Annotated in this window: 49 protein-coding genes (2 of these 49 cut by a window edge); 22 read left to right on the top strand and 27 right to left on the bottom strand. The window is 55.3% G+C overall.

From position 1 onward, the window contains the following. The 4 genes from V5S80_RS06720 to V5S80_RS06705 all read right to left on the bottom strand — a co-directional run. Nucleotides 1–920: the 5' portion of an alpha-hydroxy-acid oxidizing protein gene (locus V5S80_RS06720; protein ID WP_395169991.1), read on the bottom strand. 337 nt of this gene lie to the left of the window's left edge; 920 of the gene's 1,257 nt are visible here — the first part of the coding sequence; the start codon lies at nt 918–920; its stop codon lies off the left edge, out of view. Between the two features lie 211 nt (nt 921–1,131). After that, complete coding sequence (locus V5S80_RS06715; protein WP_395169990.1) at nt 1,132–1,908, bottom strand: ABC transporter permease subunit; 777 nt, start codon at nt 1,906–1,908, stop codon at nt 1,132–1,134. Beyond that, a complete protein-coding gene (locus V5S80_RS06710) occupies nt 1,908–2,573 on the bottom strand; it encodes an ABC transporter ATP-binding protein (protein ID WP_395169989.1) in 666 nt (221 codons plus the stop codon). Before V5S80_RS06710 ends, V5S80_RS06715 begins: the two co-directional genes overlap by 1 nt. 60 nt (nt 2,574–2,633) lie before the next feature. Then, nucleotides 2,634–3,593, bottom strand: a complete 960-nt coding sequence (locus V5S80_RS06705; RefSeq protein ID WP_395169988.1) for a hypothetical protein — start codon at nt 3,591–3,593, stop codon at nt 2,634–2,636. An 815-nt stretch (nt 3,594–4,408) separates the two neighbouring features. On the opposite strand from V5S80_RS06705, the gene V5S80_RS06700 reads away from it, so the two are divergent. Beyond that, the gene (locus tag V5S80_RS06700; RefSeq protein ID WP_395169987.1) at nt 4,409–5,128 is read left to right on the top strand and encodes a hypothetical protein; all 720 of its coding nucleotides are present in this window, start codon (nt 4,409–4,411) and stop codon (nt 5,126–5,128) included. Nucleotides 5,129–5,241: 113 nt separating this feature from the next. On the opposite strand, the gene V5S80_RS06695 is transcribed toward V5S80_RS06700, so the two are convergent. After that, a complete protein-coding gene (locus V5S80_RS06695; RefSeq protein WP_395169986.1) occupies nt 5,242–6,573 on the bottom strand; it encodes a M18 family aminopeptidase in 1,332 nt (443 codons plus the stop codon). A gap of 124 nt (nt 6,574–6,697) precedes the next feature. Here V5S80_RS06695 and V5S80_RS06690 point away from each other — a divergent pair, with 124 nt between their 5' ends. Next, nucleotides 6,698–7,144 (top strand): DUF6918 family protein, encoded by a 447-nt coding sequence (locus tag V5S80_RS06690; protein ID WP_395169985.1) that lies wholly within the window; start codon nt 6,698–6,700, stop codon nt 7,142–7,144. A gap of 163 nt (nt 7,145–7,307) precedes the next feature. Here the strand turns inward: V5S80_RS06690 and V5S80_RS06685 are convergent, their stop codons facing one another. The 6 genes from V5S80_RS06685 to dnaA form a co-directional block, all read right to left on the bottom strand. Beyond that, nucleotides 7,308–8,729: an amino acid permease gene (locus V5S80_RS06685; protein WP_395169984.1), complete on the bottom strand. Its 1,422-nt coding sequence runs from the start codon at nt 8,727–8,729 to the stop codon at nt 7,308–7,310. A 478-nt stretch (nt 8,730–9,207) separates the two neighbouring features. Next, on the bottom strand, nt 9,208–11,253 hold the full coding sequence (gene gyrB, locus V5S80_RS06680; protein ID WP_395169983.1) for a DNA topoisomerase (ATP-hydrolyzing) subunit B: 2,046 nt from the start codon (nt 11,251–11,253) through the stop codon (nt 9,208–9,210). Between the two features lie 163 nt (nt 11,254–11,416). Then, nucleotides 11,417–12,040 (bottom strand): DciA family protein, encoded by a 624-nt coding sequence (locus V5S80_RS06675; protein WP_395169982.1) that lies wholly within the window; start codon nt 12,038–12,040, stop codon nt 11,417–11,419. Continuing rightward, a complete protein-coding gene (recF, locus tag V5S80_RS06670; RefSeq protein ID WP_395169981.1) occupies nt 12,033–13,301 on the bottom strand; it encodes a DNA replication/repair protein RecF in 1,269 nt (422 codons plus the stop codon). Before recF ends, V5S80_RS06675 begins: the two co-directional genes overlap by 8 nt. A 29-nt stretch (nt 13,302–13,330) precedes the next feature. Further along, nucleotides 13,331–14,515, bottom strand: coding sequence for a DNA polymerase III subunit beta (gene dnaN, locus V5S80_RS06665; RefSeq protein WP_395169980.1), 1,185 nt, complete (start codon nt 14,513–14,515; stop codon nt 13,331–13,333). Nucleotides 14,516–15,238: 723 nt separating this feature from the next. Then, nucleotides 15,239–16,873 carry a chromosomal replication initiator protein DnaA gene (dnaA, locus tag V5S80_RS06660; protein WP_395169979.1) on the bottom strand — a complete coding sequence of 545 codons (1,635 nt, stop codon included), beginning with the start codon at nt 16,871–16,873 and terminating at the stop codon, nt 15,239–15,241. 909 nt (nt 16,874–17,782) lie between these two features. Here dnaA and rpmH point away from each other — a divergent pair. The 9 genes from rpmH to V5S80_RS06615 all read left to right on the top strand — a co-directional run bounded on the left by rpmH (nt 17,783) and on the right by V5S80_RS06615 (nt 24,957). After that, nucleotides 17,783–17,926 (top strand): 50S ribosomal protein L34, encoded by a 144-nt coding sequence (gene rpmH, locus V5S80_RS06655; protein WP_395170083.1) that lies wholly within the window; start codon nt 17,783–17,785, stop codon nt 17,924–17,926. Between the two features lie 158 nt (nt 17,927–18,084). Beyond that, the gene (gene rnpA / locus V5S80_RS06650; RefSeq protein WP_395169978.1) at nt 18,085–18,462 is read left to right on the top strand and encodes a ribonuclease P protein component; all 378 of its coding nucleotides are present in this window, start codon (nt 18,085–18,087) and stop codon (nt 18,460–18,462) included. Between the two features lie 223 nt (nt 18,463–18,685). Further along, nucleotides 18,686–18,964 carry a membrane protein insertion efficiency factor YidD gene (gene yidD / locus V5S80_RS06645; RefSeq protein ID WP_395170082.1) on the top strand — a complete coding sequence of 93 codons (279 nt, stop codon included), beginning with the start codon at nt 18,686–18,688 and terminating at the stop codon, nt 18,962–18,964. 95 nt (nt 18,965–19,059) lie between these two features. Continuing rightward, on the top strand, nt 19,060–20,034 hold the full coding sequence (gene yidC / locus V5S80_RS06640; RefSeq protein ID WP_395169977.1) for a membrane protein insertase YidC: 975 nt from the start codon (nt 19,060–19,062) through the stop codon (nt 20,032–20,034). A gap of 148 nt (nt 20,035–20,182) precedes the next feature. Then, nucleotides 20,183–20,680: a protein jag gene (locus V5S80_RS06635; RefSeq protein WP_395169976.1), complete on the top strand. Its 498-nt coding sequence runs from the start codon at nt 20,183–20,185 to the stop codon at nt 20,678–20,680. A 164-nt stretch (nt 20,681–20,844) separates the two neighbouring features. Continuing rightward, nucleotides 20,845–21,495 (top strand): 16S rRNA (guanine(527)-N(7))-methyltransferase RsmG, encoded by a 651-nt coding sequence (gene rsmG / locus V5S80_RS06630; RefSeq protein WP_395170081.1) that lies wholly within the window; start codon nt 20,845–20,847, stop codon nt 21,493–21,495. A 139-nt stretch (nt 21,496–21,634) separates the two neighbouring features. Further along, a complete protein-coding gene (locus V5S80_RS06625; RefSeq protein ID WP_395169975.1) occupies nt 21,635–22,579 on the top strand; it encodes a ParA family protein in 945 nt (314 codons plus the stop codon). 310 nt (nt 22,580–22,889) lie between these two features. Beyond that, nucleotides 22,890–24,230: a ParB/RepB/Spo0J family partition protein gene (locus V5S80_RS06620; RefSeq protein WP_395170080.1), complete on the top strand. Its 1,341-nt coding sequence runs from the start codon at nt 22,890–22,892 to the stop codon at nt 24,228–24,230. Between the two features lie 4 nt (nt 24,231–24,234). Further along, a complete protein-coding gene (locus V5S80_RS06615; RefSeq protein ID WP_395169974.1) occupies nt 24,235–24,957 on the top strand; it encodes a hypothetical protein in 723 nt (240 codons plus the stop codon). Between the two features lie 131 nt (nt 24,958–25,088). Here the strand turns inward: V5S80_RS06615 and V5S80_RS06610 are convergent, their stop codons facing one another. The 8 genes from V5S80_RS06610 to V5S80_RS06575 form a co-directional block, all read right to left on the bottom strand. After that, the gene (locus V5S80_RS06610; protein WP_395170079.1) at nt 25,089–26,267 is read right to left on the bottom strand and encodes an N-acetylmuramoyl-L-alanine amidase; all 1,179 of its coding nucleotides are present in this window, start codon (nt 26,265–26,267) and stop codon (nt 25,089–25,091) included. Between the two features lie 93 nt (nt 26,268–26,360). Continuing rightward, on the bottom strand, nt 26,361–26,684 hold the full coding sequence (gene trxA, locus V5S80_RS06605) for a thioredoxin (protein WP_395169973.1): 324 nt from the start codon (nt 26,682–26,684) through the stop codon (nt 26,361–26,363). Nucleotides 26,685–26,749: 65 nt separating this feature from the next. Continuing rightward, entirely contained in the window at nt 26,750–27,676 is a 927-nt protein-coding gene (gene trxB / locus V5S80_RS06600; protein WP_395169972.1) for a thioredoxin-disulfide reductase, read from the bottom strand. A gap of 92 nt (nt 27,677–27,768) precedes the next feature. Beyond that, nucleotides 27,769–28,506, bottom strand: coding sequence for a hypothetical protein (locus V5S80_RS06595; protein ID WP_395169971.1), 738 nt, complete (start codon nt 28,504–28,506; stop codon nt 27,769–27,771). A gap of 152 nt (nt 28,507–28,658) precedes the next feature. Further along, complete coding sequence (locus V5S80_RS06590) at nt 28,659–29,402, bottom strand: RNA polymerase sigma factor (protein ID WP_395169970.1); 744 nt, start codon at nt 29,400–29,402, stop codon at nt 28,659–28,661. Nucleotides 29,403–29,515: 113 nt separating this feature from the next. Then, nucleotides 29,516–33,085: a murein biosynthesis integral membrane protein MurJ gene (locus V5S80_RS06585; RefSeq protein ID WP_395170078.1), complete on the bottom strand. Its 3,570-nt coding sequence runs from the start codon at nt 33,083–33,085 to the stop codon at nt 29,516–29,518. A gap of 134 nt (nt 33,086–33,219) precedes the next feature. Continuing rightward, nucleotides 33,220–35,862 (bottom strand): hypothetical protein, encoded by a 2,643-nt coding sequence (locus V5S80_RS06580; protein WP_395169969.1) that lies wholly within the window; start codon nt 35,860–35,862, stop codon nt 33,220–33,222. A gap of 35 nt (nt 35,863–35,897) precedes the next feature. Further along, a complete protein-coding gene (locus V5S80_RS06575; protein ID WP_395169968.1) occupies nt 35,898–36,779 on the bottom strand; it encodes an NUDIX hydrolase in 882 nt (293 codons plus the stop codon). Between the two features lie 139 nt (nt 36,780–36,918). Here V5S80_RS06575 and V5S80_RS06570 point away from each other — a divergent pair, with 139 nt between their 5' ends. Genes V5S80_RS06570 through V5S80_RS06555 form a run of 4 tightly spaced genes read left to right on the top strand, consistent with a single transcriptional unit; the run spans nt 36,919 to nt 40,259 of the window. Further along, entirely contained in the window at nt 36,919–38,415 is a 1,497-nt protein-coding gene (locus tag V5S80_RS06570; protein ID WP_395169967.1) for a CCA tRNA nucleotidyltransferase, read from the top strand. Next, nucleotides 38,412–39,017: a YqgE/AlgH family protein gene (locus tag V5S80_RS06565; RefSeq protein ID WP_395169966.1), complete on the top strand. Its 606-nt coding sequence runs from the start codon at nt 38,412–38,414 to the stop codon at nt 39,015–39,017. The genes V5S80_RS06570 and V5S80_RS06565 overlap by 4 nt, the downstream gene beginning before the upstream one ends. Before the next feature lie 34 nt (nt 39,018–39,051). Then, entirely contained in the window at nt 39,052–39,900 is an 849-nt protein-coding gene (locus tag V5S80_RS06560; protein WP_395169965.1) for an AzlC family ABC transporter permease, read from the top strand. Then, complete coding sequence (locus V5S80_RS06555; RefSeq protein WP_395169964.1) at nt 39,894–40,259, top strand: branched-chain amino acid transporter permease; 366 nt, start codon at nt 39,894–39,896, stop codon at nt 40,257–40,259. Before V5S80_RS06560 ends, V5S80_RS06555 begins: the two co-directional genes overlap by 7 nt. Before the next feature lie 57 nt (nt 40,260–40,316). Here the strand turns inward: V5S80_RS06555 and V5S80_RS06550 are convergent, their stop codons facing one another. Next, nucleotides 40,317–41,264 carry a bile acid:sodium symporter family protein gene (locus V5S80_RS06550; RefSeq protein ID WP_395170077.1) on the bottom strand — a complete coding sequence of 316 codons (948 nt, stop codon included), beginning with the start codon at nt 41,262–41,264 and terminating at the stop codon, nt 40,317–40,319. A 174-nt stretch (nt 41,265–41,438) separates the two neighbouring features. On the opposite strand from V5S80_RS06550, the gene V5S80_RS06545 reads away from it, so the two are divergent. Both V5S80_RS06545 and V5S80_RS06540 read left to right on the top strand, forming a co-directional pair. Continuing rightward, nucleotides 41,439–42,206 carry an ATP-binding cassette domain-containing protein gene (locus V5S80_RS06545; RefSeq protein WP_395169963.1) on the top strand — a complete coding sequence of 256 codons (768 nt, stop codon included), beginning with the start codon at nt 41,439–41,441 and terminating at the stop codon, nt 42,204–42,206. Next, nucleotides 42,196–44,325 (top strand): YhgE/Pip family protein, encoded by a 2,130-nt coding sequence (locus V5S80_RS06540; RefSeq protein WP_395169962.1) that lies wholly within the window; start codon nt 42,196–42,198, stop codon nt 44,323–44,325. The genes V5S80_RS06545 and V5S80_RS06540 overlap by 11 nt, the downstream gene beginning before the upstream one ends. Nucleotides 44,326–44,572: 247 nt before the next feature. Here the strand turns inward: V5S80_RS06540 and V5S80_RS06535 are convergent, their stop codons facing one another. The 4 genes from V5S80_RS06535 to V5S80_RS06520 all read right to left on the bottom strand — a co-directional run bounded on the left by V5S80_RS06535 (nt 44,573) and on the right by V5S80_RS06520 (nt 47,624). Then, nucleotides 44,573–45,151, bottom strand: a complete 579-nt coding sequence (locus tag V5S80_RS06535) for an NUDIX hydrolase (protein WP_395169961.1) — start codon at nt 45,149–45,151, stop codon at nt 44,573–44,575. Nucleotides 45,152–45,156: 5 nt separating this feature from the next. Further along, complete coding sequence (locus tag V5S80_RS06530) at nt 45,157–45,618, bottom strand: SdpI family protein (protein WP_395169960.1); 462 nt, start codon at nt 45,616–45,618, stop codon at nt 45,157–45,159. Nucleotides 45,619–45,641: 23 nt separating this feature from the next. Beyond that, nucleotides 45,642–46,364 (bottom strand): SDR family oxidoreductase, encoded by a 723-nt coding sequence (locus V5S80_RS06525; RefSeq protein WP_395169959.1) that lies wholly within the window; start codon nt 46,362–46,364, stop codon nt 45,642–45,644. Between the two features lie 123 nt (nt 46,365–46,487). Further along, nucleotides 46,488–47,624 carry a hypothetical protein gene (locus V5S80_RS06520; RefSeq protein WP_395169958.1) on the bottom strand — a complete coding sequence of 379 codons (1,137 nt, stop codon included), beginning with the start codon at nt 47,622–47,624 and terminating at the stop codon, nt 46,488–46,490. A gap of 157 nt (nt 47,625–47,781) precedes the next feature. On the opposite strand from V5S80_RS06520, the gene leuS reads away from it, so the two are divergent. Further along, on the top strand, nt 47,782–50,952 hold the full coding sequence (leuS, locus tag V5S80_RS06515) for a leucine--tRNA ligase (protein ID WP_395169957.1): 3,171 nt from the start codon (nt 47,782–47,784) through the stop codon (nt 50,950–50,952). 24 nt (nt 50,953–50,976) lie between these two features. Beyond that, on the top strand, nt 50,977–51,771 hold the full coding sequence (gene lepB, locus V5S80_RS06510) for a signal peptidase I (RefSeq protein WP_395169956.1): 795 nt from the start codon (nt 50,977–50,979) through the stop codon (nt 51,769–51,771). Nucleotides 51,772–51,773: 2 nt separating this feature from the next. On the opposite strand, the gene V5S80_RS06505 is transcribed toward lepB, so the two are convergent. The 3 genes from V5S80_RS06505 to V5S80_RS06495 are packed head-to-tail and all read right to left on the bottom strand — an operon-like array spanning nt 51,774 to nt 53,814. Further along, entirely contained in the window at nt 51,774–52,262 is a 489-nt protein-coding gene (locus V5S80_RS06505) for a hypothetical protein (protein WP_395169955.1), read from the bottom strand. Between the two features lie 32 nt (nt 52,263–52,294). Continuing rightward, on the bottom strand, nt 52,295–53,212 hold the full coding sequence (locus tag V5S80_RS06500; protein WP_395169954.1) for a universal stress protein: 918 nt from the start codon (nt 53,210–53,212) through the stop codon (nt 52,295–52,297). Nucleotides 53,213–53,241: 29 nt separating this feature from the next. After that, on the bottom strand, nt 53,242–53,814 hold the full coding sequence (locus V5S80_RS06495) for a MarR family winged helix-turn-helix transcriptional regulator (RefSeq protein WP_395169953.1): 573 nt from the start codon (nt 53,812–53,814) through the stop codon (nt 53,242–53,244). Nucleotides 53,815–53,840: 26 nt separating this feature from the next. Between V5S80_RS06495 and V5S80_RS06490 the strand changes: the two genes are divergently transcribed. The 3 genes in view from V5S80_RS06490 to V5S80_RS06480 are tightly spaced (at most 47 nt apart) and all read left to right on the top strand, a layout consistent with a single transcriptional unit that may run on beyond the window. Next, nucleotides 53,841–54,314, top strand: coding sequence for a DUF5318 family protein (locus tag V5S80_RS06490; protein WP_395169952.1), 474 nt, complete (start codon nt 53,841–53,843; stop codon nt 54,312–54,314). A gap of 2 nt (nt 54,315–54,316) precedes the next feature. Further along, nucleotides 54,317–56,524 carry a transglycosylase domain-containing protein gene (locus tag V5S80_RS06485; protein ID WP_395169951.1) on the top strand — a complete coding sequence of 736 codons (2,208 nt, stop codon included), beginning with the start codon at nt 54,317–54,319 and terminating at the stop codon, nt 56,522–56,524. 47 nt (nt 56,525–56,571) lie between these two features. Beyond that, on the top strand, nt 56,572–57,671 hold the 5' portion of the coding sequence (locus tag V5S80_RS06480) for a glycosyltransferase family 87 protein (protein WP_395169950.1). Its footprint extends 400 nt past the window's final position; only the first 1,100 of its 1,500 coding nucleotides appear in the window; its start codon is at nt 56,572–56,574; its stop codon lies off the right edge, out of view.

The following is a 57,671-nucleotide window of genomic DNA, read 5'->3' as shown; positions in this document are numbered from 1 at the left end:
CGGTCAAGCTGTCGCCCACCGTGATTAGACAAGACGATCGCATCGACGCCGAGGTCGGCCAGTTTCTTCGAGTCCTCGAGATTCTGGACTCCCTTCACAGCGAGTTTGCCAGGCCACATGTCACGGATTGTCTTTAAGTCGTCAAAACTGATGGTGGGGTCCATGGCATTGTCTAAAAGCTCACCAACCGTTCCGCCCGTGGAGCTCAACGACGCGAATTCGAGCGGCGGTGTTGTTAAGAAGTCAAACCACCACCATGGTCGCGGGATTGCATCCACCACTGTTTTCAGCGTCAGCTGTGGTGGAATGGAGAAACCATGACGAATATCGCGCATCCTGTTACCCGCCACTGGCGTATCGACAGTGAAGAATAAGGTGTCAAAACCAGCCTGAGCGGCACGCTCAACCAATCCATAGGATATTTCCCGCTGACGCATGACATACAACTGGAACCAATTACGGCCCGCGGGGTTTGCCGCCTTCACATCTTCAATGGACGTCGTTCCCAACGTTGATAGACAAAAAGGAATTCCCGCAGCTCCTGCGGCTCCCGCACCGGCAACTTCACCCTCAGTCTGCATCAAGCGAGTAAAGCCTGTGGGCGCAATGCCGAACGGCATCGACGACGATCCCCCCAAGATCGACGTGCTCATGTCGGTTGTCGATGCATCCTTCAGAATGGACGGGTGGAATTCCACATCCTCAAACGCTTGGCGAGCACGCGCGATAGAGATCTCTTCTTCCGCAGCACCATCGGTGTAGTCAAAAGCAGATGCCGGCGTTCGACGCTTCGCGATCTTTCGGAGATCATTAATCGTCAAAGCACTTTCCAGACGACGCTTCTTCATATTCAGCTCGGGCTTTTTAAAGTGCAGATATTCCCTAATTTCTTCAGGCTTTGGGAACTGACGCTGAACCACATGGACTCCTTTTCACAGGACGGAAAGATATACATGCGCACATACCCCCCTAAGCCCGATACTGGCAGCACCACAGCGCATGAGGTTGCGCGAACTATACTGAGCCTAAACAATCTAAGGGTATATCTACAGAGGGTGTACTAAGAGGGGGTAGGTGCAGAGATGACGAGCCTGACATAAGCCACATTCACGCACCCACAACGAGTGGTCATCACGCATATCGTTTCTGAACCCGGTACCAACCCCCAGCACACGCCATGACCACCCACACCACCAACAGTAAACCGGCCATCTGCCAGCCTTCCACAGGCAAGGGAAACTGCGTTTCTTCACCAATAAATACGGCTCCATTGTTAAAAGGCAACAGTGCGAATGCCTTACTGCCGTGGGGAAGGATCACACTGAAGGGCTCCAGAACAAACTCCCACAGCAGCATGATCCCAACGGCTGCCGAGGCGGTACGGAAGAGAGCTCCCAAACCCACGCCCAAACCACACATCAGGAAGCTATACACAGGTATTGCCCACAAGAGATGGAGGACATCCGAACTGGTGAAATTCCAACTACCAGCCACTGATGAGAACAACAGCTTGTCAGCTCCAATAGCCACCATCATCGTCACACCACTCAAGAATGCAGAGACAACACCGGTGACCAGCCATTTCGCTGTGAGCAGCACACCAGCGTTGCGACTCGCACGGTAGCTCAGGGGCATAGTGCCAACCCGGTACTCCCCCGTCACAGAGCCGATCGCCCACAGGGCGAACAACGTACACGTCATCATGCGGATCCAATGTGCTACCTGAATAGGCTCCCATTGGCGGATACTTCCCCCGAGAACTTTCTGGGCAAGAACAGCCTGCCCACACATCACCAAGGAAGCAACTATCCCCACCACAACCGCACAGGGGAGAATCAACCACGTGGAACGCAGCGAAGCAAGCTTTGACCACTCAGCCGCACACTGACGCTTCGCCATCTGCACCATCAGATCGCTACCTTTCCATATTTCACTGCACTCCTGGTCAGTGACACATACGCGTTCTCTAGGTCACCATATTCACTGTTGAGTTCATCTATTTTTCCGTCAGCAAGGATTTTTCCCTGGCCGATAATGAGCACCCGGTCGGCCACTTTCTCCACTTCACCAAGCAGGTGACTCGAGACCACCACGCACCGTCCCATCGAGGCAAGGTGGGTGAACAGTTCACGCATCCAAATAATGCCGTCTACATCAAGACCATTGATGGGTTCATCAAGGAGAAGGTTGTTGGAATCGGGCATCAGCGCTGTTGCCACTGCAAGCCGCTGACGCATTCCTAACGAAAAAGAATCTGCCCGCTTCCTGGCGACAGCCTCCAAACCCACCATGGACAAAAGAGCATCGGCACGATCAGTGGGCATTCCACAGTTCCGCGCCACCCATTGAAGGTGAGCGCGGGCGGTACGTGCAGGATGGACAGCATCACGATCAAGGACAGCAGACACGGCCTGGAGTGGATGATGTGCGTGGCGGCGTGGGCGTCCGTCAATGAGTATCCTGCCGGAATCCGGCGTCACAAGCCCAGCCATCGCAGAAAGCAGTGTCGATTTCCCGGCACCGTTGGGGCCCAAGAGGCAGGTCACTTCCCCATCGCGGAAACGAACGCTCATGCGTCGCACAATATGTCTGTCCCCATAGCTTTTTGAGAGTTGATGAACGTCAATCATCATCTAACCCTTGCACTTGTCGGCTTGCCCCATTACCTGCATATATGAGCATGCTGTCGCGCGCGAGTACTTCCAATTGCCATCCACTTTCTTAAATACCAGTTCCCTATCCTTCTCTGGGTAACCATTTGCGTGGTCAACGAAGTGGACGGTGGCAAAATCACCGTCGATCTTCACAGGGCCACGGAAAGACCACTCCCAGTTATTCGCCTGGTTCATTTGGACATCCTTTTGGAGGAAACGGCCAATGATAGGTGAAATGGGGCCAGCGTCGAGGTTCGCTTTAATTCCAGCATCAGGGGTGTGAGGGTCGATGAGGTAGGTAAACTGAGCGGCAAAATCCTCAACGGTCGGTTCTGCCATGCGGAGCACCAACACGCCATCAACCCATTCCGGGCCTGTCGGTTGCTGGGGTCCCGCCGGCTCACCATGTTTGTCATCACCGGCGGGTTGCCCAGTATTTCCTTCGATGTGCCTGACATCCCGTGTGTCCCCAGGAGCTAATTCCGAACCTCCCTTCTTCCCTTGGATATGAGCAGCACTAGCACTTCCACCCGACGACGCTGGGCCTCGGCCTGAGGCTGATGGAGCTCCGCTCGTCGTTGGGCGTGGGGTTGTTGAGCGCGGAATTGCTTTCACCGAGGCACCGGTGCCGTTGATACCAGCGTCAACGGGAACAGCAGCGAGCTGGTGCTCGTTATCCGATTTGTGTGTCACGTAGTACACCGATGCGCCGGCAACAATCAACGCGGAAACCCCGACCATCACAGCTGCGGCTCCGATGGCGCGTCCGAGGCCTCGTGACAACAGTGGTTCCCGTTCCGAACGAGGCTCCAGCACGTCCTCAGTAGGCTCGGGTTGATCCTCGGAGAGTGGACGGCGAATCACCTCAGTCCGTGAATCCTCGTGTAGTGCTGAAAAATCCACACTCGGTGAATCGTTGTAGTCACGTGTGTCACTCATTTTTCTTCTCTATCTGTTATGGAAGCCCGGGGTTGAGACCGCCGTGAGCTTGTATCAATCCAGTTGTTCCCCATGGGGTGGTGTCTATCTGTTGGGTGCGAGGTCATGCACCATCCACTGCTGCGGTGGGGTGCATCGTGACGAGACATGACGCCCACCTCGCATACCTAATCTATTTAAGACGAGGTCACACTAACCGTTAATGAACAGAAATTCCAATACCACCCCCGTGTGGGGCCAAGTCTCTGGACCAACACATGACCACGTGGATAAACAACGATCAGGAAAGTATCCATTCACCAGGTATGGCAATAATCTAGCCATAGCACCTCACCCAAAATGGGTGGACGGTTTATATATTCCAGATTTTATATTCGGCAAACATGCCTACAATTGAATTTCATACATCACTATCGATACATTTTTTATCTGCCATTAAATATCGAAATAAGTACTGCGCAAGGATGGCATAATATTTACTACACCCTATCGACGTCGTGACAACACACACCAGTTATCACAACAATAAAATGGACCCCATATACAGATCGCCAGAGATAGATAATGAGCCCCCACTATCAGAAAACATGCAGGTCAGAACACGTAAATAATAGCCAATCGCTTTATTTCTTCTACCTTAAACACAGCACATGTGTTAACATTCCTATATTTCCGCTGGGACAAATGTCACATTTTAATTAATTTCACAGGAACACCGATATGGCGTATCCTCGAGCACCAGCTGAGAGAAAACTCTCAGTGTCCGACACAGTCAGATTTCATATGATCTGCATACTCAATAATTGGGGGGAATAGTGCGCCGTATACTTCGCACCTCCGTTGCCGCATTAACAATCACACTCGCTGCCGTTGGAATGCCCATGGCAGCCAACGCTGCTCCTACACCTCATAAGCAGCACTCATTCCAGTACCACCCATGGCCCGATGCTTCTAAGAGCTTCAAAACCAAGGGCGTCTTCGACACTCCAAACCAAGACACCATCACTGTCCAGCAGGGCGCCACAATCCGCTCCGGTGGCGGCGGAACATGCAGCATCACGCTGATCGGTGACCACACCGGATACACCGCTGAGCACTGCTCACATGGCCAGTGGCACCGCGGTAGCGAAATCTTCGACCAGTCCAACCACCTCATCGGTCGCGTTGCCGCCATGGCCCGCGGATTGGATGCCGTCAAGATTGATCTCGACTCCTCCGTGCGCGTCGATGGTCATTGGGAAAAGCGCGACTACAACTCGCTCAATGTGGGCGAACCTGTTCACGTTCTCGGTCTGGGCCAGCAATTCAACGAATCCCGTGTCGCCGACCAGCCACTCCAGCCCTGGCCTTCGGCAAATTCCCGTGAAACCGCCGCGCTCGTATCACCGTTGAACTCCAAGCCGGGTACCTCTGGTGGGGCCATGGTTGACCGCAATAACCGCGTCATCGGTATCAACGTTGGATACCTCGGAAACAGCACCGGCAAATACGGTGCTTACCTCCCATGGAACGTCGTAGATTCGGAACTGCACTAGTCCAACTCCCTAGGTAAACCTGTACTACGTATGAGGGGTTCGACATGGTGTCGAACCCCTCATACGCTATCTACGGTCACCCATGACTCCCTTCATGGGCAGCGTGGACTACGCTATCCCACTCCCAATGACTCCATTGTCCAGAACGCACGCATTGCTTCAGACAGCGCAAAGCAGTCATACTCATGGCTCATTTCCCGCGCAGAATGCATTGATAACAACGGGATACCAACATCAACTGTCACCATTCCCAAGCGCGTCGCGGTAATCGGCCCAATCGTCGATCCACACGGCATTGCATTATTTGACACAAAAACCTGGTGGCGCACACCAGCCTTTTCACATGCACGCTGCCAGATTGCCTCACCCACTGCATCAGACGCATACCGCTGGTTAGCATTAATCTTCACCATCGGCCCACGTCCCATCATCGGACGAGTATCCGGGTCATGCCGTTCGGGATAATTCGGGTGTACAGAATGCCCCGCATCCGACGACAAACACACAGAGCGAGCCATCATCCGCGCCTCATCGTCGGTGTCACATCCCAGGGCCCTCGCTGTCCGGTGCACAACATCCTCAAGAAATGGCCCTGCTGCACCCGACCGCGTCGCTGAACCTACTTCTTCATGATCATTAGCAACGAACACCAGGATGTCCTTACCATGACGTGCATCGGTACTCAGATCCTGCATGACGTGAAACCCTGCAAATACAGATGACAAATTGTCTTGACGCCCCGAGGCAACAAATTGTGAACGCACGCCAAACCTGGCGGATTTTTGGGAGGGAACCAGCATGAGGTCCCACGAACGGATCTCATTCCTCTCAGAGAGGCCCACTGATTGGGCAACGACGCCAAGAATATCAGCCTCATCATCGTCGACTGTCCACACCGGATGGACGTGTGTCTGTGGGTTGAGTGTTAACCCTTCATTGACTTTTCGATCCAAATGGATCGCCAATTGAGGAATTCGTGCAATCGGCTCCGTCCTCACCACGTGGACCCCACCATTCTTATCCACGATTCGTCCAGCCACGAGCAATTCGCGATCAAGCCACGAATTCAATACAGCGCCTCCGTACACTTCCACTGCCAGCTGGCCCCAGCCATCGGGCGATGTGGACTGTGGGGTCGGCTTCAGGGTGAGTGCGGGCGAATCTGTATGTGCACCAATAATGCGAAAACCAGTGGTGTCTCCCTTCGCCTTCCTGGACTCAGGACGTTGTGGCGCATCCGGTATGACATAGGCAATCAATGCGCCATCTCGAACAACAAAATGGCCACCGCGGGAGACATCCCAGGCTTCTGTCTCTTCTTGTCGACGAAATCCTGCGCGAGTTAGTTCCTCGGCCATGACAGCGACCGCATGGTAGCTGGTAGGCGAGTGATCTATGAAGGTCATGTACGTGTCGATGTAGTGTTCTATTCCCGATACAGCCATGTCACGATCATATGTGTGCACTGCGGTGTGGCGATAAGACACACAATTCACCGGGGCTGCCGGGGGGACTTCATGCCTATCCTGAAGGCGCGTTTATAGAATTTTTTGGCTACTCTTAGATCCTATGTCTGAACTTTCCGATATTTTGACTAAGGACGGCACCCGTGAAGCCGTCGTGTCTGACCTGTCAGCATCGACTGAAAATTCGATCCAGAATCTGTCGGGCTTGTCCGGCAAAGCAATCAAAACTGCGTACAGTGGTGCAGTCAAGGCCCGTCCACATGTGGTGAAGGACATGACTGATCGTCTTCTTCCTCACCTCGCGGACCGCTTGGACTCCTACTGGCAGGCGTATAAAAATGGTCAGCCAGAGGGGGGCTTTGGCCAGTACTTGGAGACGCGTTCAGACGAGGTCACCAAAGATCTGGTGGAACTCAGTGACGAACGTATCGACACGATTGATAATTCTGGCGCCCAGAAGCTCTACAAGACGTTCCGGGGGAAACTCGAGGGGCTCGTTGAAAAAGGCCTCCCTGATCTTGGAGCCATCATCGAAAAGCATGCCGCCTAAATAGGGGTATCACCGGGGGACGATTGCCTTGCTGGCACACGACGTTGTCTATCGTCATGTGTTCGTTTTACCGGTGACAAAAACGCAAAACCCAGCCTTTCTTCTGAGAAGATCGGCTGGGTTTTTGTCATGTTTCACGTGAAACGGGGCGATCGAGACGAGGTCATGTCTGCCTATGTTCAGGACAATGGGTCGCCCCATGATGGGTATATGTTTGCCGCCCGTGAACTACCCACACAACGCTCATGAGCGCCGTCCATGTCACCCCCACAACAAGGGCAAGACGGGTTTCATCATCGAACATCATCATCACGATGGTGACAACGACCATGGCAAGTGCGAAATACTGCCCCCACGGCCACAGCGGAACAGGATACGCCAAATCCTTTTTTGTCGGAGCCTCGTCTCCCGTTCGACTCGCGAGATGCGCCAGAAGTATCATTAGCCACACAAATACTGTCGCAAATGTTGCCAGCGCGGCAATCACAAGAAACACTCGATCGGGAATCACAACGTTGATAACCACACCAACCACTAGGACTCCTAGCATTACCGCCGTCGTAAAAATAGGTACTCCTTTTTCCGACGTGCGTGCAAACGATCGTGGTGCCAGCCCTTCCGCTGCCATACCATGAACAACTCGGCCCGCTCCAAACAGATCCGAGTTAATAGCAGATAAAGCAGCAGTAATCACGACCACGTTCAGCGCAGACGCAGCCCAGTTCACACCAAGATCGTTGAAAATCTGGACGAATGGTGATGACTTGCCGTTGATGTCCGACCATGGATTAATTGTCACGATCACCGCGATGGCCAACACATAGAACAAAAGTATGCGAATGGGTACGGAATGAATCGCCTTCGGAATCGTTCTCGCCGGATCCTCAGCGTCTCCAGCTGTAACACCTATAATTTCGGATCCGCCAAACGCAAACATAACGACGACGAGAGCCATCGCCATACCCCAGGTTCCGTGGGGAGCGAAGCCACCATGCGACCATAGATTATGAACTCCGGTACCAGGGTGGTTCCCGACGCCGCATATGAGGATCGCTGCTCCCCCGCCGATCATTGCGACCACTGCGGAGACTTTGATGATTGTCAGGCCGAATTCAAGCTCTCCAAACAGGCGGGTGCTCGTGATGTTTACAGCGCCGACGATGAGTAACGCGACTGCCACCCATATCCATTGGGGGGTTTCTGGGTACCAGAACTTCATGTATGTTCCAATAGCCGTTAAATCAGTCAGGCACACAATGACCATCTCGAATGCGTACATCCACCCAGTGATATACCCTGACCACGGGCCCAGAAAGATGCGGCAATATTCGGCGAATGATCCAGATACAGGCATCCGCACGGCCATTTCACCCAATGCCCTCAACATGAAGTACACAACAGCTCCACCCAGAACATAAACGAGGAGAACAGCTGGGCCGGCAGATTTTATGGCATCAACTGAGCCGTAAAATAGCCCTGTCCCTATTGCGGACCCCAGGGCGATAAAGTGGACATGTCTCGCGTTTAGGCCTCGGCGTGGGTGTGTCTGAGCGGGTGATGACCGCTCGGCATCTGCATTGCCCATATACATTCCTTTACTGTCCGATAGCAGGCTAGGTCGACGCCCCTCAATGTCAGTGCCTTCCACACATCAGGGCGTTTCACGTGAAACATTCGACAAGGAACACGGGGTTCCTGTGGGCATCTCCCGTTTGTCGCTCTCACAAGTTAACCATCCCTCACCCTCGGCGGCGCAAGACGTCTCAGATGAAATGCCATCAGAGAGACCCCTGCCACATACGACATAGGTTCGATGATACCCACAGCCTTCAGCAATGTTTCACGTGAAACATTGCATTAGCAACAAAACAGGGCCAGGCGTCACCATCGCACAAACATGAAAGATTGAACATTGCGTTCCTGAACACCGTCACACGCCAGGACACTAGGAATATAAACCCAGCCATCATTTCGTCACACTGACTAAAATAAGGCAAAGCGGCTGACCATGACGATCAGCCGCTATACCCACTCCCCTCCCCCATCAGAGAGGCCTCATATAACTAAATATCCAAGAAACGAACATCCTTCGCATTACGCGTGATGAAACTTCGGCGAGCAACAACATCGTCACCCATCAGAACGGAGAAAATTTCATCCGCCTTCGCCGCATCATCTAACTGAACCTGACGAAGAATCCGAATCGATGGATCCATCGTCGTCTCCCACAGCTCCTTGGGATTCATCTCACCCAAGCCCTTATAGCGCTGAATGCCATCATCCTTGTTGATCTTACGGTTCTGATCAAGCCCCTCAGACAACAGCTCATCACGCTCAGCATCCGAGTACGCGAACCCGGGGTCCCCCTTACCCCACTTCAACTTGTAGAGCGGCGGCTGCGCCAAATAGACGTGTCCTTCCTCTACCAACGGGCGCATGAAACGGAACAGCAAGGTCAACAGCAGCGTAGCAATATGGGAACCATCCACATCGGCGTCAGCCATGAGAATAATCTTGTGGTAGCGCAGCTTCTTGATGTCGAACTCATCATGAATACCCGTGCCCAACGCCGTAATAATGGCTTGGACCTCGTTATTCTTCAGCACTCGATCCAGGCGCGCCTTCTCCACATTCAGAATCTTTCCACGAAGCGGAAGAATAGCCTGGTACATCGAATCTCGACCCGACTTTGCCGAACCACCAGCAGAATCACCCTCCACAATGTAGAGCTCAGACAATGCCGGATCCTTAGATCGACAATCAGCCAGCTTACCCGGCAAGCCACCCAAGTCCGTCGCCGATTTCCGACGAACCAAGTCACGAGCTTTTCGTGCCGCCACACGCGCCTGCGACGATGACACTGCTTTGTTAACAATAATCTTCGCTTCAGCCGGATTCGACTCAAACCAGTGGCTAACGTTCTCAAATACCTGTTTCTGAACGAAGCTCTTGACCTCAGTATTCCCGAGCTTCGTCTTCGTCTGCCCCTCAAACTGCGGATCCGCCACACGCACCGAAATCACAGCAGCCAGACCTTCACGACAGTCATCGCCACTAAGATTGGGTTCTTTGTCCTTAAGAAGCTTACGATCCCGCGCATACCTATTCATCAATGACGTTAATGCAGCACGGAAACCTTCCTCGTGCGTTCCACCTTCCGCCGTATTAATAGTATTGGCAAAAGTATGGACACTCTGGGCATAGCCCGAATTCCACTGCAGGGCGATCTCAACCTCGTGATCATCACCCTTCGCATCAAACGTAATAATCGACGGATGAATAGCCGTTTTCGTCTTATTAAGCGACGCGACGTAATCCTTCAACCCATCGGGGTAATGGAAAGAAGCACTCCGCTCCTTCGGCTTCTTCGCTTTCTGTTCCGCATCAGCAGCCGCTTCTTCAGCGGACTTCGCAGCAGCTGCTTCTTCAAGGGAATCGCCGTTGTCCTCAACCGCACCAGACTGATCACGCTGATCAGTCAGCGTGATGGACAGACCCTTATTCAGGAACGCCATTTCCTGAAGACGCCGAGCAATAGTCTCGAACTTAAACTCAGTTGTTTCAAAAATATCGGCATCCGGCCAAAACCGAATGGTCGTTCCGGTCCCGCGAGCTTTCTTTCCTTGCACGAGATCATCGGGAATAGCATTGGTAAAGTTCTGATACCAGCGGTAACCATCACGCTTAATCTCGGCTTCGACATGGGTGGACAGTGCATTCACAACGGAAATACCAACACCATGCAAACCACCCGACACTGCGTAAGAATCATTGTCAAACTTACCGCCAGCGTGAAGTTGCGTCATGACAACTTGAACTGTGGGGGCTCCCGAAGGGTGCATCGAGACGGGAATACCGCGCCCATCGTCGACAACCTCAATGCCCCCATCCTTCAAGATGGTGACGTCAACATGGGTGGCATATCCAGCCATCGCTTCGTCGACAGAGTTATCAACAACCTCCCACACAAGGTGGTGCAGTCCCCTCTCACCGGTAGAACCGATGTACATTCCGGGTCGCTTACGAACGGCTTCGAGGCCTTCAAGGATAGTGATCGATGAGGCGTCGTAGTCGTGCCTTGTGTTATTTACGGCAGCATTTTCGGCCACGATGTAGCAGCGCTCCTTTACTTGTCACAGTTGATCACCATCATACCTGGTATCCCCCCTCAGTTGAACGCCTACCGTCCGCCTAGGGGCCGTATAACGCGATTTCAGGGTCCTCCATGGTCACCCGTGATACTGGAACCGTGCCAACAGAATGCCCAACGAACTACCCGTAGGTGTCGCGTGGCCCCCGACCCTTCACATGTAGGGGCCCATGCCGCCACGACGGTGGGCGTGGACCGAAAATTTTCACCTGAGTAATGATGTCCGGGCCCACATGTGCAGTGATTTTCCTCAATAATTCTGTCTGAAGGTACCGCAATTCCGTTGCTTTCGCGGTGGAATCACACTCAATAAAAAGAGTCGTCCCTTTAATCATCACCACTGTCGAATGCTCACCGAGATAGCGCCCAGCCACCGTCGGCCAATTGGTCTTAATCCATCCATGAGAGATCTTCTCAGACCAACCTCGACGAACAACTTCCCGACTCATAATGCTGCTCACTGATTCATACCGGCGGATGTTTGTTCGTCGATGCCCATCCGGACCTGTCGGATACACCCGAGAATTACGGGAAAATTCCCGAAATACAGATGGCGAGAGCGCAGAATCTGCAGCATCAGACGATTGCTTCGATCCCCTACTTCTCCCTTCGGACTCGACCTTCGGCGACGTCCCCGCGCTCCCCCGGGTCGCCGGAGACACAACAACTTTCCGAAGGTTAGGTGGCACAGACACGCGGCCGTGGGAAATGACACGTGCCAGTGCCTCCGCAACAGGATCATTCACTAGCATCATCTCCGTGTCCGCAAGTTCCATCCTCCGATGCAGAATCATGCGTAATTCGTGAACATCTTATGTCTGAATCATCGGACGTCAACGCCTCAACTGATAAAACACGAACATCACCGGTGAGGAGATCGTCAGGTAAGTCATCCCCCACGGCAGCAGTCACCAAAGTTTGCTCTGCATCCCGAGCAACCGCGGCAAGAGAGCGCCGTCGCGCATAATCCAACTCAGCAAAAACGTCGTCAAGGATAAGAATAGGATCGGTTCCCTGTTGACGCTGCCACTCAAACGATGCCAACCGGAGAGCGAGCGCGAACGACCATGATTCGCCATGACTGGCGTAACCACGGACAAGTTGGGTTCCCAGCATAAGGTCAACATCATCGCGGTGAGGTCCAAGAGTACTTGTCCCCCGCTGAATATCGGTATCACGCCGGCGTGCTAATTCCGCCAACAGCACGGCCTCAATAACAGCAGTCGCCTCAGCGACATCACCAGCAATGTATTCCGGGGTCAACCCTGTCTGCGTAAGACTGTCCTCGATAGTGGAACGGTACCTCATGTGTGCTGGCCGCGATGCTGGAGCCAACCGCTGATACGCTCGTTCAACATACGGCGAAAGAATGTGTGTCAGTACCATACGCTGCACCATGACTTGTGCACCCGCAACAGCAAGCTGCGAATCCCAAGTATCAAGGGTATCGAGAGCAGAATCTGAATCAGTCCCACCACCATAGCCATGGCGAAGAGGTTTCGAGGTCCGCTTGAGTAGCATATTTCGCTGGCGAAGGATTTTGTCATACTCGGCACGACTTCCCGCCCAACGCGGAAAACGCCCAATAAGGAGATCATCGAGGAAACGACGGCGATGATCAGGCTCCCCACGAACCAATGCGAGGTCTTCTGGGGAGAAGACAACAGTTCGAACAATGCCAATCAACTGACGTGTGCTTTTACAGGGAGCTCGGTTAATCTGCCCACGATTCGCGCCCCGGGCCTTGATAAGAAGATGAGCTGTGAGCTCCCGCCCGTTGTTAATCGCCGTTGCTGACACCGATGCCTGTTCATGTCCTTCACGCACCAGTGGTGCATCCGTCGACACTCGATGCGAGCTCAGGTGAGCGACATAGTCGATGGCCTCCACCACATTCGTCTTCCCATGGCCATTCGGCCCCGACAACACGGTAATTCCCGAACGCAGCTCAAGATCAAGCTCTGACCATGACCGGAAATGACGTAATTGCAGTGCGCGTATATACACAGATGAAGTGCCTCACGACGATAGTGGTTTTAACCTGGAAGCCGAACTGGCATCAGTAGATACGTAAAATATGTCTCGGGTGTCGGGAACTGCCCGTCACTGTCTTGTTCCGGCATACTTTCTGGTTCGGGAATCAAAATTGCTGGCCGGGATGGCTGAGTGAACCCGAAAACTACCTTCGCAGTATCAATAGAGGACAGCCCCTCCTTCAAATAATTCGCATTAAATGCGATAAGAAGAGGCTCACCGACAAATTGCGCAGGAAGGGCTTCTTCAGCAGTTCCGGCTTCGGCACCACCAGCGGACAAAACGACTTGCCCCTCGGAGAACTCTAATTTCACCTGCGCGTTCCGCTCAGCTACCAAGCTGACACGTCGAATTGCATCCAATAATGGCGCGATTTCTACGATCGCCATGGACGAATGGTTCTTGGGCAGCAGAGGCCGGAATTTGGGAAAGTCAGCGTCGATCAGACGCGTTGTAGTCTGTCGATGCTCTGACACGATGCCAAGGAGCCCGTCCTTGCCCACGTCATGTGCTGATCCCATCGCAAGTTCAATGGGATCACTCATCCGACTATCGAGGGTGCGAGCAGAATCTGCCAAGGTCCTTGCGGGGATAAGGAGTTCTGCATTGACATCGGGCGACGACGGTTCCCATGTAAACTCCCGGACAGCCAAGCGGAACCGGTCTGTCGCAGCGAGAACAACGTTTTCCCCCTTGACCTCCATTTTGATGCCGGTCAGCATTGGCATGGAGTCATCTTTACCTGCAGCAGAGGCAACTTGGCTAATAGCTGCAGTGAAGGTGTGCGGGTCGATGCGACCAGTTTCTTCCGGCAGTGTAGGAAGTTCTGGATAATCGTCGATGGTCATCGCGGGAAGCTCAAAATTGGATTGACCACACGTGACATAGACCTTCGTCCCCTCCACTGAAATGGCGACATCCTTATTCGGAAGCGAACCAATAATGTCATTCGCTAATTTGCCCGCGACAAGAACGCGACCAGGCTCAATGACTTCGGCTGAAATCCGTACGCGGGTCGACACTTCATAATCGAACCCGGCAAGGAGTAAGCCATCATCATTAGCAGTCATCATGACACCACGAAGGATTGGCTGCGTCGGCTTGCTCGCTAAGCTGCGAGCGACCCAGCTCAGCGCACCAGATAAATCGTCTTTGGCTACTCGGAAAGAAGCACCGTTGGGGTCCATTGTTCACTCCGTGTTCATTGTGGCGATCGTGATACGACGGCACTGGCTTGCCTTATTCGGCTTATTGCTGGGGCCATCACTATGAGTTCGTGATGTTCGCATCACACCAGGCGTCGCAGATTACTGCACGATTGGATGTTACCTACTCCTGGTGACAAACCCGAGTCATTTTTTACTACTCAAACCCCTTATTGACTTTCAGTATCAACAAGGGATCTGGGTCAGAGCGGCTGCTGATGGTTTTTGTTATTCCTCATTGAAGAGGTTATCCCCACATGGAGCCGAGCCCTATCTCTATAACGTAGATTTCAGGAGAAAAAAGCGGTAGTAGCAGTAGGGGGTGTGGAAACAGTGGATAACCCTTGTTGCCGCTTGTCATCCTTGTCGCCGCGGTGTGGAAAAACTGGGGATAACTCTGTGGATAGATGGGGGTGCTGTGTGAACAACATGCACCTCATTCCAGTTATCCACAATGACGGGGCGGTTATCCCCTATTGTATCCACTGTTTTTTGCCCGTTATCCACAGAAGGGACATTGGAAAAAGTGTCATAACTCATCGAATGTTAGCGAAAGTGCTACGCGGCGATCTGTGATTGAAATCACTAAATAACAAAAGTGTAATTACATACGTGTGGATAACTCTGTGGATAGCGAAAAATATTACGAACACCGCAGGTCAAAGGTTTAAGTTATCCACAGAGATCAGTAAAATCCCAGGACTACTACCTCGCCTGGTTCTTAATCCGTGCGGTGATCTCCTGAATCGCCTCACTCGTCGAGCGCTTTTCGGTGATTTCTTTCCGAATCTTCCGCTCCGCGTACATAGCCGTCGTATGATCACGACCACCGAAGTTGTTGCCCACTTTAGGCAACGAAAGATCAGTAAGCTCCCTGCACAGATACATCGCAACCTGCCGTGCATGAGCAATCGGACGTGCTTTCCCTGGCCCAGTGAGATCCGCGGTCGTAAGGTTAAAATACTCTGCAGTCACGGACATGATCGTCGGCGCTGTAATCTCAACGACTTCCGGAGCGACCAAATCTTGAAGCTGGTCACGGGCCATATCTAACGTCACCGGGGTGTTTTGGATTGAGGACACAATGAGAACTTTGTTCAATGCACCCTCTAATTCACGGACCGATTCAGCTTTCTGCTCAGCAATGAACGACAGCACCTCATTGGGGACATCGGCGTTTTCCCGCTCGGCTTTCAAACGAAGAATAGCGATACGTGTTTCGAGGTCAGGCTTCTGAATGTCCTGGGTGAACCCCCATTGGAATCGGGTACGTAGCCGATCTTCCAGCTCGGTGAGCTCTTTGGGAGAACGGTCTGAACAGAGCACGATCTGTTTTTGCGCTCCGTGAAGAGCGTTGAAATTGTGGAAGAACTCAATCTGTGTTTCAGGTTTACCAGCAAGAAACTGGATGTCATCGACCAAAAGAATGTCGAAGCTACGGTACTTCCGTTTGAAATCCTCACCTCGGTTGTTCCGGATGGAGTTGATCCACTCGTTGGTGTATTCCTCGATGGATACATATCGGACTCGAAGGTTCGGACGAAGCTCAAGTGCGCGGTGCCCGATAGCATGCAAGATGTGGGTCTTTCCTAGTCCTGAACCACCCCACACAAAGAGCGGATTATAAGCCTGAGCAGGATTTTCTGCGACAGCAATGGCCGCGGCACGAACAACCCTATTTCCTTCACCTGCGACGAGGTTATCGAAGGTGTAATTCTCGTTAAGCCATGATTTCTCAGAGTCGGGCTTATGGTCCTGGCGTCGCTGGTTGTCCCCACCATCAATGTATCCTTCATTCCATGGTGGCGAGACTATGTCTGCAGTGACCGGCTGAGCTGGAGGAACTGCGGTACTAGCTGTCGGTGGGGGCGCAGTCTTAGGCGTAGAGCGGCTAGTGCGGCGAGAAGAACGATTGCTCTGAGTGAAGTCGTATCCGGGGTACTGAAGGGTATAAGGGTCATCGTGCTGCGGTTCTCCGCCCCTGGCCTGGGGAGTTTCTTCTGATACCGCGCCACTTGAGCTGACAGAAATCGCTAACTTGATGGGCTCGCCAAGCACAGTGCTAAGGCGTGACGAAATAATGTCACCAAGTTTGCGCTCGAACACCCCTTTTGCAGTCCGATTTGGGGTTGAGATGACGGCGACACCGCCGATGAGTCCAACTGGAACAGCCTGCTTTAACCAGGCTTTATCTTGGGGGGTAATCCGAACGTCGGTGGCCTGCCCAGGAATATCCGAGCGGAGGCCCACAGCCATCAACTCAGCGACAACAGAGTTCCAGGTAGCGAAAAAATCGCTATTGGACTGTCCAAACTCGTGTGGGCTGCCCCCAAGTTCCATCGTTATTCCTTTGCATGTTTGTTTTGTTGGTACGTCCGTGTGAGCTTTACACCCTAATGCGGGGCTTGTCTCACGAAAAACGGCAACCCCGAAGATCGCGAGCACAGCCTGAAGGTCAGGTTTAGAAACTAAATTGCGTTGGGCGAAATTCCACAATTGTAATTTAGGTTCTCCCCAACTTTCAGCTGACTTGTGAATAATCTGTGAATAGCATAATACAGACGTCAACAAGGTTTTCCACAATGTTATCCACAAGTTGGGGATAAACTGCCGATCAAGTTATCCCCAGACCCCCATAATCTTGTGGATAACACATTGTCGCTAAAAATTCGCTGTGACCTGCTGTGATATCCCTAAAGTAAAGGTTGAGACCACATATGTGGACAAGTTATTCACACCCCTTGTGGACAACTTGTGGACACGCGAGACGACCTGGCTATTCGATCCGCACGAAGTTATCCACAGGGGAGCTCTCGTGCTATTTCCTACAATGACGACAATGTGCGAATAACAGAATTGTCATTTAGGGGTGTATATGGAGGGGGGAGGCTCTGATTTGTGGCTCGTATGGTAGACCCCGTAGTCTTATATGGTCATTCGTATTAGATCCGTCATACCTATGCGCTTTATTGGTGCGGGTCTTTCACGAGCGTGGCAATACACAGCGATTTTGGCCGTGGCTTCTCGCCGTTTCCTCGCCGAATGGCTGCTCACCCCATGTTTGTTGCATGGGAAGTGCTAGCGGACGTATACGTACCGCTCAGTGATTGGGATGTCCTCGCGGATTTCTGTATTGCCAGAGAAAATAATTGTTACATGGCACGCCGTTGGCGTCGTGAATGTGGAGGGCGTGACCCCCGCGTCGACGCTGTACGTAGCGAGCCCGAGTGTATTGAGGAGTTGAGTACCGTGGCCAAAGGCAAGCGGACTTTTCAGCCGAACAACCGTCGTCGTTCCCGTGTTCACGGCTTCCGTAGCCGCATGAGTACGCGGGCTGGTCGTGCCATCGTGGCAGCACGTCGTCGTAAAGGACGTAAGTCTCTCACCGCATAAGAGCGTTACCATCGCGCGTCGTGCCCATCTCACACATATGGGGAGGCGTAGCGCGGTGACAGTAGTGGAGTTCCTCGACACAAAGCGGTGTCGAGGAACTCCACTTTGTTTATATAATCCATTGTCTATCCGGTCTTTATGTCAAGGATGTGACTCACGTGCTTCCATCATCACACCGGTTGCGTCATAGCTCCGATGTCCGGGCAACTTTGCGTGGTGCATCAGCTGGCAGCAAAGTCGTCATCGTTCACGTTGCATTACGCGAGATGGACCCCGCGACCGCTGATCTCATCACCGGTCCGCGTGTCGGCGTGGTGTGTTCCAAAGCCGTGGGAAACTCGGTGATCCGACATACACTGGCACGAAGGCTTCGACATTGCGCGCGGGATGTGGTGGCGGGCCTCCCACGAAATAGTGATCTGGTCATCCGTGCACGACCTGCAGCTGTCCATGCCACGCACGACGCTTTATCCGAGGCGATTGCATATTGTACGAGAAAGGCTCATGCCGCAGCGGAACGACGACGCACGCGGTAGTCCGCTAGCTCACGGGCCGTGCGAGACCGGTGAGTCGGAAGACTTAGATATGGGGATGACAATGTTTCACGTGAAACGTTCGCAACCACACAGCGGCGACGGTCATCACTGTGACATTGCTGACGACAGTGTCGATAGATCTCCTGGGAACTATCCCCCTAACCTGTTGTTACATACTGCCTACGGCGCGGGCGAGCCCACTGCAGTGCCTCGACAATCATGGATTGAAAAAGCGATTCTTTTCTACCAGCATGGTATAAGCCCGTTAAAAGCTGGGCCCTCCTGCCGATTCGAACCCACCTGCAGTAATTACGCCCTCACAGCTGTCCGCAGGTACGGTGTTCTACGAGGTGTGCTCATGGCCGCAATTCGCCTGTCGAAATGTGGCCCCTGGCATCCGGGTGGGTGGGACCCTGTTCCTCCGCGACGCAGGCCGCGTGGGCGCTCGCACCACGTACATGCACACCATCAACTACATACTGATGGTGGTGAAGATGCCTGAAAATCCGTGGTACGCAGTGCAACTAAGACAACGTCCACGGAACAGTCACGGCCCCACAGTCCAAACCGTAAAACGATTAGGAGCGACGCACCCCCGTGCTTAACTTCATCTACTACCCCGTGTCCTGGGGCATGCTGGCCTGGTACAAATTTTTCGGGTTGTTCCTCAATCCGAATTCCGGTGTGACTTGGGCATTGTCTATTATCTTCCTGGTATTCACCATACGTATCTTCCTCTTTAAGCCCATGGCAAATCAGATGCGGTCGGGCAGGAAAATGCAGGAATTGCAGCCCAAAATGCAGGAGCTACGGGCCAAATATAAAAATGATCCGCAGTCACTCGCCATCGAATCACGCAAGCTCCAAAAAGAAATGGGGTTTAACCCTCTCGCGTCGTGTCTTCCGGCATTAGTTCAGGGTCCTATTTTCCTTTCGCTGTACCACGTGCTGCGGTCGTTCAACCGCACAGGCACCGGACGTACCGAATTGGGGATGACCGTTGAACAAACCCGGAATACCCCCAACTACGGATTCGGGACCCAAGAAGTTCAATCCTTCCTTGATGCCCGCCTATTTGGTGCGCCCCTGTCGTCCTACATTCGGATGCCGGAGAAGGCCTTCAATGCGTTTTCTGCGAGAGGGGACATTGACTTCACCCGAAGCAACATCCTGATGGTAGCGATTCCCCTGATCATCATTTCTTCACTGGCGACGCATATCAATGCTCGCAACATGGTGCGGAGAAACAAGGCTCGTCAGGTCACAGATCCGAAGAAGAACGCGCAAAACCCGCAGTTGGCTATGCAGGCCAACATTATGAACAACATGATGCTGTGGGTCTTCCCAGTCACCATTCTGATCACTGGTATTTTCTGGCAAATCGGCCTGCTGACCTACATGCTGGCTAACAACCTGTGGACCTTGGGACAACAGATCATCATCTTTAACAAGATGGATCGTGAAGAGGAAGAAGAAAAGAAAGCCAAGGCAGAAGCCCAGCGCGCAACTGCTCCCAAAGTGGGGCAAAAACCACAGAACACCAAGAAAAAGGGCGGCAAAAAAAAGAAATAATTGCATCCGTGCGTTGCAACGAATGGCGCACACAGTAAGTATGGACGAAGGAGGGCCGCCGGCCCTCCTTCGTTGTTGTCGATGAGGCTGGGTCATTGAGACAGTGGTTGTGGTACCACAGAGTTCACAGAAAGCGCATAATTGAAGTATGAACGAAGGTTCCACGAATTCAACTGATCGCGCCGCTGAGGCTGCCGCCGACTACCTTGAAGGGCTCTTAGATGCTGCCGACCTTGATGGCGATATCGATTACGGTGTGAGCCAGGGGCGACCGTTCGTTGAGCTTCCCGGTGGGGACTGCTCCCGGCTGGTCGGTGGTCATGGCGAAGGAGTCGACGCGTTGCAGGTATTGACGAGGTTGGCTGTCCGGGCAGCGGGGTTCACTGATGTGCCGGGAGTTGTGGTTGATGTCGACAGTTACCGGCGTACCCAACGACAAGAACTATTTGCGGAGGCTGACCAAGCGATCGCACAGGTTCGTGAGACTGGTGTGCCCGTGATTCTGCGTCCCATGAATCCATTTGAGCGGTCCGCTATCCACACGCGCGTTGCGGAGGTAGATGGATTGAGATCAGAAAGCGCTGGGTTGCCTCCGATGCGTACTGTTGTGGTTTCACGTGAAACATCCGGTGACACTGTACGCTAGCTTCGATGAGCGACGACAACACTGAGACCATGGCAGACGTGAGCAATGTTTCACGTGAAACGTCTCGACACCGCGCGAGCCACAAAGGAGATACACACGTGGCGAACGGATCACACAGCGAGCCGGCAATAGCGGGTAACCACCCTGACGAGGTCAAGGGATGTGTGGGCAGAGACAAGCACACCACCACTCCCCTCCCCCCTGAGGTGACGACGATCTTCGGAGATCGACGTGACCGTGCCGTGGCCTATCATGAATCATTACGGACCGACGCCACCACCCGAGGACTCATTGGACCCCGCGAAGCACCACGGTTGTGGGAACGTCATATCCTCAATTGTGCCGTCATCGGCGAGGTGATGGTAAACGGTGCGCGGGTGGTGGACATTGGAAGTGGTGCAGGCCTCCCCGGAATTCCACTTGCACTAGCACGTCCAGACCTCGACATCACACTTATTGAACCGCTCCTACGGCGAGTGACCTACCTCCGGGAGACTATCGACACACTTGGCCTCGACAACGTGACTGTTGTCAGAGGTCGTGCGGAAGAAAAGACAATCATCACACAACACCGGGGTGCGGACTATGTCACCAGCCGGGCTGTTGCTCCATTAGGTAAACTCATGCAGTGGTCGCTGCCACTTACGACGCAGCACGGCCTTGTTCTTGCCATGAAAGGGACAAGTGCAGACGACGAAATCCACCGGGATCAGAAAGCCATTAGTGCAGCTGGCGGTGGACCGTGCACTATCATTCGCGTCGGATCCGACGTGCTTCCTGAAGCCACCACCATCGTGCGCTGCGAACGACGCTAGATCCCAACACGGGGGTGCCGTGGGTGCGACCAGGAACGCTAGTTAGTTCCTCTGAATCCGGCTAGGATTAGCCAGGTTACGACAAGGCGGCGGACAGTGACATGGAAGTTGCAAAACACCTACACAAAAGGACGGGGACATGGTCAGGGTTTCGTCGGATGAATATGACTATGACGACGACAACAGTATTGAAGAACAAGCCCGACGGGCTGCACGGTTTCAATCTGGAGCAATGACACCTCTGCCGAAACCTCGCCACACACGCAAAATTGCATTGGCGAATCAAAAAGGCGGAGTCGGAAAAACCACGTCGACCGTGAATCTGGCGTGGGCTCTCTCCCTGCGTGGCCAGAAAGTGTTGGTGGTCGACCTTGATCCACAGGGGAACGCTTCTACCGCCTTGAGCGCTGAGCATCGCGCAGAAGGAACACCATCGACCTATGAGGTCATTATTGGGGAAATTGAACCCAAGGATGCTGTTCAACCCCATCCGTCGAATGCGAACATGTTCACTATTCCTGCCACCATTGATCTCGCTGGCGCTGAAATGGAATTAGCGAACGGGTACAACCGTGAATACCGTGTTGCGCACATGCTGGGTGACGACGCCATCGAAGATATGGGCTTCGACTACATCTTTATTGACTGCCCCCCCTCGCTCGGCCTCTTAACCATTAATGGTTTAACGGGGGCCAACGAAATCGTTATTCCGATTCAGTGTGAATTTTACGCACTTGAGGGCGTGACCCAACTCACCGAAAATGTTCGTCTCATCCGGGAGGCACTTAATCCTAACCTGGACATCACCGGCGTTCTCCTCACCATGTATGACAGTCGCACCAACCTTTCTCACGACGTTGAAAATGATGTCCGTGAATCCTTTGGCCCGTTGGTATTTGATCGCGTGATACCCCGCAATGTTCGCGTATCTGAGGCGCCAAGTTACGGGCAAACAGTGATCCAACATGACGCCGGGTCCCTCGGCTCAGCTGCATACATGGACACTGTCGAAGAATTGTCCCGTCGCGAACCCGATGCACCCCTATGTGATGCTGATCCGCGCCGAGGGCGTCACACACGGTGACGATGGTACGAGCGGCGCTCGATGTTTCACGTGAAACATCCTTGTCTTGCTCATCTCACCACCGTGGCAAGCCCCTACTAGTGTGCCACTGCTTTCGACGAGGCCCACTCCCCCACACTTTTCTTGGACAGAAGAAACCAACAAACCCGACAACCAAGAAAAAACTGACTAGGCTACTGATCACAAGGTGCTCGGCACACGCCGTGATCGACAATGCATCCAACCCACCTGTACGCATCGACGAACGACCGGCGGATCTGTTGGAGTACGCCTCATCTGCCGACAAAACGAATACGACACAACGATAAGGATGAACGTCATGGCAGAAGCCAAACGCAAAAGTGGACTCGGTAAAGGACTCGCTTCCTTGATCCCCACCGGGCCGGCGAAACCGCAGATTGGCAACGATGCTGCCGACGTCATCTTTGGCGCTCCCCGAAGCGGCGGCGATGCAGAACCGTCCTGGTACTCCCTCACGAAAAGCCCACACCGCGATCAGGATGACCACACCGGCGGTGACAGCAGCGACCAGGGGGACACCAACCACAGCCGAACTAAAGCGGGACTCCCCAAGAACCGTCCCACCCCAGGTCAACGTGCAGCCGCCGAGCGAAAAGGATCGACACGCGACCACGCACGAGCGACCTCACGGGGCCCCCGAGGACTAGGCACACCACAAACCACAACCACCCCCGGTACTGCCACACCCAGTACAGGACAGTCAAAGAACAAGAAAGCGGCTCCCAAGCCACTCATTAGCGATGACACCGCCACTTATCGCGAACTTCCCCTCCCCGCCATCATTCGAAATGAAAAAAACCCGCGCCATGAATTCGACCAGGAAGCACTACGCGAACTAGCACACTCGATCCACGAATTTGGACTTCTTCAACCAATCGTCGTTCGCGAAGCATCAGAACCCGGCCGCTTCGAACTCATCATGGGGGAACGCCGACTCCGTGCAGCACAACTCGCCGGACTTGATACCATCCCCTCCATTGTTCGCGAAGCCGCCGATGACACCATGCTGCGCGACGCCCTCCTCGAAAACATTCACCGCGTCCAACTCAATCCCCTAGAAGAAGGCGCCGCCTATCAACAACTCCTCGAAGAATTCGGGGTCACCCAGGCAGAACTCGCGACACGCCTGGGACGCTCCCGCCCCGTCATCTCCAACACCATTCGGCTCCTTCAACTTCCTGTCCCCGTCCAACGTCGCGTAGCCGCCGGCGTCCTCTCCGCTGGCCATGCACGTGCACTCATGGGCATTACACAAGGCGCAAACGCCCAAGCCAAGCTCGCAGAACGCATTGTTGCCGAAGGGCTCTCTGTCCGAGCCACAGAAGAAGCTGTCACACTCATCAACCGAGACGATAACGAACCCACAAAGAAAGAGCAGCACACACCCCGGCCCCAACCAGAGAAACTGACCCACTGGGCAGACTCCTTCGGTGACTACCTTGACACCAACGTGAAAGTCCACATGGGTGCCAAAAAAGGCAAGATTGTTGTCGAATTCGCCGGAATGGAAGACTTCGACCGCATTATCGCCATGTTGAAGTCCCAAGGAACACACACCCACCCCACACAACCGCCACACGACACGACGACCTCCCACACCACCGCGAGCCCGGAGACAGAACCGCGATAAGCCAATGCACACAGTCGTCCATCCACTCACCCTTGATACCCTCGGGGACCTCGCTGGAACTGCCGCGACAAACACATTCTGGACAACACCCCCCTCCCCCACCATCCAGGATGAACACCACTCGCATAAACCACCAGCACACCACGACCGAACTCCGGACACTGGTGACCCCCGCTTGGACAAGGAACTATGGATGCACAACACCCTCACCACCTGGGGATCGTGCGCCTATACCGCCTACGTCACTTCTGGGACAGACATGGATTTCGCCGTCCCCGCTGCCACCGTCGTATTCGCACCGCCCACTACCCTGCCCGGATGCCTAGCATTTCCCACCGGACCAGTCAGTAGCGACGCCGTCCTCATTTCCACGGTGCACGTGCCACCCGCGTACCAAGGGCTCTTCTTGGAACACCGGCTCATTGACGCTGCCGTCGATGAACTCTCAGGCCGCGGAGTCAGAGCTGTAGAATGTTTTGGCCTCCGCCCCACGGCAACAACCGCCGAGAAGGCACGAACCCCGATGATCCCCCGCCATGCCCCCATTCTTTGTTGTGAGGTTCTTGAGGAACGGGGATTTGACCTTGCCTCAGACGACCCTGCCTATCCGCGCTATCGCATGGAACTACCCGATACGGGAAACCTTTTCGCCGCCGTCGAAGAAAGCCTACGACACGCTACCGTCACGATGGGACTCCGCATGAAAGTTGGAACAGGGGCGCACTAATCGCCCACGCTGCCCACCCGTGACAACATCAACCGTCGGAAAACACGACAACGACAACAGCCCCACCACAACAACACACGCCGCCAAAAAATCCCCCACCCCAGTTTTATGTCACAGTGACATAAAAAGGTCTAGCCCTGGGACTCAAGCTCAAGGAGCTCCGAGAACGTGAACGTGCCCGTGGGCTGATCATCACTATCAGCAAGATACAAACGCTTCACCGCAATCAACATCGCCTCCGTAATAACGTCACGCTGAGCCGGATCCACCAACACCGCCGCATCAGCAGAATTGGACAGATAACCCAACACAACCTCAACAGTAGGCATCGACGTTAAACGCAACACATCCCACGTCCGCGCATGATTACGACAATTCTGCAGCGGAGTTCGAGCAACAATCTCCCGCTGAATATATCCAGACAACAACTCGCCCGTAATTGATGAATTCCCCCGAGGCGAACCGAAATAGAACGACGCACACCCCGCAGCCCGATCATTATGATACCAATCACAACGAAGACTAATAACAAGATCCGCACCCAAAGCATTAGCAATATCCGCCCGCTCCGAGTCCGTCGAATTCGTCTGACGAGGACGCGAAATAATCGTCTCAATCCCCATCGCGACCATACGCCCCTCTAAACGCGTCGCAATGTCCCACAAAATTTCCTCTTCGGACAATTCCCCATAAGGACCACGCACAACATGACCAGGATTAGACAAACCAAGACCCGGATCAATAACAATCCGCTTTCCAGATAACTTAGGACCAGCTGCGCGCACAGCCTCACGCTCCTGAATAGCAGCACGAGACCCACCCGTGATACTCCGCCCCAAATACGACAACGCCTTCAACGTGTCAGGGCCACACACCCCATCAACAGTAAGACCATAATCCCGCTGATAATTCTTCAACGACAAATACGTGTCCCGAGAAAACTGACCATCAATCTGAAAAGAATAAAAACCAAGCTCCTGCAAATGAGACTGCAACTGAGCAACATCATCACCCTGCAGCGGTGACGTCGGATCATACATCAACACCCGCGCACCCAGCGAATACGTCGCCTCCCGCAAGAGCCGAAGAGTGTGATCATTAATGACACCATTAGCCAACACACCACGCTGCTGCTGAAAAGCACGCAACGCCGATTGAAGCTCATAGTCAAAGTCATCATCGCCGTCAGCCCACTGGTCAGTGCTGGTGTGCTCCGACACCGGGCGCCTAAGAAGACCAATTTTAGTGAGAATCGTGCGAACCTCCGCCACGCGAGGGCTCTTATCCCCCACCTGCAGGTTTTCCTCCACGATCGTCTCAGCCCCTTTACACCCAGTCTCTGCTGCCATAGCAATGTCAATGAGTCAGTGTATCAGTGAACACTGTTGGCCCCGTGAATGGAGTTAAAGCAGGTTATCGAGCGCAGAAGTAATGTCTGATTTGGGGTGAGCCCCGTGGATCTCACTCACCTTCTTACCATCCTTAAACAACAACATCGTCGGGATCGACATCACCTGAAACATGGATGCCAAAGCAGGGTTATCATCCACGTTAACCTTAGCGACCACGGCCTTCCCGTCATACTCCCCGGCAACCTCGTCAAGAACAGGGTTCATCTTCTGACACGGGCCACACCACGTCGCCCAAAAATCAACGAGAACCGGCTTATCCGAATCCACAACAATGGAACGAAAACTATCCGTGGTGACGATAACAGGTGAAGCCATAGGGGCAACCAATCCTTTCTGAACCCAGACCCATACAGCCTGAGTTTATTGTCAAAGTAGAAATACTATCCACGCAGGTCAACGAGGTAGTGCTCAACATCCAGCGCCGCACGGCACCCTGATCCTGCAGCAGTAATAGCCTGCTGATAATGGCTATCGACGACATCACCAGCAGCAAACACACCCGGAATAGACGTACGCGTCGACGGCTCCTGAACAAGGATATAGCCCTTATCATCCGTATCGATAACCCCACGGACCATCTCGGAACGAGGATCATGACCAATCGCAACAAACATCGCTGAGGCACGGAGCGTACGCCGCTCCCCAGTCAACGTATCCTCCACAATAAGGTGATCAACCGGGCCATCACCACAGACTTCAGCAACCACCGAATTCATCTCAAACGAAATCTTCGGATTGTTCCGCGCCCTCTCCACCATGATTTTCGATGCACGAAATTCATCACGCCGATGCACGATCGTCACCGACGAACCGAATTTCGTGAGGAAGTCAGCCTCCTCCATGGCAGAGTCCCCTCCCCCCACCACAACAATGGGCTTGTCTTTGAAAAAGAAACCATCACACGTCGCACACGCGGAAACACCAAGACCACGATGCTCTTCCTCCCCCTTCACACCAAGATAGCGGGGAGCAGCACCGGTAGCGATAATCACGGCCTTCGCCCGATATTCCTCCCCCTCGGAACGAACAATCTTGATGTCACCAGCCAGATCCATGCTATCGACGATCTCTTGCCTCATCTCAGCACCGAATCGTTCCGCCTGACCACGCATCTCCTCCATGAGGGCCGGGCCCATGATCCCCTCATGGAAACCGGGGTAATTTTCTACCTCCGTCGTCTGCATGAGCAGCCCCCCGTATTCGATGCCTTCGAAAACCAGGGGCTTCAGGTTTGCCCGAGCAGCATAGATCGCTGCAGTGTAGCCGGCAGGGCCAGACCCGACAATGATGACATCGTGAACGCTCATGCGAGCCATGCTACCTTGCCTGTCAAAGATAACCCTCCCCTCGCTACCCCAACCTGCCACCGAGCACGGTGACACCCAACCCCCACACAAACCTACTCAGCGTGAGGCGAACCTCGACCCAGTTCCGAACGAAAGAGAACACTCGATTCGCCCCGGGAACACGACTTTTCCACAACCACAATCCGCAGCGGTGCACCCAACACAAATAATTGAGAACCCGTCCCCCGCGACGCTGCCGGCGCAGAGGAATTCGCCCCACCCGCTACCGACGACGCTGGTACCCCCACAGGAGCTGCCCCCAGTATCGGCGAATGAGCCATATTGATGGCCGACAAACATTGCGACACCGGCACATCAAGATTGCTATAGTCCGTCGCCCCAGAAAAAGCTTTCCTCGCCGCTGAGCGTTGCTCACTCGTCATCGCGATCAAATTAACATCGCCCCCACCACGAACCGTCGAGCGCCCCATCGACCCAGCGCCATGAGACCCCACACTCGATGACGTGGAACCACCCGACGCCACCCCAGACTCCGACATCGAGCGTGGAAGCACAAAGAAACACCCCGCAACCCCCACAATCACCACAACAACCGCAGCTACCTGCCACCACACCGTTCGAACAGGCCACGGAACCACCGTCGCCAGCCCACCCGCAGAGGAACCATCCGACTCGGACTCGACACCACCCCCATCCTCATGAGCCGCCGAACCGCCAGATGACAACAATCCCGAAATCATAAAATCCACATCATCATCGGAAAGATCAGCGACCGTCGGCGACGCAGGCGGCCACTCAGAAGGCTCCGGCTCATGAGAAATCGACGACATGACTCACTCCAACAACGAAAACGACAGCGGCAAACACATAAACAGTCAACAAATTTAGACGCACAACCCGCCCACAGGTTCCCCGCATCTCACAACACCACACCCCACACAACACCAACCGAGGGCTCACCACCACATATACGCACCCTCGATCAGGCCTCATCATCCAACGCAGCCCGCAAAAACCGCCGCGCACGCGAACACCGCGACTTCACCGTACCTGGCGAAATACCCAACCGCGACGCAGTCTCCAACACAGAAAAACCATACAGATCGACCAACAAAAACGTCGTTCGAAAAGGCTCATCCAACTCATCCAACGCAGTAACCAACGCAGCCCTCAAACCACCCTGATACGCATGAGATGCCGACGCAGGAAGAGTGGCATCATCAAGCGCAACCTCCTCCGCACGTCCGCGACGCCGAAGAAAATCCTTCGCCGTATTAACCGCGATTCGATGAAGCCACGTACCAGGCGCACACTGTCCACGAAACGTCGTCGCCGCCCGCTGCGCCTTGAACAAGGTATCCTGCCACAAATCATCGACATCCTCTGGGCGATCCACCCAGCGTGACATCACAAAACGAATCGCCTTCTCATGACGCCCCGCCAACACCCCCATCGCCTCCGCATGACCCTCACTGACAGCGGCGAACAACTCACGATCACTCATCGCCTCCCAGTCGCGACGACGCCGAGACAAACGACGGAGCACCACCCCACCACGAGACATCCCACTCGACGAATCACCACCACGCAGCACTCCACCGGGCGCAGACGAACGAGCCGACAACGCAGCAGCACGCTGCGACACATCCTCCGACTCCTGACCAGCAGAAACACTGTCATGAGATTCACATAGCGACGGGCTGCCACTATCTAACGACGCCCGCACCCTCCCCCCGCTGAGCACCACACCAGACTCTCACACTCAGCACCACATGTCACCACACACCAACAACCGACACCCACGCCGGGGGTACACGCCACCACCCCCTCAACGACACCCTACGCCCCCGACAACCGCCCAGACGAGGATGACGGAGCCACCTCCGCCTGACCACGATCCACCACCCCATCCACACTAATCTCCGACAATGCAGCAGACCCCGGCACCGGCAACGCAGTAATCCACACCAACACATGACGAGTACGCGCCGGAACCGACCGCCCACTCCCCTTCTCACCCGACCCCGCAGACAACCGCAAACCCTTCGGAACATCAACTGTCGTCGACCCATCACCAAGATCAACCGACGCCAACTTCCGAGTCTCCTCAACACTCCCCGGAACCGCCGAATCAGCCGCACGAAACTCCACATGCGTACCAACCTTCGCACCATCAACACGCAACGCCGTCACCGTCGTCACATGAGGCAACGTCAACATAATCCCCATACCAGGCTTCACCGCAGCCGACGACGTCCCCAACTGAGACTGATACACATCCGAACGCCACACCGTCGTCACATTCCCATCCACCACCAACGGAACCATCTCAGGATGATCAGGAGTACCCCGACCATTCCTCGGAGCCCAATACACCGCCGACGACGGCCTCACCACCTTCACACCATCACCCTGAGCAATCGACGACCCCGCACGACCCAACGAATCCGAATTCAACGGACCATGATCACTCCGATTAACCTTGCCCACCACATACGTCGCAATCATCGCGGCAACCAACACCACACCAATCGCCAACACACCAATAACCGCAATACCCGTCGGCTTCCGCGACGCCTCACCAAAACCCGGCCGCGCCTCAGGATTCGGCGTCGACTCATCCGCAGCATGCAACGCCGCATCACCCAAACCCGCACGACGCAACCGATCTGCCAACGTCTCCGCATCCGCCGACCTCGCATGCAAAGCCTCATCACGCAGCTCCGCAACCTCCCCCGGCACCTCACCCACATTCTCCAACAACAAACTCAACGCAACACCAACACCATGCACATCCTGCCCATACGTGTTATGCGGCATCACACCAGGAAAAGCAACAACCGCCTCACCCGACGAACTAATACGCAAACGATCACGATGATCAATCCCCAACACCGTATCCAACCGATTCGCCGCCACCGCAGCCTCAGCCAACCCACCACACGCAAACGCCGCCGCATACGGATCAGGCCGACCCCGCCCCACAGCCGCCAACGCAGACCCCGGCGTCCAATCAGCCACCACAATCGCACCCACAGAATCACGAATAATGTGCCGAATCGGCGCCAACCCACCACACTTCGCCTCATACAACGCAGACGTACGCTCAATAATGAAATCCGTCGTATCACGAGCCGTCCGATAATCATCGATACCCGGAATACGCATCGCATCAATAATCGTCAGAGCACACTCCCGACCCGACACCTGCTCACGCGCATGCCATAACCGCATTGCATTCGTACCACCATGATCAGCCAACAACCGATACCGACCATTCGCCACAGCAGCACCAGGCACCAACTGCGGACCCCGAACAAAACCAGCCGACATCGGTGGCAACACCGGCGACGCCGTCGACAACGCCGTCACAGCATACGTATCCGCCGTATCCGCAGCATTCGGAACACCCACCATGTCCTCCGCCGCAGACTCCCCCACCGACACAAACCGGCGCACACCAGGAATACGCGCCAACGCACGACCAAAAATCGCAATTTCATCCAAACCAGACTTCGCCAAAATCAAGCCCGCAACAACCAGCAACACCACGCCATCCAGCCCAGCGCGCACCAACACCGCCAACTTCGGGAACTGCATCAACCAATCCCCACGCAACACCACATCCACAAGCCAGCCAGCACCAGCACCCACCAACGACGCAACCAACACCCACGTCGTCGACCGCATCACCTCACGGCCACGCAACGAACCCAACGACCGATGCAACAACACCGCACCAACGATCGCACCAGTGATAAACCCAAAACCATTCGCCGCCGCCAGCAACACCACAACAAAATCAGGCCGCGCCGCCAAAAAAGGCGCCAGATACGACAAAATAACCTTCGTCAACGTGATCGCAATAATAATGAACGTTGGCGTCCACGCCTGCTCACGCGCATAAAACACACGCAAATGCAAAAGCACAATCGAATAAGGAACCAACGTAAACGCACCGAAACTTAACGTCCACCCCAACGTCTCAGCCGACGACGCATCAAAACGCCCCCACGCAAACAACGCACTCGACACCGTCGTCCCAAACACCGTGAAATACATGATGATCGGAATCAACGCCATCAACGTAATTTTTGTCGCCATCGTCAAATCACGAACAACACCCTGATTATCACCATCAGCAGCATTACGCGACAACCGCGGCATAATCGCCGTCAACAACGTCACACCAATCACGCCATACGGCACCTGCAACAACAACCAATGCTGCTGATAAATAAACAACGCACCAGGATCCGCCGCCGACGCAATACGGTTAGTAAAAAAATACCCCGCCTGAGAAATAGCGACATACACAATAATCGCCACACCCATACCAGCGAACTGCTTCACCCGATCATCAACGCCCCACAACGGACGAAGATCAATCCCCGCCTTCCGCAAATACGGGAACAACATCACCGCCTGAACAACAACACCCACCGTCGTCCCCGCACCCAACAACAAAACATGCGGATCAGTAATCGGCACCCGCTGCGTCGGATCCAACGCCCCCGGAAGGAACCAATACGCCAACAACACCACCAACACAATGACGTTGTTCACCACCGGAGCCCACGCACCAGGACCAAACACCCCCTTCGTATTCAACACCGCCATGAGCAGCGCAAACACGCCATAGAACAAAATCTGCGGCAACAACAAATAGGCAAAAACCGTCGACATCGTGACGTTTACCTTGCCGTCCGCATCCAACGACAACTGCACCAACCACGGCGCCGCAATCACCGCCAGCACCGTCACACCAACCAACAACGCCGACGCCACCGTCAACAACCGACGAATAAACGCCGCACCATGGTCCGCATCTTCTTTCTCCGCGCGCACCAACACCGGAATAACCAAGGACGTCAAAATCGCACCAAGAACAATTTCCGTAATCAGGTTCGGCAGCGTATTCGCACTCGTATACGCCGACGCCACCCCAGCACCCATCGTCGAACCGATCAACAGGTTACGGAAAAACCCCGTAATACGGGACAACAACGTCGCAATCGCCATCGTGCCACCCGCACGAACAACAGCTGCGTCACTACTCGTGGACGCCCCATCCTCGCCCTCCGAGGAGCCCCCAGACCCCTGAGCACCACCCGCGCCAGACGGTGACACCGCCGCAGCTCCCACCGACCCTGAACCCTCCCGGGAGGACCGACCGACATGCTCACCACTGCGATCTGCACGCGGCCGCTCACTGAGAGCAGAAAGATCAGGCCCGGAGAACTGGGCCGGCTTCGTTCTCGGCTCAGGTACCGGAGCCGGGGGCCGAGGATTGACGATCCGGCCACGTTGACCAGCACGCGACTGAGAGGATACCGCGCCGTGACGCGGTTGAGCCTCGGGCCACTCTGGGGAGCTTGGGTTCTCGTCGGTTGAACTCACCCTGCCCATTGTTGCTGACTTAGGCACCGATGTGGAATCGACATGCCCACGACCCCAGTAAAACCGCGCGCCTATTGCACCGACACATCACCAGATGACCAGCACAAAAAGAAGACAACCCACCCCGTCACAACAGCCACCAATTACATACGTGTCCGACGCTTCCGCAACAGAAGACCCGTCCCCGCTATCGCAACCAGAATCCCCCCAATAGTCACCACACCTTTCCACGAAATACCAGGTGCCGACTGAATAGCGACTGTTGTAGGTTCCGACAGAGCCTGATTATGCCTACCAGCGAGCCACAATTTGAGTTTCGTTTGTTGCGAATGCGACGCAATATCTGCATGGACCTGAAGGGTCACCGAACCACGAGCCGGAAGAGTCTGATTGAGATCATCGAGACGAACCCCCGCCGGCCCCTCCCATTGAAGCGACGCCTTCACAGGAAGAGGCAGACCATTGCGCGCGACAACAAGAATAGGAGACGAATCAGACGTTCGCGTATACACGTTCCCCGGTGGAACCAGCTTGACAGACGTCAAAAGATTACGAAGCATCGAGCGATTCTTATCCAACCGTGAATCCGCATACTCAGCAGCAGCACCATAATCCTTCTTGCTACGGCGACCCTCATCAGTCAGCGCCCTCAAAAGATCCGTACGCAGCGGCGATGTGAAATTAAAGCGCGTAAGTTCAATGTGATCATCATTGCTCATCATGGTGGTGAGCCGAGTCACTGACGATGCTTGCAACGCCACCCGCCGGACCTCATCACTAGTTATTGCCCCCGGATCCTCATGGGGACGGTTGACACTTCCAGTGGACTGGGGCGTCTGCGAGGTAATAGCAGACAAAGCCGTAGGGACAGCATCACTCTTAAGAAGCGAACTTACTGCATTAAGGAAAGCAGCAGCATCCTTACGCGTCGCCGTCCATTGAGCCGGCGGCACAGCAAGCACAGGAGTGTGCGATCGTATCGTTTGCCACAACACCGCAATAGCATCCTGCATCCGAGCTGCCGGGGAATCGAGCGTCTCATGATAACGAGTCAGAGGCGTAGAGTACGCCGCTGTTTCCGGAGTGACACCAGTAGCAGCGAGAGTGGCGCCAAGATCCATGTTGAAAGGAATAGCAGTCACACCATGGCCAACGTCAACAAGGCGGCTCCCCCACGGGGACGGACCATGGACCTCAGCATCACCATCCTTGGAGCCGACACGAGACTCTCCGGCACCGATGTGGCTCGTCGTGGAGATCACATTGTCCGCAACAAGCGTCGTCACACGGGGCGCTGTCGGTGGCCACTCGGCTGGAACCACAGTACTACCAGCAGAGTTCTCCGCGGTCAGCGTCACCGGATTGGCCTCTGCCCTTTCGGCAGCATGAGCCGCCCCGGATTTATGAGCCTTTGCTGCTCCTCGCTCAAAATGAGAGTTGAGATCAACAGGATCGCCGTTAGTGTAGGCGTGCGCTAACGACGCAACAGCGTCCTGACTGAGATATCCCGCGCCAGGAACGGCAATGTTACTCAGTGTGCTGGTATTCAGGACAGACTGAATGGCTGTATCCCCAGTGGAAAGTGCCTGTGCAGCTAACCAGGGGTCTTTCGTGGCTGCGACAGCGTTGAGATTGGCCCCAGACGTAGGAAGAGAGATCACACACCCGTCCGAGGCAGTCTCTTTAAGTTTCTTCAACCACGTGCGGGCATCTCTAGCACCCGTACCCTCTTTAGCTTTAGCACTGCGGGATTTGCCCCAACTATCCCGGAGTCGTGTGGTCTCGCTGACAGCACTAGGACGATCATTGGTGACTGAATAGCCACGCGTCATCCGTTCAACGGTGGTGAGAAGATCGGGATCAATGGCTAGGCAGCTTGCTTGTTTGATGTCATCGTTGCTACGCGCTGCCTCTGCGTAGGTGGAGAGAAGATTATCGAGTCGCCCCCCACTGGCAAGCTCACCGGCGAGTGTTTCGTCGCTCAGGAGAAGTGGTGCCGCACTGGGAGCTTCTCCAGTCTCACCAGGAACAATCGTCGAGCGGCTGGCGAGAGGCCACAGGAAAGTCAATGGCACCCGATGATCTTTGTCCGCAGGCGTATTGCGATGCGCGTCGTCATGGTCCGCTTCTTTGGCTTTCTCATGGACGGGGAGAAGAAACCGAGACGATCCTTCATGTGATCCCGCATGGACGCTCACCTCAACAGGGTATGTCCCCGCCTCGGAGATATTCAACGGTGTGGCTTTGCCATTCCCCTTCGTGATGGGAAGCTCGAACGTCAGCGTCGTGGATTCACCGGGCTTGAGCACCACATTACTATTGCTGCTCTCACCCTGAGACGAGTTTTGTGAATGCATAGAGCCCGCGCGCGTCCCGGAGTGGTGTGATGCCGTTGAGCGAGTTGAGCGTGAATCGTTGGCATGGTCACGATCAACAGACCCGTTAATGAGCGTCCGGTGAAAGATAGTCGTACTGTCTGCAAGGCGAAGACGAGCAGACGCTGTATCCGGAACGGAATCGGACCGGGATAGTGAATAGGTGATCGATGTCAGCGTCGTCGACGTCGAATTGGTCAGTTTCGCACTAAACGTCACGTGCCCACCGACAGTGGCGATCGACGGGGTGATCTGTGAAATAGCGACGTCGATGTCATTTTTATCGTGGCCGTCACGAGCGGAAGGATTAGTCCACTCATCGGCCTGGGCCGCGTGAGCAACAGAGGAAAAATGTCCCACCTTGACAGGAAGGCAGGGGACGAACCCCAGAGCGCAGACCAGCGTACTCATGCTGCACATGCTGACAAGGCGTGTGGTCCATCGTGTCACCGTGGGGTCACTCTCCCCTCAGCGCGAGCTTGCCGAGCAAGATCCGGAAGGATCTTGTGCGCGTCGCGAGCCAGTTTCCTCTCATCCCCATAGGCAAGTCGTTCAACCAGCTCAGAAGCAGGAGCCCACGTCACTTCAGTGACTTCAGGATCATCGTCGTTACAGATACCATCGACATATTCCAGCAAGTGGTGATGAACCGTTTTATGGATGCGAATCCCCTCGGAGACGAACCAATAGTTAATAGTTCCTAAGTGTGCGAAAACACGTCCAGTCAGCCCAGTTTCTTCCCACACTTCACGCTCAGCAGTAGCCGTATGGTCCTCACCATGTTCCACGTGCCCTTTGGGAATCGACCAGAGCAGTCGCCCGCGACGGTCGAGACGCCCAATCAGGCAGACATAAATGCGATCCATGTTGACCATGCCGGCATCGTCAACAGCTTCCGCTAACCCCGACACGACGAGCCCACCAGCTGATGTTTCCTCTGAGGTGGGCATGGACACGGAGGGAATCGCCTGGGGCTTACCCCGACGTGTACCTCGGGTCCCCCGGCTAGACCGTCGACTATGTGCTCGGGTGGCATGCGCACGTGCGGTGTTGGCATGCGAATTGCTCCGTCGGGACGCACCAGCGCGCTTCTGCTGACGATGATTCGTGCCGCCATGACGACCTTCTTTATCGTTGGCGTCTCGCTGCTGGGAGTTCGTGTTCTGTTTATCACCGCGACGAAAACTACTGTTTTTCGAGCCCGAGCTGTTACGTCGGCGTCGGGAGCCACCCGTGCGCCGTGTATTGCGCGGTGATCCACCGCCCCCCGTCTGGCCGGCGTCAGGCGAATGGTGACTCCCCGACTGTGGCCGTGTGCTCGTGCTCATTCTTTTCAGGATAGAGGTCATTGGCGGCGAGTGGGTAGACAGGCCAGTTATGGCGTTTCTTCACAGTGGAAAAAGAGATAGCCGCGAACGGAGGCTGGCGAGGCCTGTGCTGGAGGATGTGAACGGTACGATACGTGACATGGATCGTTCGTCCTCCCATACTGATTCGCGTTTGTCCCAGCGCGCCCCCGCCGCCGAGGCTGAGTATCTAGCCCGCGCCCACCGGGATTTAGAGTCCTTATCCCCGGTGATGACACCGCTTGCTCAGGCTTTCAACGCCGACGGGTTCGATTTATATTTGGTGGGAGGATCCGTCCGTGACGCACTCCTGGGGCGTTTGAGCACAGACTTGGACTTTACGACCAACGCCCGCCCACAGGATATCCACCGCCTTCTGAAACAGACTTGCGACGCCGTCTGGGACACTGGCATTGACTACGGCACCGTGTCCGGCCAACGCAACGGCCAAGACATTGAAATCACAACATTCCGGGCAGACACATATGACGGGGAGTCACGCAACCCAGACGTGACATTCGGCGATTCACTGGATAAGGACCTCACCCGGCGCGATTTCACCATAAATGCGATGGCGGTGGAGGTCCGCGGTGACGGTGCTCAGGTTTTTCATGATCCTCTCAATGGTTTAGCTGACCTTGTTGGCGGTTCTTTGGATACACCGGATGATCCCGCGATTTCTTTCCATGACGACCCGCTCCGGATGCTTCGCGCGTGCCGGTTCGTATCCCAACTGGGGTTGAGCGTTGCTCCGCGTGTACGTCATGCGATGGAACGGATGGCGGGTGATATTCAGAGGATCACAGCGGAACGTGTTCACGCGGAGCTCGACAAACTGATCGTCGGCGACGATCCTGCTCGAGGGATTGACCTCATGGTAGATGCTGGGTTGGCCGACTACATTATCCCCGAAATTCCCGCAATGAAAATGACTCAAGATGAGCATATGCAGCACAAAGATGTGTATGCGCACTCGCTGCAGGTGATGCGCCAGGCCATTGACCGGGAACCTGACGGCCCAGATCTGGTTCTCCGCTGGGCGGCGCTGCTTCATGACTGTGGGAAACCCGCCACACGTGCCCTCAAGCCCGGCGGTGGTGTCACGTTCTACCACCATGATGTCGTGGGGGCGAAAATGGCTCGCAAGCGGTTCAGAGCGTTGAAATACAGCAAGCAATTCATCAAGGACGTCTCCGGGTTGATCTACCTGCACCAACGGTTCCATGGTTATACGGAGAAGGCATGGAATGATTCTGCGGTTCGTCGTTACGTCGCTGATGCAGGTCCGCTTCTTCCTCAGCTTCATCGGCTCGTTCGGGCGGATTGCACGACGAGAAACAAAGCAAAAGCGCGGCGTTTGCAGCGGTTGTATGACGACCTTGAGGGGCGCATTGAAGAGATCCAGCGCAAGGAAGACCTTGCGCGAATTCGCCCCGACCTCGACGGACAAGACATTATGGCGATCCTTGATATCGAACCAGGCCCCTTGGTGGGCAAAGCATGGAAACATATGAAAGACGTCCGGTTGGATCGTGGCCCGCTCGAGCGAGAAGATGCCATTGTGGAACTAAAGACATGGTGGGTCGAGGAACAGGAGTCAAAGGAGCACGACTTATGAGTGATATCTACAGCGACAGCCTGTTCAACGGACTGAGTAAAACACCCCCGGAGGCAGGAATGTTGCTGGTTTCAGCTCCGGGAGTAGTGTCCACCGAACTGACCCGGTCTGTCATTTTTCTCCTTGACGTTGGACCAGATGGTGCCGTGGGGGTTGACCTCACCGAGCGCACAGAAATGGCAACACACAACGTCCTTCCCGAATGGACACCGTATGTGTCCGCACCCCAAGTGATCTACCTTGGAGGCCCTGTAGGCCATAACACCGTGCTTGCCGTGGGAGTGGCGAAACCAGAAACCAACATTGATGACACGACCCTGTTTTCCACGACCGCACACCGCTTCGTCACGGTCAACCTCGACGCTGACGCTCACGACATAGAAGGAAAACTCCAAGGACTTCGAATGTTTGGCGGATATGCCGGGTGGGGCCCCGGGCAGCTCAACGACGAAATTGACCGCGGAAACTGGTACGTGGCCCCCGCACTGACTGAAGATCTCCTCGCCCCCGCTGGTGTTGATATCTGGGGTCAAGTAATGCGCCGCCAGGAGCCGCCACTGCCGCTCTTCGCCACCTACCCCATCGACCCCAGTGAGAACTAGAGACACATTCTCGACACCACCGCATGGACACCCAATGGATGCACCACCAGAAAGCGATTCACAGGACACCCCCGCCAGCACACACTCATTAAGCCAGGATATTCGGCAAGGTTTAACGGAAACGTGGGCTATTGGACTAGGCCTTATCCCGCTAGGCCTCTCGTTCGGACTCCTTGTTGTGCAATCAGGGTTCGCGTGGTGGTGGGCCCCGATTTTCTCAACGATTATCTACGCAGGATCCATGGAGTTCCTGGCCATTAGCTTGGTGAGTGGCGGCCTGGGGCTCGTCTCCGGTGGGCTGACAGCATTTATGGTGAACTTCCGGCACGTGTTCTACGGCCTGACATTTCCGCTCCACGCGATTCATTGCCGCGCCGGGCGTGCCTATGCCGTGTACTCGCTGACGGATGAGGCTTATGCCATTGCGTCCGCGGGGGTGGTAAAAGGAGCGCTTTCTGGTGCTCGTGTTCTCACGATCCAAGCGACTGTTCAGGCGCTATGGTTGTTGTCTGGGCTCGCCGGTGCGCTTGTTGGCCAGTACATCCCGACGATGGAGGGAATGTCGTTTGCGCTAGTGGCTTTGTTTATCGTCTTGACGATGGAGTCGTTTTCTGCGAACCGTGACTGGTCACTGCCGCTATGTGCTCTGGCATGCGGTGCAGTGGGCTGGGTGGTGTCTGAAACGTCGCTCATGGTGGTGGGGCTTGGCCTCTACCTGGGGGTTCTTTTGGTACGGTTCTGGTCGCCGGCTATTGATCGGGCGATGACAGTCCGGCGCGATAGTGCGGGGTTCATGCACATTCCCGATTCTCAGTCCAGGGATCTTGGCGCTGATGGTGGTTCTACCGGTGAACATGGGCGAGGCGGTGAGGGTTCATGGTGACACCAGTGGCCTACGGGGACTACGGGTTGCCTGAGGGGGTATCTCTTTCCCACACTCTCGCGTTGTTGTGTGTTATTGGTGTTGTTACCGTCGCGTTGCGGGCGTTTCCTTTTCCGTTCGTTGCGCATTTACGAGGATCTGATTGTGTTGCCCATCTCAGTAGGACGATGCCGGTGGGTGTCACTATGGTGCTCATTGTCTACACTGCGGTGGAATCATCACATAAGGCTGGCGGCTGGTGGCCGGTGCTGGTTGCGATTGCCTGTACCGTTCTTCTTCACTTGTGGAGGCGCAGCGTGACACTCTCGATTTTTGGAGGTACCGCGCTCTACGTCATTCTTGTGAACATTGTGGTGTAATCCCGCACGGCGTGTGTACAGGGGGTCTGTTGTGTTCGTCGATGCGTGTCGTCGTGGTTACGTAGGTTCGGCATGGCAGGCACGTCGACGCGCGTATCGGCTGGCGCGCACAGAACATACCATCAGTTGAATCTGGTGGAATACCATCAACGGAAGAATGATCATCGTCGCACTGTGAGGGAACATAACAGCTGCCATGGGAAGCCCCGTGGCCAGGGATTTCTTCGTTCCGCAGAATTGAATGGCAACTCGGTCACCGTAATCAAAACCGAGCTGGTGAGCGACGGTCCATGTGAGCCATAACATCACTTCGACCATGGCTAGTGAGAGGACCACGACGACTGCAAGCTGCCACCAGGCAATGGACGTCCACACGCCCAAGACGATGCCGTGAGAAAAGGCACCGTAGACCACGAATGCGATGGAGAGACGATCCACATTTTTTGTCAACGGGCTTGCTGCGATCGTTGTAACTGGGCGCCACATTCTCGCGGCTTGCCCAATAATGAAGGGGACAAGCAGCTGGAGGGCAACGTCGATGAAGACAGTGGCGGAGATATGGAAGCCCGAATCAGACATGAAAAACATCACGAGAACGGGTGTGACAACAACACCTACCAGGTTTGATGTTGACGCACTCACGATCGAGCCTGCGATATTGCCCCGTGCGATTGAGGTGAATGCTACGGATGATTGCACCGTTGAGGGCACCAAGCATAGGAACACAACGCCAGCGTAGAGGTCATCTCCGATGATGTTGTGTAGGGGGAAGAGAGCAAGGCCAATAAGGGGAAACACGACGTAGGTGAATATCAGGATGGTGGTGTGGAGGCGCCAGTGCTTCAGGCCTGCCACCGCTTCCGAGGGAGATAGGCGCGCACCGTAGAGGAAAAACAGACATGCGATTGCTGCGGTGGTCACTGTCTCCCACGTGTTGGCGAATTCCCCTTGAGCAGGAAAAAACACTGCTACAGCCACTGCAATGAGGATCATGACGATCAACATATCGGGGCGCCATGACACTATCCGGCGAATAAACACCCTTCTATTCTAAAAAGCCAGCAAACCGCGTGAGGTGAGGTCGTAAAATTAGCGAGAACGGTGACACCGTGTGATAACATTTCTTTCACATGGTTTTCCATACAAAAGTAAATTCTAAGATGATTAAGGAGCTGCGGAGTGCAGAGTAGCTTCATGCCGGTGGCAATCTCGGCGGACAACGTCGAACTGTCAACCAAAAAAGGCCCGGTGTACGGACCACTAAGCTTCAATGTCCATCCAGGAGAGACAGTAGCGCTCGTCGCTGGCCAATCCAACGGGCTATCGAGTCTCCTCCTCACCCTGGTCGGTCGCATGAAACCCACGAGCGGAACTGTTACCGTCGACGGAATAGTTATCCCCCAACACGTGCGGAAAGTCCAAAAAATCGCAACATTCGCAGGTTTTGAAAACCTAGACGACCTGGACCCAGCTCTCACCGTGGCCGAAACAGCGTACGAGCGCATCTCCCTCGAATCACCCATCATCGCCCGCCGACCCGGCTGGGATGGTGAACACATGACGTCATGCCTCCACGCAGCATTCGGCCCCGATGCTCCCGGCCCTGACGTCCCCATTGAAGAACTCTCCGTGCTGGGACAAGCCCAAGCGAAACTATTCGTCGCCACCGTGTGCCGGCCATCCGTCATCAGCTATAACGACGTTGACTCGCTGCGTGACCCCGACGATCAAACAGCACTGTGGGAATCCCTCAAACGCACAGCAGATCTGGGAATTACCATCATCGCGAACACAACAAACAAGGACACCATCCCAGATGGTGTACGCCACATCATTGCCGAGCGCCCCGACAACCGGGCTGACCATCGCCTCGTGACACCCTCGGGCTCGCACGCATACCAGAACTCCCATGCTCTCATCACCGAGGAGATCAACCATGGCGGATAACGAATTCCCCCACACCCACTCAGAGACAGTGCCCTCACCACGACCGAAACGCCGGGGACTGACCGCACGAGGACAAGGCGCATCAGCATACAACGAACGCGTCATGCCCCGCATGCTGATCGGACGGAACTCTGAAATCCACCGCCTCCGCATCTTCCCCGTGGCCCTCGCCATTCTCGCCACCATCCCACTGCTGGTTGGCGCATTTTTCCTCTGGTCCAACGAAAACCCGACCGAACACCTCAGCGATATGAAGGTAGCTGTCGTCAATAATGACCAGCCAGCCGACAAAGATGGCCAACCAGTCAATGTTGGACCCGAAATCGTTCGTAATATCAAAGCCAATCCCACCTTCGATTGGCAGTTCATCTCAGAATCAGACGCCAAAAAAGGCCTGAATAGCGGAAAATATTTCGCCACCGTTGTCATCCCGAAGGACTTCTCGTCCTCAGTGGCATCAATTGGCACCCAAAACCCGCACCAGGCCGTCTTGAACTTTGATTACAACGATGCCAACGGAAAATCAGCATCAGTCATACTCAAAGCCGCTGCCGAACGGTTGCACAACACCATCAACGAGTCGATCACCAATACTGCAAGTGCAAAAATATTCTCGTCGCTCAACGAGATTCACGACGGGATGGGCAAAGCCGCTGACGGTTCCGGCCAACTAGCAAACGGAGCTAAAACCGCAAAAACCGGCGCGGCTAAGCTCGACGACGGCGCCGCCAAACTCCTCGACGGATCCTCCCAGCTGAAAACCGGCGCAGGCACGATTCATGACAAACTCGGTGAAGCACAAAATGGTGCAAGCCAAATCCAAAATGGCTCCGCCCAACTGCAAGCCGGCGCGCAGCAACTGACCGACAAGCTGGGCCTCGCACACGAAAAATCAACAGAATTAACCAGCGGTGCACAACAGCTTGCCGAGGGAAATGCGAAACTCGCCGACGGAAACACACGGCTGGCCGCAGGCCTCGATGAAATGAAATCGAAACTTGCCGCCATCGAAGGTATTCCCGGAATCAACCAACTCCCTCAGGTACGACAACTTCTCGACGGCGTTAACACCGCGAACTCTGCAGCTCACCAACTCGCTGACGGTGCACAAAAAGCAGCCGATGGCTCCCGCCGCGTGGCCGACGGCAATAGCCAGATGACCGGAGCTCTCCAGCAATTCCAGGACGGCGCAGGCTTGATTGCCTCGAAACTTGGGGAAGCTCACGCTGGTGCTGGCAAACTCACCGGCGGTCTCGGACAACTCCGTGATGGTGCAGGCCGACTCGAAGATGGCGCCACGAAGCTCAACGCTGGCCAACAAACGTTGAAGAACGGCACCACTCAGCTCAGTGGTGGTGCCGGGAAACTCGCTGACGGTGCCGGCACTCTCCACGACAGCCTGGCATCAGCACAAGGACGCGTTCCCGCATTCACGACACAAATGGTGGCGCATAACGCGAACACCTTGGCTGGGCCCTCCGAACTGAACGAAAACTGGGTACACAAGGTATCAACGATGGGTGAGGGCCTCGCCCCGTTCCTCGCTGGGTTTGGTATCTTCCTGGGCGGACTGTTCGTCTGGCAGGTCATCCGCCCCCTCCCCAGCCGAAACCTCGCTGCATCGGTCTCATCGTTGCGCTTGGCAATTCGAACAACCACACCGGCGCTGCTCATCAGCATTCTCCAGGTCGCCTTGCTGGTTGGTGTCACCTGGTTTGCACTGGATGTTCGCCCTAAGAGCCTTGTCGGTTGGACCGCTCTCATGCTTCTGGGAGGGTTTGGATTCTTAATCTTCCAGCAGGCACTGATCATCTTGTTCGGTGAAGGAAAAGGACAGCTATTGGGCATTGTCGCCCTGGTCGTCCAGCTCTCGGCCTCGGGCGGATTGTACCCAATACAAACATCGCCCAAGTTCTTCCAAGTCCTCCACCCATACATGCCACTGAGCTGGCTGATCGACGGAATGAGGCAAGCCGGAGTGGGCGAACTCAACGCCCAATACTGGCAGTCGTTCGTCGTCCTGGCATGCGTGGTGGTCCTCACCATGGCGTTCATGGTCTGGGGCGTGTCCCGTAGGCGTGTATACACGATGTCAACACTCCACCCCGCTGTCGTCTAAAACTGGTAACAAAAGGCTCGGGCGCAAAAGCCCGAGCCTTTTTGCATGTTGTGAGAAGAGAGGCGCACTACTAGAAAAGAAGATTCTTCATATGAGCCTCTCCCGGCTACTTCAGCATAATTAGCTCGGAGTCCACCCCCGTCGACATATATGAACGCCCTAGATCCGAAGCTAGTTAAGTAAATTGCCTATATCCGAGGCTCTGTGCACGAGCCAAAGCGACGTGGTCGTAAACATGGTATGTAAATTACGACAAAGCACGTTGGTCTGGGGCGCAGGGAAGTGGACCCCATGTGGCTGCCACACCGTGGTCGGCGTCATCAGCGGCACGCTGAATAATAGCCTGGAAGCGCGGCTGCATGCGCGGCAAGGCATCGATGGGAAACCACGTGACAGCATGGGATTCATCATCGCCGACAGTAACTTCGGGCGAATCTTCCCGCAGTGAAGCACGAAACGCAGTGTCCACATAGGACGTGACATCACCATTGGGGTAGGTAACAGGCCCCACGGCCTGCACGTTGAGAAGTGATTCAATAGTGACACGCGCTCGGGTTTCTTCCTCCACCTCCCGAACGGCGGCCACGTGAGGGTGCTCACCCGGATCGACGATACCGGTGACAGGTGTCCACTCGCCATTATCGACGCGACGAACCAACAACACTTCTCGGCGGGTGGACAGCACTGGTGCCTCCAGCTTGGCCTCCAGGGCATTCGAACTCGGCTCCAGCGCGTCGCGAAGAACAACAACGGTCACGCCCGGAAGCCAGAGCGGGTCGTGCCCAATCTTCGCACGAAGCTCAACAATGAACTGCGGTGTAGCCATAGCGTCTAGGAATCCGCAGCCTGCGCGGCACGCCGGGCAGCATCGATATCAACGGCAATCGGTGTCGTGGGCTGTGCTGTGGTACATCCTTGCCCGCCGCACGAACAGGACGACGTCGTGTCGTTGTCCGTATTGTTGTGCGCGTCAAGCACGGCGACAGTGTGTGCGCCCATCGCTGCTCCGACGCCGATGAGGGCTATCGTGGCGATGACGGCAACGAAAACCCACACCCACGCCCAGCCGGAGGCACCCACTGCAATGATTCCGCCGAGGAGAAGAGCAAGTCCGCCGACGATCCAGCTTGGCGCAGCGACTTTGTGGGCAAGCTCCCACATGGCGGGGTCACGGCGAACCTCGGGGACGCGGATGCCAACCCAGCTATTACCAGGGAGTCTCCCCGCGAACGCAAGAAGACCAACGCCGATGACAGCAACAGCACTGATGACCAGAATGATGCCGAGAATCATGGTTCTAGTGTAAGCCTGTCCGTTCACGTCACGACAGGTCGGACGCGGATTTCCTCAACGGTGCACTCTGGTGTGGCGTCGATTGCTGTGCGAACAGCTGCCGCAATGGATTCGGGCTGTACGTAGATGGACCCGTCATAGTCGTCCGGTGCCATCCCCTTGTCCTCTTGGATCTCACGCTGCATGTCAGTATCGACGCGCCCCGGGTGTACTGACGTGACTCGCACGTGGCCGCGTTCTTCCTCGCGGAGGGCGTCGGTAATGGCCCGAAGAGCAAACTTTGACGCGCAATACGGTGCGCTCCCCGGGCGTGCCGCATGCCCAGACCCGGAATTAATAGCCACAATATCGCCCTGCGCAGCGCGCAACCTCGGCATTAACTGCCTGATCAGATCCACCTGTGCCACCACATTGATATCCAGAACGCGAAGCCAATCCTCACGGGAGACTTCGGCAATGGTGCCCCCGATCGACATCCCAGCGCTGAGAACAAGGACATCCAACTCGGTAACAGGAAAGGCCTCCAGTGCTGCACCCACAGCCGATGGATCAGTGAGATCCGCGACGAAAGGCTTCGCACCGGGCACGATGTCGAGGGCCTTGTTGACTGACCTGTCACTTGTGCCACCGATATAAACAGTGTGCGTTGTCGCGAGATCACGCGCGACCGCTAGTCCAATCCCTCGTGTCCCCCCGGTGACCAGCGCCACTGGGCGCTGATCCCCTGTCGGTGATGGTGTGCTCATCCGTCCACAACTCCTTACAACCGGATTATTCACGTCACGTCGTGCCGCCGACTCCCAGGCCATGGAATCACCCAGTTCGTGCGGAACCTCCACTCACTGAGCCAGGCAGCGGACACCTCGACCCTAGCTAACTGTAATGTCCACCCCAGTAAGCCCGTGCAACCTCTTCTCCGCTGACTTCTGGGACTTTGCGCCATCACCAACGCAGGGGTCAAGGAGATTATCGGTAGCTAAGTCCCGTGTATCGGAATATAACAACTGCTTTTTCGTGAAACGATTCAACAGCTGGTTCACATCACCATGCCCAGCCGCCGTCGCTGTTCCACGAATCGCATCAGTCCATTCATCCGGGTTCGCCACGACGAAGAGAAGGTCGTTGGTATCATCGTCAAGACGATCCAACACATCGATAACGACAGATGCCACGGTACTCACCGACGGCGGAACATCACCCGCACGGATCGCATCCTTAATCCACTCGGGGATGACACCGCGCCGTAGGCTTCGCCACGGATACAACTCAAGGCGAGCAATGTCGCCAGACGCGGGACGACCATCGCCCGAAATGTGGAGGGCGCCATCCATCATCATGTGATTCCCCGGCCACTTATCCATCAGCACATGGCGCAACTCCCACGACGGAATGAGTGGGAATGTACTCTCGCCCACATTGAGGTCGTCTCGCCCTGTCATCATGGCATGTTGCTGATCGTTCAGATCGAGGATCTCCGCGAGCGCCTGCGCTGTTCGCGTCAGCGAATGACCCAATTGTTCCCCACGGTTGCTCCGAACCAGCGGCAATGCGTAATCAATCTTCTCAAGAAGCGCATCGAAGTAAGTGATAGGAAGCTCGGGTGAGCCTTGATGACCCACGGTGTTTTTCACCTGAATCAGACCATCAGCCACATACCCAGAGACTTTATTCTTAAAAACGGCGTTATCCCCAAGAACCATGAGTTTAATGTGGCTCGAGGCCGGACGGTCAACGACGTGGGGAAAAGTACGATTAATGATGCCGTCATCAACTTCTGCGAGAAGCCCATAGAAAGGCTCATCACCCAAGTACACCACAGAGCCATTGTGAATCGTTGCCTCTTTGTCATGGGCAGCGAACCACTTTTGGTCCTCGGGGTGAATGATGTCCCCAATGGAAAAAGACTGGGCCTTGGTAGCGAAAATATCTGATGCCGACAAGGTTTCCGGTGAGTACATGTCACGATAGAAACTGACGATGCGGGAAAAGACAGTGTTATCAGCCATATACGCTCCTTCGTTCGTCTATACGGCCTAGGGTAACCATCGCAGCCCACCTCGTGCAGGAACCGATACAAAGGCCGCACGTCTAGTACCGGGCCAGTATCGGAACTAGAGACCGGTGCAGTTGCCCTCATCAAGGGCCCAACTAGACTAGGTGACCATGACAAATCCGAATGAAAAGAGCCCACGCGGGGGCCAACCCGCTACGTCAGCATCCGCCTCCCCCTCCACGTCGTCAGGCTCTCTTTCTTCGCAGTCGCCCGCGTCGCCCCCAGGGCACGACGAACCACGCTTCCGCTATACCGCGGGCCTCGCCGCCGACATTGAAAAAGCCTGGCACCAGCGGTGGTCTCGTGACAAGACATTTCACGCCCCCAACCCCGCTGGAGACTTAGCCCCACGCGATGGTGATATAGACGTGCCCGACAATCGGATTTTCATCCAGGACATGTTTCCCTACCCGTCGGGCGTCGGTCTGCACGTCGGTCACCCGCTGGGCTACATTGCGACAGATGTGTATGCGCGTTTCCACCGGATGTTAGGTAAAAATGTGCTGCACACGCTGGGCTACGACGCCTATGGTTTGCCTGCCGAGCAGTACGCCGTGCAGACGGGAACGCACCCGCGGGTCACGACGGAGGCCAACATAGAGAACATGAAGCGCCAGCTGGAGCGCCTGGGGCTCGGCCACGATCCACGACGGTCATTCGCAACCACCGACCAGGATTTTTACCGTTGGACCCAGTGGATCTTCCTGCAAATATTCCAATCGTGGTTCGACCCCGAGGCACAGGCCGCACGCCCAGTAACGGAATTACGCGACAAATTAGCCTCCGGCGATGTCGATATCAGCTCCGGCCCCGGCTACGAGAGTATGGACCCAGCCACAGGCGCTGTGGTGGCCGACGCCAAAGAAGCAGGGACGAATTCTGCAGATATCTGGGCCACACTAGATGATGCGCAGCGCGAACATGTCATCGAAACATTTCGGCTGGTGTACCGTTCCCGGTCCACAGTCAACTGGGCACCGGGACTGGGCACCGTGTTGGCCAATGAAGAAGTGACAGCCGATGGTCGCTCCGAGCGCGGAAACTTTCCCGTGTTCCGCAAGAAACTCACCCAATGGATGATGCGTATCACCGAGTATTCGGATCGTTTGCTCGACGATCTCGACCTGCTGGATTGGCCCGACAAGGTGAAATCCATGCAGCGGAATTGGATTGGCCGCTCACGAGGCGCCGAAGTCACTTTCACCATTCCGACAAACAGTGCCGTGCCTGGTGCCCATACCGATTCCGACAATGGTGCGCCTGGTGTAGGTACTGCCGCGCTCGGAGGTGCCTCCGCCGAGTGCCCGGTGTTCACCACCCGCCCCGACACTCTATTCGGCGCACAATACTTGGTTTTGGCTCCCGAACATGACCTTGTCGACACAATCGTCGCAGAACAATGGCCCGATCTTCGCGCAGAACACTCTCTGACGGACGACGCCATCTACCGTTGGACCAGTGGAGCCGCCTCCCCCGCCGAGGCCGTGACGGCCTACCGTGCGTCCATCGCAGCAAAGTCAGACCTGGAACGCCAGGAAAACAAGGACAAGACCGGCGTCTTCCTGGGCACATACGCAACAAACCCTGTTGACGGACGACGCATCCCCGTCTTCATTGCCGATTATGTCTTGGCTGGATACGGCACGGGCGCAATCATGGCCGTCCCCGCACACGACGAGCGCGATTACGACTTTGCCCGCGTTTTTGAGCTCCCCATCAAGGAAGTCATCTCCGGTGGTGATGTTACCGTGGAAGCCTTCACCGGCACCGGCACCGTCATTAACTCCGCTAACGACGATGGACTCGACATCAACGGCCTCTCGATGGAGGACGCGAAAGTACGTATGATCGAGTGGCTTGCCACGCGTGGTGTCGGCACTGAAAAAATCCAGTACAAGCTGCGGGATTGGCTGTTTGCGCGACAGCGGTACTGGGGTGAGCCCTTCCCCATCGTCTACGACGAGAACGATGTTGCCCACGCACTGCCCGAATCGATGCTCCCGGTTGTTCTTCCCGAGGTGGATGACTATCGCCCCGTCGCCTTCGACCCCGATGATGCCGATTCCGAGCCGCACCCGCCGCTGGCGAAAGCAACAGACTGGGTCACTGTGGAACTGGACTTGGGTGATGGGCCAAAGACGTATCGACGTGATACCAACGTGATGCCCCAATGGGCAGGAAGCTCCTGGTACGAGCTTCGCTACGTGGACCCAACCAACAGCAACACCCTGTGTGATCCAGCGAATGAGAAATACTGGATGGGCCCGACGGCGACGAAAAAATCTGGTGGTGTGGACCTCTACGTTGGCGGGGTCGAGCACGCCGTGCTGCACCTTCTGTATTCCCGATTTTGGCACAAAGTGCTCTATGACCTCGGCCATGTCTCCTCATGCGAGCCCTACCACCGCTTGTTTAACCAGGGTTATATCCAGGCCTACGCCTATACTGACGACCGCGGCGTCTACATTCCTGCCGCCGAGGTCATTGAGCGCGATGGCTCATGGTGGTGGACCCCGACCGATGGTCGCCAGATGGACGGTGTCGAAACTAATGAGCATGGCGAAATCCAGGTGCATCAGGAGTACGGCAAGATGGGTAAATCACTCAAAAACGCTGTCTCGCCCGATGACATCTGCGACAACTACGGTGCAGATACTCTGCGTATCTACGAAATGGCGATGGGTCCACTCGATACCTCTCGCCCGTGGGCGACAAAAGATGTTGTGGGTGCGCAGCGCTTCCTTCAACGTCTGTGGCGCCTCGTCGTCGACGAATCCACCGGCAGTCTCGTCGTCACAGATTCCACACCCACAGACGATGACCTCCGCACCATGCACCGCACCATCGCCGCAGTGCGTGAGGACTACGCCCAGCTGATGGACAACACGGCCGTCGCTAAACTCATCGAATACGTCAACTACGTGACCAAGACGTACCCTGGAGGTGCCCCACGCGAGATCGTTGAACCCGCTGTCCTGCTGGTTGCACCCCTGGCACCCCACATCGCCGAAGAATTGTGGTCGCGCCTGGGTCACGTGGAGTCTCTTGCGCACGGCCCCTTCCCCACGTTCGACGAGGCGTGGCTTGTCGATGACACCATCGAGATCCCCATCCAAGTGCAGGGTAGAGTGCGTAGTCGCATTCACGTGGCTACAGACGCTTCACGTGAAGACATTGAATCCGCGGCACTTGATGATGCCAAGGTGAAGGAGCACGTGGGCGACCGTGCGATTAAAAAAGTAATTGTTGTGCCTGGCCGTATGGTCAATGTGGTGATCTAGGTCTAGCCCGGAACGGAAAGCAGCATGTTTGGAAACACGAAGAAATCCGCCTCGGGATTATCGGGGTCCGCAGTGACGTCAGGGAAAGGTAGCACGAGGAGGGCTAAGAAAGGGCGCCCGTGGTACATCGAAATCCCGATCGTTGTTGTCAGTGCGTTGTTTGTGGCTGTCGTGTTTCAGATGGTGATCGGCCGCGTCTACGTCATTCCGTCGGCGTCGATGGAGCCAACGTTGAATGGTTGCACTGGTTGCAACAATGATCGCGTTTTCGTTAATAAGTTGGCCTACGACTTCGGTTCACCCAAGCCGGGTGACGTTGTTGTGTTCAAAGGTCCGGCGTCGTGGGATGAAACCAGCTTTGGTTCGCACTCGTCGGATGACGACAGTGGCATCGAAAAGTTCATTCGGCGAGGCGCCTCGTATATTGGGTTGGCTTCTCCCCCGGAGAACGACGTGGTGAAGCGGGTTATTGCAACCGGCGGCCAAACTGTTCGATGCAGGCCGGGTGATACTGGCATCACAGTGGATGGTAAGACGATTGATTCGTCATATACGCTCCAGCCACCTCAGCGGCCGGTGGACAGAAAGCACGGATCAGAGGCCTGTGGTGGTGGTTACTTTGGGCCAGTGACCGTCCCGAAGGGGAACGTGTGGTTGATGGGAGACAATCGCACTAACTCTGCAGATTCGCGCTATCACATGAACGATGACTATCACGGCACCGTGCCAGAGAAGAACATCATTGGCCGTGTGGATGCCCGTATTTTGCCGTTCAGCAGGATTGGCATGGTCGACCACTCGAACATCCAGGGTGATTAGGCTTACCGGTAGTCGAGTCCCGCGATAGCCATCCACCCGGTGCTGGTCATCCAGCCGAGTGCGAAGGGAATCAGCACCCAGCAGGTGGCGAGCCACGGGCGCCAGCGGTCGTACCGTGACCACTTAAAATAGGTGGTCCACACTCCCCCGAGGGCGCCAATGAGAGCAATGGTCCCTGGCACTGTCGGGAACAATATTTCGTACAAGCGTGAGCAGATCCATGCTGATTCGCCCGCGTCGCAGTTAGGGCCGCCCTGGTTGTGCGAAATATAGAGGAGGATGCCAGCTACCGCCAGTGTGATCAGTGGAACGGCAATGACATAAACAATGGCTTGGTGGGTGGATCGGGCGTGTTGTTCGAGGCGTAGCAGGGGGTCGAGTTCATAGTCGAGCCGTGATGGCTTGGAGGGGACGGAATCCGTAGCATCGATGGTGACATGCTGGTCGGCGTCGTCAGAATCATGAGAATAGGGTGTTTCCGATATATCCACTCGGGTGCTCCTCAACAGTGGTGTCGTAAAACCTAGACGGGGACGATGACAGTAGGAACGGGCGAATGGCGCACGATCTGGTTGATTGAGGAACCGGTGAAGGTGTGTCCGAAAACTCCCAGGGTCGAGCTGCCCACGATGAGGAGGTCCCCTTTCTTCCACTCCAGATTGGTGATGGAACTCTCCCAGTCGTCGCCGGAGCCGATAGCGAGGTCGACGTGGAGGCTCGCGCAGCGTTCGAGGGCGCGTTCTTCACCACGCTCGAGGATACTTTGCGCCTGGTCGCGCCACTGCCGGGTGGCTTCTTGAGCGTGTCTATACGGTGTTTCGGTGGGGTACATTGATGGGCCATGAGGTGTGAATGCGACGAGGCGGAGCGGTACGTTCCATCGGTGTGCATAATCGCAGGCTTTGCGTAAAGCCTCGTGCGATTGTTCCGTATCGACATAAGCACAGTTCATGCGTGTGATGCCTTTTTTGGATGTGCACAGGTGACGCGGGGCGAGCCCCAGGGATACCGTGGAGCAATGGAGTAATGCATCTGCGGTGGACCCGGCGATGAATCGGCCGGTGGTAGCCGCTGCGTGGGATCCGAGCAGGATGATGGTTGCGTTGAAGGCTGCTGCTGCTGCACTGAGGGCGTCAGTTTCTGAGGCTGCGGTGATGAACTCGAAGGGGCGTGTGTCGAGTGCCTCCTGGGGAACGCGAGCATCGCTCAGTGCTTGGAGTGCAGAGCGTTCGCACTTTTTCGTTTCTTTGCGGATCCATCGTTGGTAGTCTTCCCCCAGCTCATCGGGTGCTTCCGAGGGCCAAATGGAGGGGAGAACAGTGACGGTACGAATGATTGCCGGTGATGTGCGGGCGACCCACGCGGCGAATTCCTCGGCACTGGAGTCGGATGGTTGTGGCCGGCGGGCGATAAGGATGCGGACCGGGGATTCGTTAGTCACGATGGTGCTCCGTTTTCGGACGCTGGGGTTTAGTGTTCTTTGCGTGGATTCGCCGCGGAACTGGTATCGCCGCCTCGTCTGCCGTCGTGGTCGGTGAGAATCCGCTCAAGAATCTCGGTGAGTTCGAGAGCTAGCTCTTTATCGTCTTCAGTGTAGTGCGAGATAAACCGTGCGAATTCGATGTTTCGTTGTGCGTTGACCCGGTCGAGTTCGTGCCGTCCGTGTTCAGTGAGCGCGACGGTGACTCCGCGGCGATCGTGTCTGTCGCGTTCGCGCACAACGAAGCCATCGTGTTCGAGGCGGTGAATAGCATTTGATGCGGTTGGCATGCGGATCGATTCAAATTTGGCGATATCGCTGATTCGCATAGGCCCGTGGTGTTCAAGTACCGAGAGAATGGAGAGTTGGCTGGCGGTGAGGGCAGTGTGGACTGACTGGCGGTAGTAGATCAGCACGAGCCTGTTGAGGAGTGGGCGGAGTCGTGCTGCGAGTTCGTTGATGGAGATGTCCCGTGGGGATTGGGTGGCGTTGGGCTGAGGTTGTGCCGCCACGGGGGTGGTGTCGGCCCGATCGTGTGTGGTGGGCTTATCAGTTGAGGTCATTATCACCGGGAGTGCTAGTCAGAATTATGTCTGCCCCATTATATGGGGAATCTCATCGGCGTAAAGCTGCTCGTGGTTGTGGGGTGGTTGTGCTTATAGTAACGCGGGTGAGCTGGATAGAGACGAAAAATCATGAGCTTGATCGTCAACGGTTGCTGGCTGAATACCGTAGAGGGGAGATCTCTGCGGCCGATCTGCGGCAGTCGTCACGGTGGCTGATTGGTGCTGCTGATTTTCATGGTGAGCCGCAAGATCGCCGGTGTCCACTATGCGGAAAAATGTCATTAAAGAATGTCGTCTGGATATTCGGGGACAACTTGGGGAAAATAGCAGGGACCGCGCGTAGTCGCAGAGAGGTTGACGCTTTAGCGGCAACGTATGGCGACATCACCGCCCATATTGTGGAGGTGTGCGTGCATTGCCGGTGGAACGTGCTCCTTCGTGAGATGCTTGTAGATGCAGAAAGTGGCGCGTCCGAACCTCGCGTAGAGGAGAAGTAGTAATGGTAAGTAACAAAAAACCACAAAGACAGGCGCCTAAGGCGCCGAGATGGAAAAAGGTGCTGCTGTGGACGGGTGTGATGCTGCTTGTCCTCATCCTTGCGCCCATTGTGGCGTTCTTTTCCGCCTACGCGGTGACGAAGGTCCCGGAGCCTCAAGAGTTGAAGACTAATCAGATTGCGACGATTTACGCGTCGGATTCGTCGACTCAGTTGGCTCGCATTGTGCCGCCGGATGGTAACCGTACGGACGTTGATTTGTCGGCTGTTCCTCAGCCGGTGCGTCAGGCTGTACTTGCTGCCGAGGACCGTACGTTCTATTCGAATCCGGGTTTTTCGGTGAAGGGTTTTGGTCGCGCTGCGGTGGGTCTTGTGACGGGTAAGGAATCCTCTGGTGGTGGTTCTACGATTACCCAGCAGTACGTGAAGAATGCCTTGGTGGGTAATGAGCATTCGTATACGCGTAAGGCAAAAGAACTTGTTATTTCTGCGAAGATGGCGCGTGAGTGGTCGAAAGATGAAATTTTAGGCGCGTATCTGAATACGATTTATTTTGGGCGTAATGCTTATGGCATTGCGGCTGCGGCGAAGGCTTATTTCAACAAGGATGTGAGTGATCTGACGCCGGAGGAAGGCGCTGTGTTAGCGGCGGCTATTCAGCGTCCGTCGCAGTTGGATCCGTGGACGAATCGTCCTGCTGCTCAAGAGCGTTGGAACTATGTCATGGATGGTATGAAGGACATGGGTGCCATTAGTGGCCAGGAACGTGCAACTGCTGTGTATCCGGAGGTCATTGACCCTAATACTGTTGACACGAGTTCTGATGTTCAGGGTACGAATGGTTTGATCAAGTCGCAGGTGATGGCGGAGCTTGAGGCATCGGGAATTAGTGAGCAGGACGTCAATACTCAGGGTTTGAAGATTACGACGACGATTGATCCAAAGGTTCAGCGGTCTGTGACTGACACGGTGAACAACCGTATGAAGAACTATCCGGATGATTACCGTACGGCGATTGTGTCAGTTGATCCCCGTAACGGTGGTGTGAAGGGGTATTACGGTGGTAATGACCCGAATGGTTGGGATTTTGCTAATACTGGGTTGCAGACGGGTTCGACGTTTAAGATTTTTGGTTTGGCTGCGGGGCTGGAGCAGGGTATGTCGTTGTCACGGGTGTATTCCTCTGCCCCGGTGACCATTGACAATTTGACTATCCAGAATTCTGAGGGACAGTCCTGTGGTTCCTGTAGTTTGGCCACTGCGCTGAAAATGTCGTTGAACACCAGTTTTGTTCGTATGCAGCATGATTTGAAGCATGGTGCGAAGGATACTGCTGATATGGCGCACCGGTTGGGTATCCCGACTGATGCTAATGGTGTGAAGACTCTGCAGGAAAAGAATGGCCAGGTGTACGACGGTGTTATTTTGGGTCAGTATCTGACTCGTCCGTTGGATATGGCTACGGGGTTGTCCACGTTGGCTGGCAATGGCAAGTATCATCAGACGCATTTTGTGCATAAGGTGGAGACGTCGTCAGGCAAGGTTTTGTTGGATCGGTCCAAGGTTGAGGGCGATCAGCGTATTGATAAGGACGTGGCGAATAACGTTATTTCCGCGATGGAGCCTATTGCTGCCCATTCGCGTGGTCATGCTCTTGCCGGTGGGCGGACCTCGGCGGCGAAGTCGGGTACGGCGCAGCTTGGGGATACGGGTAATAACAAGGATGCGTGGTTTATTGGTGCTACTCCCCAGTTAGCGACGGCAGTCTGGGTGGGTACGCACGATGGTAAGCCTATTTTCTACTCTGGTCGTCCGATGTATGGTTCGGGCCTTCCGGCTGATATGTGGAAGGAGACGATGGATAACGCCCTGCGGGGTGAGGAGTTTATGGCCTTCGATGAGTCAGGCTCCTCAGCGTCAAAGAAGGGTGGTAACTCTGGTGAGACCAAGAGGACGTACGCTCCGACCACAACGCGACAGGAGGCTCCTCCGACACCGGTGAGCACGACGCCGTCTCCGCAGGTCCCTGAGTTTCAGAGTCCTAGTGTGACTCCGCAGGTTCCTCGGCCGCAGCCGAATCCGATTCCGTCGCCACTGGGGCCAGGGACCGGGGGTGGAAATATTCCGACGAGGACGCGGGAAATTATTCCGGGCGTGGAAATTCCGGTGCCCGATATTGGTGATAATGGCCGGCGGCCACCAGCCCCGTAGGTGAATGATGACCTGGCGTGTACAGAGCGGAGAAGGACGTAGTGGCGGTGGGGTCAGCTCGAGGAGAAGAACGGCTCGATAGCCCGGTGACAGATGTGCTGAGGGTTCAGCCGGGTCTCACGGAACCTGCAGCCCAACGGTGGGTTGCTTTCCTTGGCGGGCCGATTGCGCGGCATGGTCTTGTTGGGCGTGCTGTGTGGGCCACTCCCCTTCGTGTTCTGGTCGGTGTGGCGTTGGGGATGATGTCGTTGGGATGGTTGTCCAAGGCGCAGTGTCTCCGTGGTGACGGTGGTGGGGTGAATTGGGCTGCGAACCGGCAATATACGTCGGGGTGCTATGCCGATTCGATTCCTCTGTACACGATTGAGGGTCTTAAAGATGGTCATTTTCCCTATGTGTATTCCTGGCCTGGTGATGGTGGGATGCGTTATATGGAATATCCGGTGTTAACCGGGCTGTATCAGTGGTTGTGTGCGCAATTGGCTGCTCCGCTGCAGTGGGTGGTGAACCTGGTGGGGTGGTCGGCGCCTCGTGTCGGTGTGTATTTCGGGGTCAATGCGGTGTTCCTGGCGGTTGCCTGGATTGGGACGTTGTGGTTCACCTATCAGTTGGCGGGGCATCGGGTTTGGGATGTCGTTTTGGTTGCTGCGAGTCCTATTGTTGGTGTTCACATATTTACGAATTTTGACTCCCTGGCGACGGTGTGTGCGATGGGGGCGATCTTCTTGTGGACTCGGAATAAGTTCGTGGGTGCCGGGGTGCTCATTGGTGTGGGTGCGGCGGTGAAGCTGTGGCCGGTGTGTATCGTGGGTGCTTTTTTTGTGATGGTGGTTCGTCATCGTTGGCGTGAGAAGGCCGAGTTGTGGACAACGGTGGCTTCTTCTGTGGTGACGTGGTTCGTTGTTAATGTTCCCATTATGGTGGTGTCTCCTGCTGGGTGGGCGGAGTTTTTCACTCGGAATGGGAAGCGGGTGGCGGAGGATTCGACGATGTACAGTGTGGTGTCGTGGTTGGCGGGGGTGAATTATTCCACGGGTGTTCCAGTGGTGGTCCAGTCGGTCATTTCTATGGTGCTGTTCGGGTTGTGTTGTGTGGGGGTGGTGTTCCTCGGGGTGAGGGTGGAGCGCGAGCCGAAAGTGTGGGAGCT

The organism is Corynebacterium sp. PCR 32 (assembly GCF_037464985.1).
Classification (GTDB): domain Bacteria; phylum Actinomycetota; class Actinomycetes; order Mycobacteriales; family Mycobacteriaceae; genus Corynebacterium; species Corynebacterium kroppenstedtii_D.
This window is presented reverse-complemented; position numbering and strand designations above follow the sequence as displayed.

Coding starts and splice junctions, on each gene's coding strand:
- V5S80_RS06715 (WP_395169990.1), bottom strand. CDS start 1,908: ATGGTGCAGATGGCGAAGCGTCAGTGTGCGGCTGAGTGGTCAAAGCTT.
- V5S80_RS06710 (WP_395169989.1), bottom strand. CDS start 2,573: ATGAGCGTTCGTTTCCGCGATGGGGAAGTGACCTGCCTCTTGGGCCCC.
- V5S80_RS06705 (WP_395169988.1), bottom strand. CDS start 3,593: ATGAGTGACACACGTGACTACAACGATTCACCGAGTGTGGATTTTTCA.
- V5S80_RS06695 (WP_395169986.1), bottom strand. CDS start 6,573: ATGGCTGTATCGGGAATAGAACACTACATCGACACGTACATGACCTTC.
- V5S80_RS06690 (WP_395169985.1), top strand. CDS start 6,698: ATGTCTGAACTTTCCGATATTTTGACTAAGGACGGCACCCGTGAAGCC.
- V5S80_RS06685 (WP_395169984.1), bottom strand. CDS start 8,729: ATGGGCAATGCAGATGCCGAGCGGTCATCACCCGCTCAGACACACCCA.
- dnaN (WP_395169980.1), bottom strand. CDS start 14,515: ATGGACCCCAACGGTGCTTCTTTCCGAGTAGCCAAAGACGATTTATCT.
- dnaA (WP_395169979.1), bottom strand. CDS start 16,873: ATGGAACTTGGGGGCAGCCCACACGAGTTTGGACAGTCCAATAGCGAT.
- V5S80_RS06635 (WP_395169976.1), top strand. CDS start 20,183: ATGAACGAAGGTTCCACGAATTCAACTGATCGCGCCGCTGAGGCTGCC.
- V5S80_RS06625 (WP_395169975.1), top strand. CDS start 21,635: ATGGTCAGGGTTTCGTCGGATGAATATGACTATGACGACGACAACAGT.
- V5S80_RS06620 (WP_395170080.1), top strand. CDS start 22,890: ATGAACGTCATGGCAGAAGCCAAACGCAAAAGTGGACTCGGTAAAGGA.
- V5S80_RS06615 (WP_395169974.1), top strand. CDS start 24,235: ATGCACACAGTCGTCCATCCACTCACCCTTGATACCCTCGGGGACCTC.
- trxA (WP_395169973.1), bottom strand. CDS start 26,684: ATGGCTTCACCTGTTATCGTCACCACGGATAGTTTTCGTTCCATTGTT.
- trxB (WP_395169972.1), bottom strand. CDS start 27,676: ATGAGCGTTCACGATGTCATCATTGTCGGGTCTGGCCCTGCCGGCTAC.
- V5S80_RS06595 (WP_395169971.1), bottom strand. CDS start 28,506: ATGTCGTCGATTTCTCATGAGCCGGAGCCTTCTGAGTGGCCGCCTGCG.
- V5S80_RS06585 (WP_395170078.1), bottom strand. CDS start 33,085: ATGGGCAGGGTGAGTTCAACCGACGAGAACCCAAGCTCCCCAGAGTGG.
- V5S80_RS06580 (WP_395169969.1), bottom strand. CDS start 35,862: ATGAGTACGCTGGTCTGCGCTCTGGGGTTCGTCCCCTGCCTTCCTGTC.
- V5S80_RS06575 (WP_395169968.1), bottom strand. CDS start 36,779: ATGAGCACGAGCACACGGCCACAGTCGGGGAGTCACCATTCGCCTGAC.
- V5S80_RS06570 (WP_395169967.1), top strand. CDS start 36,919: ATGGATCGTTCGTCCTCCCATACTGATTCGCGTTTGTCCCAGCGCGCC.
- V5S80_RS06565 (WP_395169966.1), top strand. CDS start 38,412: ATGAGTGATATCTACAGCGACAGCCTGTTCAACGGACTGAGTAAAACA.
- V5S80_RS06560 (WP_395169965.1), top strand. CDS start 39,052: ATGGATGCACCACCAGAAAGCGATTCACAGGACACCCCCGCCAGCACA.
- V5S80_RS06555 (WP_395169964.1), top strand. CDS start 39,894: ATGGTGACACCAGTGGCCTACGGGGACTACGGGTTGCCTGAGGGGGTA.
- V5S80_RS06550 (WP_395170077.1), bottom strand. CDS start 41,264: ATGTTGATCGTCATGATCCTCATTGCAGTGGCTGTAGCAGTGTTTTTT.
- V5S80_RS06540 (WP_395169962.1), top strand. CDS start 42,196: ATGGCGGATAACGAATTCCCCCACACCCACTCAGAGACAGTGCCCTCA.
- V5S80_RS06535 (WP_395169961.1), bottom strand. CDS start 45,151: ATGGCTACACCGCAGTTCATTGTTGAGCTTCGTGCGAAGATTGGGCAC.
- V5S80_RS06530 (WP_395169960.1), bottom strand. CDS start 45,618: ATGATTCTCGGCATCATTCTGGTCATCAGTGCTGTTGCTGTCATCGGC.
- V5S80_RS06525 (WP_395169959.1), bottom strand. CDS start 46,364: ATGAGCACACCATCACCGACAGGGGATCAGCGCCCAGTGGCGCTGGTC.
- V5S80_RS06520 (WP_395169958.1), bottom strand. CDS start 47,624: ATGGCTGATAACACTGTCTTTTCCCGCATCGTCAGTTTCTATCGTGAC.
- leuS (WP_395169957.1), top strand. CDS start 47,782: ATGACAAATCCGAATGAAAAGAGCCCACGCGGGGGCCAACCCGCTACG.
- lepB (WP_395169956.1), top strand. CDS start 50,977: ATGTTTGGAAACACGAAGAAATCCGCCTCGGGATTATCGGGGTCCGCA.
- V5S80_RS06495 (WP_395169953.1), bottom strand. CDS start 53,814: ATGACCTCAACTGATAAGCCCACCACACACGATCGGGCCGACACCACC.
- V5S80_RS06490 (WP_395169952.1), top strand. CDS start 53,841: ATGTCTGCCCCATTATATGGGGAATCTCATCGGCGTAAAGCTGCTCGT.
- V5S80_RS06485 (WP_395169951.1), top strand. CDS start 54,317: ATGGTAAGTAACAAAAAACCACAAAGACAGGCGCCTAAGGCGCCGAGA.